51 protein-coding genes and 1 pseudogene (1 of these 52 only partly in view) are annotated in these 55,485 nt (G+C 71.7%); 32 read left to right on the top strand and 20 right to left on the bottom strand.

Translation table 11 applies throughout. From position 1 onward, the window contains the following. Positions 1–1,177 carry the 3' portion of a CotH kinase family protein gene (locus tag IPJ59_RS30920; protein ID WP_293274622.1) on the top strand. The gene continues 575 nt to the left of window position 1, outside the view, so 1,177 of the gene's 1,752 nt are visible here — the last part of the coding sequence; its start codon lies beyond the left edge, outside the window; its stop codon occupies positions 1,175–1,177. Between the two features lie 19 nt (positions 1,178–1,196). On the opposite strand, the gene IPJ59_RS30915 is transcribed toward IPJ59_RS30920, so the two are convergent. The 4 genes from IPJ59_RS30915 to IPJ59_RS30900 all read right to left on the bottom strand — a co-directional run bounded on the left by IPJ59_RS30915 (position 1,197) and on the right by IPJ59_RS30900 (position 6,737). Continuing rightward, the gene (locus IPJ59_RS30915) at positions 1,197–2,666 is read right to left on the bottom strand and encodes an SET domain-containing protein-lysine N-methyltransferase (protein WP_293274620.1); all 1,470 of its coding nucleotides are present in this window, start codon (positions 2,664–2,666) and stop codon (positions 1,197–1,199) included. Positions 2,667–2,672: 6 nt separating this feature from the next. Next, on the bottom strand, positions 2,673–3,884 hold the full coding sequence (locus tag IPJ59_RS30910; RefSeq protein ID WP_293251813.1) for a type III PLP-dependent enzyme domain-containing protein: 1,212 nt from the start codon (positions 3,882–3,884) through the stop codon (positions 2,673–2,675). 244 nt (positions 3,885–4,128) lie between these two features. After that, entirely contained in the window at positions 4,129–5,835 is a 1,707-nt protein-coding gene (locus tag IPJ59_RS30905) for a DUF4215 domain-containing protein (RefSeq protein WP_293274619.1), read from the bottom strand. Between the two features lie 143 nt (positions 5,836–5,978). Beyond that, positions 5,979–6,737 carry a hypothetical protein gene (locus IPJ59_RS30900; protein WP_293274618.1) on the bottom strand — a complete coding sequence of 253 codons (759 nt, stop codon included), beginning with the start codon at positions 6,735–6,737 and terminating at the stop codon, positions 5,979–5,981. Positions 6,738–6,909: 172 nt separating this feature from the next. Here IPJ59_RS30900 and IPJ59_RS30895 point away from each other — a divergent pair, with 172 nt between their 5' ends. Continuing rightward, on the top strand, positions 6,910–7,359 hold the full coding sequence (locus IPJ59_RS30895) for a hypothetical protein (protein ID WP_293251816.1): 450 nt from the start codon (positions 6,910–6,912) through the stop codon (positions 7,357–7,359). A 231-nt stretch (positions 7,360–7,590) separates the two neighbouring features. Here IPJ59_RS30895 and IPJ59_RS30890 read toward each other — a convergent pair whose 3' ends face one another. Continuing rightward, positions 7,591–7,872: a LysR family transcriptional regulator gene (locus IPJ59_RS30890; protein WP_293251818.1), complete on the bottom strand. Its 282-nt coding sequence runs from the start codon at positions 7,870–7,872 to the stop codon at positions 7,591–7,593. Positions 7,873–8,004: 132 nt separating this feature from the next. Between IPJ59_RS30890 and map the strand changes: the two genes are divergently transcribed. Further along, positions 8,005–8,775 carry a type I methionyl aminopeptidase gene (map, locus tag IPJ59_RS30885; protein ID WP_293251820.1) on the top strand — a complete coding sequence of 257 codons (771 nt, stop codon included), beginning with the start codon at positions 8,005–8,007 and terminating at the stop codon, positions 8,773–8,775. Positions 8,776–8,793: 18 nt separating this feature from the next. Here map and IPJ59_RS30880 read toward each other — a convergent pair whose 3' ends face one another. The 5 genes from IPJ59_RS30880 to IPJ59_RS30860 form a co-directional block, all read right to left on the bottom strand. Continuing rightward, a complete protein-coding gene (locus tag IPJ59_RS30880; RefSeq protein WP_293274616.1) occupies positions 8,794–9,885 on the bottom strand; it encodes an NADH:flavin oxidoreductase in 1,092 nt (363 codons plus the stop codon). Between the two features lie 50 nt (positions 9,886–9,935). Then, complete coding sequence (locus tag IPJ59_RS30875) at positions 9,936–10,151, bottom strand: hypothetical protein (RefSeq protein WP_293274614.1); 216 nt, start codon at positions 10,149–10,151, stop codon at positions 9,936–9,938. After that, entirely contained in the window at positions 10,130–10,633 is a 504-nt protein-coding gene (locus tag IPJ59_RS30870; protein WP_293274613.1) for a hypothetical protein, read from the bottom strand. The genes IPJ59_RS30875 and IPJ59_RS30870 overlap by 22 nt, the downstream gene beginning before the upstream one ends. A 14-nt stretch (positions 10,634–10,647) precedes the next feature. Continuing rightward, complete coding sequence (locus IPJ59_RS30865; protein ID WP_293251823.1) at positions 10,648–11,577, bottom strand: N-formylglutamate amidohydrolase; 930 nt, start codon at positions 11,575–11,577, stop codon at positions 10,648–10,650. A 115-nt stretch (positions 11,578–11,692) separates the two neighbouring features. Beyond that, complete coding sequence (locus IPJ59_RS30860) at positions 11,693–12,325, bottom strand: CatA-like O-acetyltransferase (protein ID WP_293251825.1); 633 nt, start codon at positions 12,323–12,325, stop codon at positions 11,693–11,695. 52 nt (positions 12,326–12,377) lie between these two features. Here IPJ59_RS30860 and IPJ59_RS38325 point away from each other — a divergent pair, with 52 nt between their 5' ends. The 10 genes and pseudogenes from IPJ59_RS38325 (at position 12,378) to trhA (ending at position 25,117) form a co-directional block, all read left to right on the top strand. After that, positions 12,378–13,298 (top strand): MXAN_6577-like cysteine-rich protein, encoded by a 921-nt coding sequence (locus IPJ59_RS38325; RefSeq protein WP_366524724.1) that lies wholly within the window; start codon positions 12,378–12,380, stop codon positions 13,296–13,298. Next, complete coding sequence (locus IPJ59_RS30855) at positions 13,208–14,095, top strand: hypothetical protein (RefSeq protein ID WP_293274611.1); 888 nt, start codon at positions 13,208–13,210, stop codon at positions 14,093–14,095. The genes IPJ59_RS38325 and IPJ59_RS30855 overlap by 91 nt, the downstream gene beginning before the upstream one ends. After that, positions 14,095–16,416 carry a hypothetical protein gene (locus IPJ59_RS30850; protein WP_293274609.1) on the top strand — a complete coding sequence of 774 codons (2,322 nt, stop codon included), beginning with the start codon at positions 14,095–14,097 and terminating at the stop codon, positions 16,414–16,416. Before IPJ59_RS30855 ends, IPJ59_RS30850 begins: the two co-directional genes overlap by 1 nt. Positions 16,417–16,566: 150 nt before the next feature. Then, positions 16,567–19,425, top strand: coding sequence for a DNA methyltransferase (locus tag IPJ59_RS30845; RefSeq protein ID WP_293274607.1), 2,859 nt, complete (start codon positions 16,567–16,569; stop codon positions 19,423–19,425). Positions 19,426–19,486: 61 nt separating this feature from the next. Further along, on the top strand, positions 19,487–20,923 hold the full coding sequence (locus IPJ59_RS30840; RefSeq protein WP_293274605.1) for an amidohydrolase family protein: 1,437 nt from the start codon (positions 19,487–19,489) through the stop codon (positions 20,921–20,923). Positions 20,924–21,020: 97 nt separating this feature from the next. Then, the gene (locus IPJ59_RS30835) at positions 21,021–21,416 is read left to right on the top strand and encodes a hypothetical protein (RefSeq protein WP_293251832.1); all 396 of its coding nucleotides are present in this window, start codon (positions 21,021–21,023) and stop codon (positions 21,414–21,416) included. A 20-nt stretch (positions 21,417–21,436) separates the two neighbouring features. Next, the gene (locus IPJ59_RS30830; protein WP_293274604.1) at positions 21,437–21,988 is read left to right on the top strand and encodes a hypothetical protein; all 552 of its coding nucleotides are present in this window, start codon (positions 21,437–21,439) and stop codon (positions 21,986–21,988) included. 173 nt (positions 21,989–22,161) lie between these two features. Beyond that, positions 22,162–23,529 (top strand): annotated as a pseudogene (gene eutB / locus IPJ59_RS30825) (ethanolamine ammonia-lyase subunit EutB); the annotation flags it as partial. A 5-nt stretch (positions 23,530–23,534) separates the two neighbouring features. Continuing rightward, positions 23,535–24,410: an ethanolamine ammonia-lyase light chain EutC gene (locus IPJ59_RS38320; RefSeq protein WP_366524727.1), complete on the top strand. Its 876-nt coding sequence runs from the start codon at positions 23,535–23,537 to the stop codon at positions 24,408–24,410. A gap of 47 nt (positions 24,411–24,457) precedes the next feature. After that, complete coding sequence (trhA, locus tag IPJ59_RS30815) at positions 24,458–25,117, top strand: PAQR family membrane homeostasis protein TrhA (RefSeq protein WP_293274600.1); 660 nt, start codon at positions 24,458–24,460, stop codon at positions 25,115–25,117. 73 nt (positions 25,118–25,190) lie between these two features. Here the strand turns inward: trhA and IPJ59_RS30810 are convergent, their stop codons facing one another. Continuing rightward, positions 25,191–25,367, bottom strand: coding sequence for a DUF1328 domain-containing protein (locus IPJ59_RS30810; RefSeq protein WP_293251837.1), 177 nt, complete (start codon positions 25,365–25,367; stop codon positions 25,191–25,193). A gap of 239 nt (positions 25,368–25,606) precedes the next feature. On the opposite strand from IPJ59_RS30810, the gene IPJ59_RS30805 reads away from it, so the two are divergent. Further along, positions 25,607–26,380, top strand: coding sequence for an SIMPL domain-containing protein (locus IPJ59_RS30805; protein WP_293251839.1), 774 nt, complete (start codon positions 25,607–25,609; stop codon positions 26,378–26,380). Positions 26,381–26,449: 69 nt separating this feature from the next. Here the strand turns inward: IPJ59_RS30805 and IPJ59_RS30800 are convergent, their stop codons facing one another. After that, the gene (locus tag IPJ59_RS30800; protein ID WP_293251841.1) at positions 26,450–26,890 is read right to left on the bottom strand and encodes an MAPEG family protein; all 441 of its coding nucleotides are present in this window, start codon (positions 26,888–26,890) and stop codon (positions 26,450–26,452) included. Positions 26,891–27,042: 152 nt separating this feature from the next. On the opposite strand from IPJ59_RS30800, the gene IPJ59_RS30795 reads away from it, so the two are divergent. Both IPJ59_RS30795 and IPJ59_RS30790 read left to right on the top strand, forming a co-directional pair. Further along, positions 27,043–27,528 carry a hypothetical protein gene (locus IPJ59_RS30795; RefSeq protein ID WP_293274598.1) on the top strand — a complete coding sequence of 162 codons (486 nt, stop codon included), beginning with the start codon at positions 27,043–27,045 and terminating at the stop codon, positions 27,526–27,528. A gap of 41 nt (positions 27,529–27,569) precedes the next feature. After that, positions 27,570–28,100, top strand: coding sequence for a zinc ribbon domain-containing protein (locus tag IPJ59_RS30790; RefSeq protein ID WP_293251845.1), 531 nt, complete (start codon positions 27,570–27,572; stop codon positions 28,098–28,100). Positions 28,101–28,196: 96 nt separating this feature from the next. Here the strand turns inward: IPJ59_RS30790 and IPJ59_RS30785 are convergent, their stop codons facing one another. Beyond that, the gene (locus IPJ59_RS30785) at positions 28,197–29,462 is read right to left on the bottom strand and encodes a radical SAM/SPASM domain-containing protein (RefSeq protein WP_293274597.1); all 1,266 of its coding nucleotides are present in this window, start codon (positions 29,460–29,462) and stop codon (positions 28,197–28,199) included. A 191-nt stretch (positions 29,463–29,653) separates the two neighbouring features. On the opposite strand from IPJ59_RS30785, the gene IPJ59_RS30780 reads away from it, so the two are divergent. The 8 genes from IPJ59_RS30780 (at position 29,654) to IPJ59_RS30745 (ending at position 39,681) form a co-directional block, all read left to right on the top strand. Next, positions 29,654–30,346 (top strand): site-2 protease family protein, encoded by a 693-nt coding sequence (locus tag IPJ59_RS30780; protein ID WP_293274596.1) that lies wholly within the window; start codon positions 29,654–29,656, stop codon positions 30,344–30,346. An 18-nt stretch (positions 30,347–30,364) separates the two neighbouring features. Then, the gene (locus tag IPJ59_RS30775) at positions 30,365–31,456 is read left to right on the top strand and encodes a segregation and condensation protein A (RefSeq protein WP_293274594.1); all 1,092 of its coding nucleotides are present in this window, start codon (positions 30,365–30,367) and stop codon (positions 31,454–31,456) included. Positions 31,457–31,526: 70 nt separating this feature from the next. Further along, a complete protein-coding gene (gene scpB / locus IPJ59_RS30770) occupies positions 31,527–33,398 on the top strand; it encodes an SMC-Scp complex subunit ScpB (RefSeq protein ID WP_293274592.1) in 1,872 nt (623 codons plus the stop codon). A 924-nt stretch (positions 33,399–34,322) separates the two neighbouring features. Continuing rightward, positions 34,323–35,765: a pseudouridine synthase gene (locus IPJ59_RS30765; RefSeq protein ID WP_293274590.1), complete on the top strand. Its 1,443-nt coding sequence runs from the start codon at positions 34,323–34,325 to the stop codon at positions 35,763–35,765. 110 nt (positions 35,766–35,875) lie between these two features. Beyond that, entirely contained in the window at positions 35,876–36,181 is a 306-nt protein-coding gene (rpsN, locus tag IPJ59_RS30760) for a 30S ribosomal protein S14 (RefSeq protein ID WP_293274588.1), read from the top strand. Positions 36,182–36,207: 26 nt separating this feature from the next. After that, a complete protein-coding gene (locus tag IPJ59_RS30755) occupies positions 36,208–36,591 on the top strand; it encodes a type B 50S ribosomal protein L31 (RefSeq protein WP_293251861.1) in 384 nt (127 codons plus the stop codon). Between the two features lie 283 nt (positions 36,592–36,874). Then, positions 36,875–38,308: a TldD/PmbA family protein gene (locus IPJ59_RS30750; RefSeq protein ID WP_293251863.1), complete on the top strand. Its 1,434-nt coding sequence runs from the start codon at positions 36,875–36,877 to the stop codon at positions 38,306–38,308. Continuing rightward, the gene (locus tag IPJ59_RS30745) at positions 38,305–39,681 is read left to right on the top strand and encodes a TldD/PmbA family protein (RefSeq protein ID WP_293274586.1); all 1,377 of its coding nucleotides are present in this window, start codon (positions 38,305–38,307) and stop codon (positions 39,679–39,681) included. Before IPJ59_RS30750 ends, IPJ59_RS30745 begins: the two co-directional genes overlap by 4 nt. Before the next feature lie 9 nt (positions 39,682–39,690). Here the strand turns inward: IPJ59_RS30745 and IPJ59_RS30740 are convergent, their stop codons facing one another. Next, positions 39,691–40,533 (bottom strand): 3'(2'),5'-bisphosphate nucleotidase CysQ family protein, encoded by an 843-nt coding sequence (locus tag IPJ59_RS30740; protein WP_293251867.1) that lies wholly within the window; start codon positions 40,531–40,533, stop codon positions 39,691–39,693. Positions 40,534–40,815: 282 nt separating this feature from the next. Between IPJ59_RS30740 and IPJ59_RS30735 the strand changes: the two genes are divergently transcribed. After that, the gene (locus IPJ59_RS30735; protein WP_293251869.1) at positions 40,816–41,439 is read left to right on the top strand and encodes a TetR/AcrR family transcriptional regulator; all 624 of its coding nucleotides are present in this window, start codon (positions 40,816–40,818) and stop codon (positions 41,437–41,439) included. A 13-nt stretch (positions 41,440–41,452) separates the two neighbouring features. On the opposite strand, the gene IPJ59_RS30730 is transcribed toward IPJ59_RS30735, so the two are convergent. Then, positions 41,453–43,408 carry a protein kinase family protein gene (locus tag IPJ59_RS30730; protein ID WP_293274584.1) on the bottom strand — a complete coding sequence of 652 codons (1,956 nt, stop codon included), beginning with the start codon at positions 43,406–43,408 and terminating at the stop codon, positions 41,453–41,455. 2 nt (positions 43,409–43,410) lie between these two features. Further along, complete coding sequence (locus IPJ59_RS30725) at positions 43,411–44,817, bottom strand: esterase/lipase family protein (protein WP_293251873.1); 1,407 nt, start codon at positions 44,815–44,817, stop codon at positions 43,411–43,413. Between the two features lie 63 nt (positions 44,818–44,880). Here IPJ59_RS30725 and IPJ59_RS30720 point away from each other — a divergent pair, with 63 nt between their 5' ends. Together IPJ59_RS30720 and IPJ59_RS30715 are read left to right on the top strand one after the other, a co-directional pair. After that, positions 44,881–45,669 carry a CoA transferase subunit A gene (locus tag IPJ59_RS30720; RefSeq protein ID WP_293274582.1) on the top strand — a complete coding sequence of 263 codons (789 nt, stop codon included), beginning with the start codon at positions 44,881–44,883 and terminating at the stop codon, positions 45,667–45,669. 150 nt (positions 45,670–45,819) lie between these two features. Next, positions 45,820–46,419: a DJ-1 family glyoxalase III gene (locus IPJ59_RS30715; protein ID WP_293251877.1), complete on the top strand. Its 600-nt coding sequence runs from the start codon at positions 45,820–45,822 to the stop codon at positions 46,417–46,419. Positions 46,420–47,221: 802 nt separating this feature from the next. Here the strand turns inward: IPJ59_RS30715 and IPJ59_RS30710 are convergent. Further along, positions 47,222–48,016, bottom strand: coding sequence for a DUF4388 domain-containing protein (locus tag IPJ59_RS30710; protein ID WP_293274580.1), 795 nt, complete (start codon positions 48,014–48,016; stop codon positions 47,222–47,224). A gap of 251 nt (positions 48,017–48,267) precedes the next feature. Here IPJ59_RS30710 and IPJ59_RS30705 point away from each other — a divergent pair, with 251 nt between their 5' ends. The 5 genes from IPJ59_RS30705 (at position 48,268) to IPJ59_RS30685 (ending at position 53,420) form a co-directional block, all read left to right on the top strand. After that, positions 48,268–50,040 (top strand): hypothetical protein, encoded by a 1,773-nt coding sequence (locus IPJ59_RS30705; protein ID WP_293274579.1) that lies wholly within the window; start codon positions 48,268–48,270, stop codon positions 50,038–50,040. A gap of 82 nt (positions 50,041–50,122) precedes the next feature. Further along, complete coding sequence (locus tag IPJ59_RS30700; protein ID WP_293274577.1) at positions 50,123–51,367, top strand: serine hydrolase domain-containing protein; 1,245 nt, start codon at positions 50,123–50,125, stop codon at positions 51,365–51,367. 125 nt (positions 51,368–51,492) lie between these two features. After that, positions 51,493–51,762: a hypothetical protein gene (locus tag IPJ59_RS30695; protein ID WP_293274575.1), complete on the top strand. Its 270-nt coding sequence runs from the start codon at positions 51,493–51,495 to the stop codon at positions 51,760–51,762. Between the two features lie 407 nt (positions 51,763–52,169). After that, positions 52,170–52,643, top strand: a complete 474-nt coding sequence (locus IPJ59_RS30690) for a carboxypeptidase-like regulatory domain-containing protein (protein ID WP_366524726.1) — start codon at positions 52,170–52,172, stop codon at positions 52,641–52,643. A gap of 90 nt (positions 52,644–52,733) precedes the next feature. Further along, the gene (locus IPJ59_RS30685) at positions 52,734–53,420 is read left to right on the top strand and encodes a ClpXP protease specificity-enhancing factor SspB (RefSeq protein WP_293274574.1); all 687 of its coding nucleotides are present in this window, start codon (positions 52,734–52,736) and stop codon (positions 53,418–53,420) included. Positions 53,421–53,960: 540 nt separating this feature from the next. On the opposite strand, the gene IPJ59_RS30680 is transcribed toward IPJ59_RS30685, so the two are convergent. From IPJ59_RS30680 to IPJ59_RS38315, 3 genes are all read right to left on the bottom strand, one after another. After that, on the bottom strand, positions 53,961–54,803 hold the full coding sequence (locus IPJ59_RS30680) for a hypothetical protein (RefSeq protein ID WP_293274572.1): 843 nt from the start codon (positions 54,801–54,803) through the stop codon (positions 53,961–53,963). Between the two features lie 27 nt (positions 54,804–54,830). Continuing rightward, on the bottom strand, positions 54,831–54,989 hold the full coding sequence (locus IPJ59_RS30675) for a hypothetical protein (protein WP_293274570.1): 159 nt from the start codon (positions 54,987–54,989) through the stop codon (positions 54,831–54,833). Positions 54,990–55,252: 263 nt separating this feature from the next. Next, complete coding sequence (locus IPJ59_RS38315) at positions 55,253–55,339, bottom strand: RCC1 domain-containing protein (RefSeq protein WP_366524725.1); 87 nt, start codon at positions 55,337–55,339, stop codon at positions 55,253–55,255. Positions 55,340–55,485 lie beyond the last annotated feature (146 nt).

Here is a 55,485-nt window from a genome sequence, read left to right as displayed (position 1 = left end):
CGAGCCCTACGACGACGCCTTCCTCGATCGCGTCTACGCCGACCCCGGCGGCAACTTGTACGAATCTGACCAGAGCGCCGATCTCGACGGGAGCCTCGAGGCCTGGGATCAGGACGAGGGCGAGGACCTGAGCCGCGAGGATCTGAAGGCGTTCTCGCAGCTGGCCCTCCAGGACGGCACGGCGGTGTTCTACGGCGCCGAGGCCATGGTCGACATGCCGCGCTTCCTCGCGTTTCTGGCCGGCGAGGCGATCGTCGGCCACTTCGACGGGCACATGGGCGGCCACAACTTCTTCATCTATCACGAGCCCACTCTGGATCTGTGGAGCTACCAGCCCTGGAGCCTCGACCAGGCGCTCGCCCGCCGCGTGACCCCCTTCGAACACGAGGGCTACCTCGGCTACAAGTGCCTGCACGAGCGGCGCTGCCTGGTCGACTACGTCATCGCCTCGCAGGCGGCGCTGACTCGTCTGCGGGGTATCGACTTCGAGGCCGAGGTCGCTGCCGTCATCGCGCTCACGGACGCGGCGATGCGCTCGGACCCGAGGAAGCCCTACTCGACGGAGGCGGTCGAGTCGAGTCGGGCTCGCTCGCTCGACTTCATCACTGGGCGGGCCGACGAGCTCGAGCCCCAGCTCGATTGCCTGGTCGAGGGCGTCGAGCCCGACGCGGATCATGACGGCTTTGGGCCCTGCTTTCAGGACTGCGACGAGGCGGATCCCACGATCAACCCCGACGCCGAGGAGCTCTGCGACGGGATCGACAACGACTGCAGCGGCTTCGTCGACGACGTGCCCAGCTGCGCTTGCCCGTCGCTCAGCCACGAGGGCCAGACCTTTTACCTGTGCCACAATCGGATCACCTGGCTTGAGGCCCGGACCTTCTGCGCCGCTCAGGGCCACGTATTGGCCCACTTCGCCAGCCAGGAGCAGAGCGACGCGGTGTGGGCGGCCGCCGCGGCGCTGGATGGGGGGCGCTGGGCCATCGGCCTCGACGATCGCGTCGACGAGAACGTCTACCGCTGGAGCGATGGCAGCGCGCCGACCTTCTCGCTCTGGGCCAACGGCGAGCCCTCGCATCAGCTCGACTGGTTCGACTGCGTGTTCCTCCGCGAGGGTCGCTGGTACGAGAGCAACTGCATCGAGAAGGGCTCGTTTGTGTGCACCGACGCCGGATAGTGCCGCACACCGGCGGCGATCAGGGCCGCGGAGCGCCCGCCCGGGCGCGTCGCACGTAGTCGGTGACGTGGTCGCCGTAGCGCGCGACGGCCCACGCGGCGAGGTGATCGTCGGGGCGGACGACGCCGCGGCACACGGTGGTCCCGCAGCGGCATGCGAAGCTCTCGAGGGCGCCGCAGGTCGCGTAGTCGAGGGTGAGGGCCTGGTTGCGGTCGATCGGTCGCCGCGCGACCCAGTCGAGGCCCGAGAACCAGAGGTTGGGATCGCAGGAGTGCTGGACCGGCAACCAGCCCTCGGGGTCGGCGGGCCAGGTGATGAACAGGTCGTCGCTGATCGGCTGCGCATGGCGGCGAGACCACGCGAGCTGCTCAGCGTGCCAACCGCGCTCGGCGTGGGCGCGGCTGACGAGGTGGTGCGCCTGCTGCTCGCGCGCCCGCACGATCTCGCCGGCGGCGATGTCTCGCGCGGCGACGAGGCCGTGGCCGGTCGCGGGGTCGTACTCGAGCTTGAACGTCGGGCGCTCGCGCTGCTGGCGGCGCAGGGCGCAGGCCATGATGTGGGCCAGGAAGCCGCGGTGGCCGGCGGGGTCCTGCGCGAGGCTGCTGTCAGCGAACCCGAATTGATCGGGGGGGTAGAACAGGCTGGCGTTGGGGTTGATGTCGAGGACGAAGAGCCGCCCGTCGGCGTCCATGCGCACGTCGAGGCGGCAATACCCCGAGCCCTTGCTGGCGGTGAAGAGGCGCTGGCCGAGCTGCTCGAGGCGGGCGGCGAGGGCGGCGTCGGTGACCGGGAGGGCGGCCATGTGCCGGTATTCACGCCACTTCAGATCGAAGTGCAGGAAGCTCTCGTGGGCCGGGAATCCGACCTCGACGGGAGCATACACCTGCGGCGGGCCGCTGTCGTCGATGCTCTCGGCGACCAGGACGTTGAATTCGCGGCCCGCGATGAATTCCTCGATCAGCGCGATCTGGAATATGGGCAGGATACTGGCGACCTGGGCGTGCAGGGCCTCGGGGGTCTCGACGCGTGAGCTCGGGGCGATGCCGACGCTGCCGTAGCCGTTGCCGGGCTTGACGATCAGCGGGAAGCGCAGGCGCGCGGCGGCGCGGGGCACATCGGCCAGCTGCTCGGCGACGAAGTAGTGCGGGGTGTCGGCGCCGATGCGCTCGCAGGCCTGCTTGAGGGCCTGGCGCGAGGGGTCGTAGAAGTCCGAGCTGGCGCCGGTGAAGGCCTGGTGCTGGCGCTCGAGCTCCTGCACGACCTCGGGCCCCGCGACGTCCTCGTATATGGTGCCGTCGCAGAGGTTGATGAACAGATCGAAGCCCTCGCGGGCGAGCTCGCGGATGGTAGATGCGGCGGTCGCCTTGTGCAGCGGACGGTGCACCACAGTGTGATCGGGGAGCCACGGGCTCGGATCGAGGAGGGGGTCGACCTCGCGAAACTCCGAGCTGGAGCGCGCGTAGGAGGACGTGAGGACGCAGATCCGCATGGCCGCCTATATCAGCACTTCGGTCGGGAGCCCGCGCATGCAGTGATTGCTCGCCATGGCCGCGCCGTAGGCTCCGGCCGGCCACAGCGCGACGAGGTCGCCCTCGCCCAGGGCGGGCAGCTGCAGGTCGCGGGCGAACATGTCGTTGGCCTCGTTGAGGTTGCCGGCGACGTGGACCGGGCCCGCGGGTGGATCGAGGGGGCGGTGGACCGGGACGATGGCCAGCGGGATGCCGTAGTGGGCGGCGTACATGTTGGCGTTGTGGCCGGTGTCGAGGCCGACCCAGGTCCCGCTCGCCCGCGTCTCGATGGTGTTGATCTCGGCGACCAGCACGCCCGCGGCGGCCACGACGAAGGTGCCGGGCTCGCAGGCGATCGTCAGCCCGCGGTCGCGGCACACCGGGCCGAGGTGGTCGCGCAGCAGCCTCGCCCACAGCTGGAGCGGGAGCGGCCGGTCCTCGGGTCGTTGCTGCGAGCACAGGCCGCCGCCGACGTTCAGGACCCGCAGCGTCGGGATCTGGCGCGCCCACGCGGCCAGGCGATCGTAGACCTGGGCGAGCAGCGGCGCCGCGTTGGTCTGCAGGCCCCAGCCGACGTGGACGTGCAGGGTGTCGACCTCGAGGCCCAGACTCTGGGCATCGGCGACGGTGTCGAGGAGGGCCTCGCTGTCGAGGCCGAACTTGCTGTTGCCGTAGCGCAGCTTCGGCTCGTCGCCCCAGCCGACCGCCACGCCGGGGTCGATGCGCAGACCGACGCGCGGCGCGTGGCCGGGGGTCTCGCACCAGCGCCGCAGCGCCGACCGGGTGTCGAGGTTCAGGTGCGGCCGTTGCTCGGCGAACACGGCGAGGTCGCGCCGCGAGAGCATGCTCGCGGTGACCGAGATCTCATCGGGTCGAAAGCCGCTGGCCAGCGCTGCGCTCACCTCAGAGGGGGAGCAGGCGTCGATCGCCACGTCGCCCTCGGCGCGCACGAGCGCCAGCAGCGGCGGGAAGCGGTTGGCCTTCATCGCGTAGTGGATGCGGTAGGGGATGCCGGTCGTGCCCAGCGCGTCGCGCAGCTGGGCGAGGCGTCGTCGCACGGTCGTCGCGCCGTAGACGTAGAGGGGGGTGCCGTGCCGCGCGACGACGCTGGCCAGGGGTACACCGTCGAGGGTCAGGCCCTGCGAGCCCACCGTGAGTGCTTCGCCCAGCCACCAGGGGGTCGTGTCGTCGTGGGTCACGCGGGTGCTCGCTCCCCTCCGCCATAGCACGGCGCCCGCGCGGGCGGCAGGGGGCGTGACGGCGACTGATTCGCGCACAGGTGGATCTCCGAGCATATCGGATTGCTCGGTGTTGCCGGGTCGCGTCGATGTCTTGACATATCGGGCCGGAGCGGGCCGGGGAGCGCGCGCACGCCGCTCGCGGTGCGGGCCCGCGTCGCGGCGCGGGCCGGACGCGGGCGCCCACTGTCACACTCTCACGCGGTCACAGCTTCACGATCGTGACCTTGCCGTGGCTGGTCTGGATGCCGTCCTCCTGGATCTTGTTGGCGCCGGTCGTGTACGACTTGCCGCCGGTGCCGTAGGGCACGTTGGTGCCCGAACCGCCGGCGTCGCCGCCCTGGTAGCCGCCGCCGCCCGGGCCGCCGTTGCCACCGTTGCCGCCGCCACCGAAGCCGCCGAGGCCCGAGTCGACGCACTGGCCGGGGCGCTCGGTGTCGGCCCCCTTGCCGCCGTTGACGAAGGCCTTGCCGCCGTCGCCGCCGCCGTTGGTGTTGAAGCCGCCGCCGCCGCTGCCGTCGCCGCCGCAGCCGCACCAGCCGCCCATGTTGCCGCTGCCGCCGCCGTTGCCGTTGCCGTCGGCGCCCTTGCCGTTCTGCGCCGGGATGTTGCCCGCGCCGCAGTTGCCAGGCGCTCCGCCGCCGCCCGCGACGACCAGCGGCGTGTTGCCCATCGTCTTGACGACGAAGGTCCCGCCGCCGCCGCCGACGTCGTAGGCGGTGCCGGTCTTGCCCATCTGGCCGACCAGGATCTTGAGCACGTCGCCCTGGGTGAGCATGATGTCGCCGCGGACGTGGGCGCCCTTGCCACCCGCTCCGTAGGGCTGCTGCGTGCCGCCCTCGGCGCCCCAGGCCTCGATGCGGTAGGTGCCGGTCGTCGGCACGGTCCAGCTCTGGATGCCGGCGGTGACGGTGACCTTGCCGTTCAGCTGGTTGCCGATCGGATAGGCGGCGTTGCACTGGGCCTGGCTCGGCCCGTTCTCGAGGGTCTGGCCGCAGTTGGTGAAGGTGACGTTGACCGGCGCGGTGCAGGTGTTGCTGCAGGCGTCGTTGTCGACCATGTTGCCGTCGTCGCACTGCTCCGGGCCGTTGACGAGCTTGTCGCCGCAGTACGGGCCCTTGGCCTTGCAGTCCTTGGCGCAGCCGCCGTAGCCGCCGTCGTTGACGCCGTCGTCGCAGGTCTCGACGCCCTCCTGCACGAATTTGTCGCCGCAGGAGGCGGCCACGCAGGTGGCGAGGCAGGCGTCGGTCTCGACCATGTTGCCGTCGTCGCAGGGCTCGACGCCCTCCTGCACGACCGCGTCGCCGCACTTGGCCAGGACGCAGGTGCCGAGGCACATGTCGGTCTCGACGTCGTTGCCGTCGTCGCAGGCCTCGCCCATCTGCACGATGCTGTCGCCGCAGCCGGGCAGGGTGCAGGCGTTGGTGCATTCGTCGTCGTCGACGTCGTTGCCGTCGTCGCAGCCCTCGGCCCCGTTGACCTCGGCGTCGCCGCAGTTCGGGCCGAAGGCGCTGCAGTCGGGGGCGCAGCCGTCGTAGCCGCCGTCGTTGACGCCGTCGTCACAGACCTCGGCGTCGTCGAGCATGCCGTTGCCGCACAGCGGGGGCTCGGTGGTCGAGCTCGTCTCGGGTACGCCCGAGCTGCTCGACTCGGCGCCGCTCGTGCTCGCGTCGGTGGTCGTGCCGCTCACGGACCCGGTGCCGGGATCGCCGCTGCTGTCCCCGCTCGTGGTCGGGGTGACGCCGGTGGTGGTCGCCGCGCCGGTGGTGGTCATCGCTCCGGTGTCGACGCCGGTGGTCGACACGTCGCTGGTGCTCGTGCCGCTGTCGCCGCACGCGCCCGCGAGGCCCGCGATCAGGGTCCACGCCAGCGCGCCGCTCGTGCGCAGGTTTCGTCCATTGTTGCTCATCATGTCCCGCCCTCCCTACTTCCCATGGCCAATCCAGGGGCCGCGAAGCTAGCAGCGAGACCTGCACGCAGTCTACCAGCGGTGCGGGCGCGGCCTGGCAGCTCGCACGGCATCTCCGCGGGCCGCCGCGGGGGCGTCAGGCCTCCTCAGGCCTCCTCGGCGGGCCAGCGCTTGAGCAGGTGGCCGTTTTGTTGGCCGCCGCTGTGAAGGTCGAGATAGGCGCGGCGGTGCTGCATGGTGCGGCCGGGGTTGCGGTTGGCGATGAAGCGGCTCTCGCCGAAGCTCCACGGCTCGCGGTAGGCGCCGGCGCGCAGGTCGACGGCGCGGAAGTAGGCGCGGGCCGACTCGGCGTCGAGGTCGCGGCGGATCGTGCGATTGAGCAGGCCCTGGACCAGGTCGCAGTCGGCCAGCGGGACTTCGCCGCCGGCGAGGGTGAGGGCGTGCCAGGGGGCGAGCTCGGCGGTGACGAGGGCGGCGGGGAGCTCGTGCAGCATGGCGTGCACGCTGGCGGGGAAGGGGGCGATGGCGGTGGCGATGTGGCGCGGGGTGGCTTGATGGGGGCAGCGGATCTCGACCACGCGGGGCTTCACGGGGCCGGAGCAGCCGTCGTGGTGGTAGTACTCGCCCTGGCTCAGGCGGCCGCGGCTCGATCGGCCGCGGACCTCGCGGTGGGTCGGGTGGTCGGCGCCGACCTGCTTGCACACGACCAGGCCGGCGTGGTCGATGAGGGCGAGGAAGGGCTCGCGCTGCGGCTCGCGCAGCAGGACATCGTCGACGTAGTTGACTGGGGTGGGCAGGCCGCCGTTGTGCTCGAGGGCCTCGATCACGAGCCCGAGGCCCGACCAGGCGGCGAGGCGTGGGCGCCAGGGGCCGAGCTGCACGGGCGTGGGGGCGAGGTCGGTCATGCGGGCGCGGAGGGTAACACCACGGCCTCGCGTGGGCGATGGGGCGCGGCAGGTCGGGTGTCCGCGGCGATCGGGGAGGGGGCGACAAAATTTCTGTAACGCCGGGCGGGGAGCGGGCACCTGGGTTGCGGAGGCACTGACAGACATGATGATCCGGACCTTGACCCTTGCGATGTTCGCCGCGCTCGCCCTCGGCACCGCTGGATGTGATGACAATAGCAACGGCGCGGTCACGGACCGCGACGGCGACGGTCTCCTCGATCCCGAGGACGCGGACGACGACAACGACGGCGTCAACGATGACAAGGACAACGACGACGACGACGACGGCGTCGACGACAAGGACGACGACGAGGACAAGGACGACGTCGACGACGACGGCGAGAACGACGACGAGGACGCGGACGACGACAACGACGGCGAAGAGGACAAGGACGACGCCGACGACGACGACGACGGGACGCCCGACGCCGAGGATGACGGCGACAAGGACGACCAGGACGACGACGGCGAGGACGACGACGAGGACGAGGACGACGACAACGACGGCGTTCCGGACGCCGACGACGCCGACGACAACAACGACGGCGAGCCCGACGACGACGCCGCCGACACGGTCTAGTCACCCTTGGGGTGCAGGCGCCGGTGCGGGGTCGTGATCATCGCTCCCCGTTGGCGCGTGTGAGGCACGCCGCAGAGATCTGCGAGGTCCGCGGCGGGTCGGTCTTGTGAGCGCAGAAGGAGGCGTGAGGATCGCCGGGGGGACGATCCGCGCCGCCAGCTTGGGGAAGCGACTGCGTTCGCCCGGCCAGCCCGCCGCGGGCCGGCGCGCGCGTGGTCGAAGCGGCGCCGATCAGGGCCTGTCCGCAGGGACAGGTGGCGGGGCCGCGACGGCGTGACGCGCGGCGGCGACGGCGGCGAGGATCGCCCGCGCGTGGCCGAGGAAGCGCTCGCCGGCGGGGAGCAGGCGGACGCCCCGCGGGGTCCGCTCGAACAGCGGCGCGCCGAGCTCGTCCTCGAGGCTGCGGATCTGGCGGCTGAGCGGCGGCTGCGAGACGTGCAGGCGACGCGCGGCGCGGCTGATGTGCTGCTCCTCGGCGACGGCGACGAAGTAGCCCAGCTGGGTGAGGCTCACGCGCCCAGGGTACGTGCCGGTCGGGCGGGCGAGCAAGCGGTAGATCGAGAAGGTATCGCGGCACCGCGGAGCAGCGCCGGTAGATCGATCGGGTATTGGACCGCGGCGGGCCGGCGCGGCGAGGCTGCGGGGATGACGGTGACGATCTATGGGCCGCGCGAGATCGCGGCGATCCGGGTGGCGTCGCGGGCGGCCGCGGCGACGCTCGCGTGGGTCGGGGCCCGGCTGGCCCCGGGCGTGACGACGGCGCAGATCGACGCCTGGGTCCGCGAGGACACGGCGCGTCGCGGCGGCCGACCGAGCCAGCTCGGGTATCACGGGTTCCCGGCGAGCGTGTGCACCAGCCGCAACTCCGTGGTGTGCCACGGGGTCCCGCGGGCGGACGAGCAGCTGCGCGCGGGCGACATCATCAACGTGGACGTGACGACGGAGATCGCGGGATATCATGGGGACACGTCGGCGACCTTCTGTGTCGGCGCCGTGGCGGCGCCGGTGCGCGCGCTGGTCGACGCGACCGAGGCGGCGCTGGTCGCCGCGATCGCGGTGGTGCGGCCGGGGGCGCGGCTCGGGGACATCGGCGCGGCGATCGTGGGTGTGGCGCGGCCGGCCGGGCTCGGGGTGGTCGACGCGTTCTGCGGGCACGGGATCGGCCGCGAGATGCACGAGGCGCCGCAGGTGCCGCACGTGGGCCGCGCGGGCACCGGGCTGCGCCTCAGGCCCGGGATGGTGTTCACGGTGGAGCCGATGTTGACCCAAGGCGGGCCCGAGACGCGGGTGCTCGCGGACGGGTGGACGGCGGTGACGGTCGACGGGATGTGGAGCGCTCAATTCGAGCACACGCTGTGCGTGACGGCGGACGGCGTCGAAGTGCTCACATATCGATCCGAGGCGGAACTGCGATGATATTGGTGATATCGCTGCTCACTCGTCGCGGACGAGGCGGAAGTTGCGGAGGTACTCGACGAAGGTGTCGCTGATCGCGAGCCCGCGCAGCTGGGTGGGGGTCAGCGGGCCGCGCTCGGGCTCGAAGGGGCCGGCGAGGGCCAGGCGCGGCCAGTCGGGGTTCAGGATCGCGGCGCGGCCGATCGCCACCAGGTCGGCGCCGTGATCGAGGAGGGCGGTGGCGTCGTCGGCGGTCCAGACCTTGCCGGCGGCGATGATCGCCACGTCGCGCGGGAGGGCGGCGCGAAACGGCGGGAGCGGGTGACGATCGGGGTACTTGAGGCTGTGCTTGCGGCCGTCCCACAGCGAGACGTGCACGAAGTCGAGGCCGTCCTCGGCGAGCCAGGCGGCGACCTGCACCGTCTCGTCGAGGTCGATGCCGCGGGCGTGGCCGAAGTCCTCCGGGGAGAGGCGCACGCCGACGGTGAAGGGGTGCGGGCAGGCGGCTCGCACGGCGCGGGCGACGTCGCGGAGCAGGCGGGCGCGGTTGGCCAGGGAGCCGCCCCACTCGTCGCTGCGCTGGTTCATGGTGTTGCTGAGGAACTGGCTGAAGAGGTAGCCGTGGGCGGCGTGGAGCTCGACGCCGTGGAAGCCAGCGGCGGCGGAGCGGGTGGCGGCGGCGACGAAGTCGGCGAGGACGCGCCCCAGGTCCGCGCGGGTGGCGGGGCGTGGGCGTTCGAAGTTGGGGCGGGGCTCGTCGAACGCGCTGGCGCTCCACGGCTGCTGGCCGGTGAGGGCGGAGGGGCAGCGCACGCCGCCGTGGTAGAGCTGGACCAGGCCGAGGGCGCCGTGGCCGGCGATCGCGGCCGCGAGGGCGCGCAGCCCGGGGAGCTGGTGATCGCCCCACACGCCGAGCTGGCCGGGGAAGCCCTGGCCGTCCGGCGAGACGTGGGCGGCGCAGGTCTCGACGATCGCAAAACCACCGGCGGCGCGACGCTCGAGCCAGGCGTGCTCGTCGCCGGAGATCGTGCCGTCGCGGTGGCTCTGCTGGTTGGTGAGCGGGGCGAGGGCGAGGCGGTTGCGGGCGGTGGCGCCGCTGCGCAGGGTGATCGGCGTGGCGAGGGAGGTCATGCGAGGCGAGGTTTATACCTGCCGGTCGGACGGGCTGACAGGTGCCTGACTCAGGCGGCGTCGGTGGCGGCGCGCAGGCGGTCGACCAGGTTGGGACCGCGGAGCACGGCGCCGTGGGCGGGGACGAAGAGGGTCGGGCGATCGCGCTCGAGCTCGGCGTGCATCCATGCCTTGTAGGCGGCCTTGTTGGTGAGGAAGAGGCGCTTGAAGAAGGGGTTGGTCATGAGGCCGGTGCGAAAGCCCATCAGGCGCATGAACAGGCCCATGGCGCCGGGTAGGCGCTCCTCGTTGACGAGGGCGTCGGTGACGAACCACGCGACGCCGTGCTGGGTTGCGATCGAGATCCAGGTCTCGCCTTGCTTCGCCATCGGCGGGCTGAACACGCGGATGTTGTCCGGCAGGGCGGCGATGAGCGGGGTGAGGTCGGCGACGACAGGCCGGGGAGCTTCTTGCGCAGGCGGGCCTGGGCGCGCGGGTGGGCGACGATCGTGGCCGCGGGGAAGCGGGCCTGCCACGCGGCGAGGCCGGCGTTGTGGAAGTGATTGGGCGCGAGCAGGAAGCGCGGGGCGCCGAGGTTGGCGAGCTCATGCCATGCGGCGTCGGACATCGGCACGCCGGGGCTGACGATCAGCAGGCCGCCGTCGCCGATGCCGATCGCGGCCATGCGGGCGCGCTGCGGGCCGTATTTGGCGCCGGCGAAGGGGAGGGTGTCGTCGTAGATGTCCCAGCGGTCGGTGGTCTTGGGCATGAGCTCGACGAGGATCAGCCAGTGGTGAGGGCGGCGGCGACGGCGGTGAGCAGGGGGGTCGTCATGCGGGCGACCTTGTCGGGGCTGATCGGCGACTCGCCGAAGGGGACGAAGGGGTCGGCGAGGAGGTCGCGGCGCATCTCGACGCAGAGGACCTGGCCCGGGTAGCGGGCGGCGTAGTGGTAGCCCATGGTGGCAGGGTGCAGGTGGTAGGTGGCGTTGTCGCGGACCTCGACGCCGATCTCCGGGTAGTGGGCGTGGAGCGCGGCGATCATGGCGGCGTGGGCGAGGACGCGGCCGTCGGGGCCGGCGCTGATGAGGTCGACCTGCGGGCGCTCGGGCCAGGTGGCGTAGAGCTCGGGCTCGTAGACGCGGTGGAGGGCGCGGACGATGTCGGCGTCGATGGCGTCGATGCCGACCGATCGCGGGGCGTAGCTGTGGAGCTGGAGGGCGAGGCCGCCGCGGCCGCACACCTGTTCGTAGGCGCGGGCGACGAGCTGGTGGTAGCGGAAGTGGAGGTCGGCGAGCAGCTGCTGGTCGGCGGGGTCGCTGATGTAGCTGGCGACCGCGGGGGTGAGGCCGTCGACCATCACACCGGGGACCGCACCGGCGGCGACGCGGTTGCAGTCGATGAAGGTGCGGGGGACGCCGCAGCGGAGGATGAGCACGCCGTGGCCGCGTTCGGCGAGGGCGCGGGCCAGCCAGTCGGCGCACTCGGGGGCGCCGATGTCGGTGTTGACGAAGAAGAAGTGCTCGAGCTGATCGGGCAGTTCGCCGCGGAGCTGGATGCGTAGATCGTGGTAGTCGCGCGGACGGGTCGCGCCGTGCGGGATCTCGATCAACAGGGTCGGCGCGGTGGTCGTGGCGGCGGGCGGGTGCCAGTGGACCTCGCACACGCCGGGGATCGGGCGGAGGTCAGCGAACTCGGGGTGGACGGCGAGCACGCGCGCAGCATGCCAGGTCCGGGCGGGCGCGCGAAGGCCAAGGTGGCGGCGTCGACGAACTCGTCACGCTCGCGGGGTCAGGTGGCGGCGTGCGGAGCTCGTCACGCTCGCGGGATCAGAGTGGGGCTGCGAAGGCCAAGGTGGCGGCGTCGAAGAGTTCGCCGAGGTCGGCGCCGTCGACGTAGAGATGGTTGACCTGCAGGCCGACGGGGACGAGGGTGCGGCCGCCGTCCTCGCGGAACTTGCCGAAGGCGATCTCGGGCTGGCCGGCGGTGGGGTCGGGCAGCTTCACGTGGGTGAAGCCGGTGAAGGGGAGGCGGGGGAGGGCGGTGTAATAGGCGTAGTCGGGGGCGTCGCCGTCTTGCAGATCGATGTGGGCGGAGGCGCGGGTCATGACCTCGGCCGCGGTCGGGAAGAACACGGCGGGATCGGGGTCCCAGATCAGGGTCGTGAAGTTGAAGGTGCGGCGCGGGGCCGGGACGGTGAGGCCGAGGCGCAGCGCGTCGTGGCGGACGATCTGGTCGCCGTCGAGGCGGACGCGGAAGGCCTCGACGGAGTGCAGCGCGCGGTGGAAGGCCCAGCACAGGCCGGCGTAGGTCGAGAAGCCGGCGGCGCGCAGGCGGCTGCGCAGGAGGGTGGCGTCGAGGTCGAAGGTGACCGAATAGAAGGGGTCGGGGTAGCGGCGGTAGAACTCGAGGTGAGCGCGGCGCGGGTAGTCGTGCAGGACCTGGCAGCCGGGGCGAGGCATCGCGCGATTGTACAGGCTTGCGGCGCGGCGCCGCGGGCTGGATAACGGCGGGATGCGACGCGGCGATCGGCTCTCGTGGACGGTGTGTGGGCTGCTGCTCGGTTGCGGGGGCGCAGGGGAGGGCAGCGAGGGGGCGTCGACCGGGGCGAGCACGGAGGCGAGCGCGGCGACGGGTGCAGTGACGGACGCGGCGCCGACGAGCGAGACGGACCCGACGGGCGCGACCCCTGCGACGGTAGCGACGGGGGCGGGTTGCCAGGCGCCGCTCGAGCTGTGCGCGGGGGTCTGTGTCGACACGCAGCATGACCCGCAGCACTGCGGTGGTTGCGACGCGAGCTGCGGCGATTCGCTGGTGTGTGTGGCGGGTGCGTGCGGGGTGGCGTGCGGGGCGTCGGCGGTGGCGTGCGGCGAGGACTGCAGCGATCTGCAGATCGACCCGGCACACTGCGGGGCCTGCGATCACGCGTGCGCGCCGGGGGTGGCCTGCGTGGCCGGGAGCTGCGTGCCGGACTGCGGCGAGGGCGAGACGCTGTGCGGGGAGAGCTGCGTCGACGCGGGCAATGACGAGGCGCATTGCGGGGGCTGCGACATGGCCTGTCCGATGGGACAGCCGTGTGTGTACGGGGCCTGCGTGGCGGCGGAGATCCATCACCTGCTGATCAGCGGGCAGAGCCTGAGCACCGGGGCGACCTCGCCGGTGGTCAGCGATATGCAGCCGTTTACCAACCTGTCTTTCAATACAGGTGTGCGTGCGGGCGGGGTCGGGCTGACGGGTTTCATTCCGCTGGTCGAGACCTGGGACGGCAGCCAGGGCGAGACGATCGCGTCGGGCTGGCGAATCTCCTCGCGGCGCAGGCGCAGGAGGCGGGCGGGTCGTATGTCATGCTCGCGTCGGCGCACGGGATCGGTGGGACGCCGTATTCGGGGCTCAAGAAGGGGACGGGGGCCTACGCGAACGGGATGGCGCAGGTGACCGCGGGGCTGACGATCGCGGGGATGATGGGGCAGAGCTACGCGGTGCGGGGGCTGACGATCATCCACGGGGAGAGCGACCATATCGGCGGCAACCTGGCCTACGCGGACGACCTGCTGGCCTGGCAGAACGACTACGAGACGGACGTGGGGGTGATCACCGGAGTGGCGGCGCCGCTGCCGATGTTCCTGTGTCAGATGTCGAGCGTGACCGCGTTCGGGGGCGCGAGCTCGCGGATCCCGGCGGCCCAGCTGGCGGCGGCGAAGGCCCGGCCGGACCGGATCTTCGTGGTCGGGCCCAAGTACTTCATGCCGTACACGGACGGGGTGCACCTGACCGGCGACGGCGAGCGCTGGCTCGGGGAGTATTACGCGAAGGCGTACCGCAAGGTGCTGATCGACGGCGAGCGCTGGGTGCCAGTGCAGCCGCAGACGATCGTGCGCGAGGGGGCGGTGATCACGATCGGCTTCAACGTGCCGGCGCCGCCGCTGGTGCTCGACGAGGTGCTGGTGGGCAACCCCGGCAACTTCGGCTTCGAATATACCGACGCGAGCGGGATGCCGCCGGCGATCATGGAGGTGGTGCTGGTCGACGACACGACGGTGCGGGTGACCCTGGCGAGCGAGCCGGTGGGGGGGAACCGGCGGATCCGTTATGCGCACACCGGCGTGGTCGGGCAGCCGGCGGGGCCGATGACGGGGACGCGAGGGAACCTCCGCGACTCGGACACGGCGCCGAGCCAGCACGGGTATCTGATGTACAACTGGGCCGTGCACTTCGATGAGCCGGTGGAGTGATGGTCGCGCTCGCGGGGCTGTTCGTCGCGCTGGTGCTGGCGCTGGTCGTGCTGCACCGCGAGCTGCTGCGGCGGGCCTTCCTGCGGGCCGAGGATCCGCGGGCGATGGCGGCGCTGCGGATCGGGTTCACGCTGGTGGCGATCGTGGGGGTGCTGGAGCCGGTGCTCGAGCGGCGGTGGCTGTTCAGCGATGAGGGGATGCTGCTGAGCGCGGGGGCGCGGGAGTACATGGCCCGGGACGCGCTCGCGGGGTATGGTGAGGGTGGGTTTGAGGGGGTGGCCGCGTGGTGGCATTATGTCGGGTCCGGGGCGGCGACGCCGCTGCATTTCTGGGACTCGCCGGTCGTGATCGATGTGTGGTCGGCGGCGCTGATGATTGCGCTGGTGGGGCTGTTGGTGGGGTGGCAGACGCGGGTTTGTGGGGTGTTGGCGCTGGTGCTGTATGTCGGGCTGCTGCGGCGCAATGAGGCGTTCTGGGGCGGGGAGCAGGTGTATTGTTGTGGGCTGTTCATGCTGGCCGCGGCGCGCTGCGGGTATGCGTACAGCGTCGATAACTGGCTGCGGTGTCGGCGGCTGCGGGCGCGGGGGCTGCTGTCTGTGGTGGGCGGGCCGGGCGGTGGGGCCGGGGTGGCGCCGGGCGGGGCATGGCCGCAGGGGCTGGAGGCGATCTATCGCAGGATCCCGGCGTGGCCGCGATTGTTGGTGATCGCGCAGGTGGGCCTGGCGTACGGGGCCAACGGGTTGAACAAGGTGGGGCAGACCTGGATCGATAATACGGCGCTGTATTATGTGATGCAGGGGGACTGGGCGCGCTTCGACGCGCGGGCGCTGGCGGTGTGGCTGGCGCCGACCGGGATCGGGTGGATGACGTGGTTTGTGCGGACGTGGGAGAGTCTGTTTCCGCTGGTGGTGCTCGGACTGGTGCTGCGATTCGCGCAGCGTGAGGGGCTCAGGGCGCCGCGGGGGGCTCGCTGGCTGTGGCTGGCAGTGGGGGCGGTGGGGGTGTGGCTGGCGGGGGAGATCGCGGGGGAGCATCCGCGGCTGTACGGGGACGTGGCGATGGATTGGTGGGTCGCCGGGGGGATTGTCGTGGGCTTGCTGTGGCTCGGCGGGTCGCGGCTGCGGCTGGGGTTGCGGGTGCGCGGGCGGGTGATCGGGTTTGATGCGATGGTGGGTTGGACGCTGGGGCGGCGGGTGTGGCTGGCCGGGGCGGTTGGGTTCACGACGGGGCTGATGCTGCTGATCAATGTGGGGATGTTCCCGGTGGCGACCCTGATGCTGTGTATCGCAATGGTGCGCGGCGAGGAGGTGGCTGGGTGGGTCGCGCGTGTGCGCGGGGGTGCGGTGATACCGTGCGAGGACGCGAGGCTACCGCAGCTGCATCACGACGACGCGCGCCTGCCGGCGTGGGCGTGGGCGGGGACGGCGGGGTGCCTGTGGCTCGGGGCGGCGGCGCTGGCGATCGGGGCGCCGGGGTGGAGCTGGCGGTTGGTGGTATTGGTCACGGGGGTGGGGTTGCTGGTGGTGGCGATGCGTGCGGCGCGGGCTGTCCGTGAGGACATGTCCCTCGGGCCATGGGCGTACGGGCCGCTCGGGCGGGTGCTGGCGGGCTCGCTGTGCGCGGTGCAGCTGACCGCGCTGGCGGGGTATGCGGTGCCGACCTGGGACAGGCTCGAGGAGCTGCAGCGGGAGGCGCTGCGACCGACGGCGTGGTGGCTGCGCTTCACGGGGATGCGGCAGTTCTGGGCGATGTTCGGGACGGTGGGCCGCGGCAGTGGGTCGCTGATGACGACGGTGATCGACGCGGAGGGCGTGGAGCACGACCTGCAGACCGAGCGCCACGGGGCCGCTCGCGGGCGGTCGCTGGCGCTGTGGAATCGCCGGCAGGACAAGGTCGACGCATTCGCCATGGGAGAGGGGCCGGTGGGGTTGTGGCACGCGCGGGCGCTGTGTCGTCGCTTCGCCCGCGAGCATGCAGGCGCGACCCCGCAGACGGTGATCCTGACGCGGCGCGTCGCATTGATCGCCGGGCCGTGGACGGAGGTGCCGGCGGACCGGCGGGAGCGCTTCGATTCGCGGGCGAAGGCGAGGGTGATGCGACAGGTCGAATGCGCGATGGAGCCGCACGGGCAATGGCCAGAGGATATGCTGGGGCGGCTCGGGTTATCGGCGGGGGCGGCCTTCGTGCCGCTGGCGGATAACGAGGAGCGCTGGGCGAAGGTGCGGGGGCGGCTCGGGCCGCTGTGGCCGTATGAGGAATGGGTGGGGTTGCTGGCGATCGGGGGGGTGCTGCTGTGGTGGCGGAGGCGGACGGGGCGTTGACCACCGGCGCACCTCACCCACCGCGCTCGTGGCCCCAATTCCCATCATCCGCGCAAAATGCGCAAGCGCCGGATACCACGCGCCGGCGGGTCAGCGCTGATGTGTCAAGTCGGTCATCGTGCTATGGTCCGCGCCCGCAGGTGAGCCAAGATGACGCTGTCGAATGACCTCGCCGAGTTCGTCCAGTGGACCGACCAGCATATCGAAGGCGACGAGAAGGGCGAGGCCCAGGTCTTCCTCGACCGCCTCTTCAAGGCGTTCGGACTTGGAGGTGTGCACGAGGCCGGCGGTAAGCTCGAGGCCCGGATCCGCCGCAAGGGCAAGGCGATCTCCTTCGCCGACTACATGTGGAAGCCCGTTGTCCTCATCGAGATGAAGAAACGGGGCGAGCCACTGAAGAAGCACCAGGCCCAGGCCTTCGACTATTGGATCGACGCCGTCCCGCACCGCCCCCGCTGGGTCGTGCTCTGCAACTTCGATGAGTTCTGGGTCTACGACTTCGACACTCAGATCCACGATCCGATGGACATTGTCACCTTGAAGGACCTCCCCAGGCGGCACGGGGCGCTGGCCTTCCTGCAGCCGGACAACCCTGCCCCCACGTTCAAGCACGACACCGAGGGCGTCACCCGCAAGGCCGCCGACCTGCTCGCCCAGTGCTTCAACAGCCTGACCCACCGCGGCGTCGCCCGTCAGACCGCCCAGCGCTTCATCCTGCAGTCGCTCGTCGCCCTCTTCTCGGAGGACATCGGCCTGCTCCCTAAGTACACGTTTTCGAAGGTGCTCAACGATATCACCAGGGTCGCCGATTCATATGACCTGATCGGCGGCCTCTTCGATGCGATGAACACCCGGGGGATCACCTCTGGCGGTCGCTACAGGGGCGTCGACTACTTCAACGGTGGCCTGTTCGCCGCCCCGGCGCGGCTGGAGCTGACGATGGTCGAGGTCGGGCTACTGTGTGACGCCGCGGCGAAAGACTGGACTCAGGTTCGTCCCGAGATCTTCGGCTCGATCTTCGAGCACTCGATGGATCGTGAGGAGCGGCACGCATTCGGCGCCCACTTCACGAGCGCCGCCGACATCATGCGCATCGTCCGGCCAACGATAATCGATCCGTGGCGCGAGGTTATCGAGAACGCGACGACGCAGAAGCGACTCGATGAGCTGCGCGCCAGGTTGTGGAGCCTGCGGATCCTGGACCCGGCGTGTGGGTCGGGGAACTTCCTCTACGTCGCCTACCGTGAGCTGAAACGCCTCGAGAGCCGGCTCATCGAACGACGCGCGGAGCTGTCCTCCAAGAAGGCGACGAGCCAGATCCAGTTCGGATTCGTCAACGCGGCCCAATTCTACGGCCTCGACATAGACCCCTTCGCGGTCGAACTGGCCAAGACCACGATGATGATCGCACGCAAGCTGGCGATCGACGAGCTCAGCCTGTCCGAACCCGCCCTGCCGCTCGACAACTTGGACGCGAATTTTCGGGCTGGCGATGCCCTGATCGACTCGGAGGGCGACCCGGTCGAGTGGCCGCCGGCCGACATCATCATCGGTAACCCGCCGTTCCTTGGCGCCAAGCGCCTCAAGCCGGAGCGCGGCGACGCATACATCAAGCAGGTCCGAAGCGCCTTCAAGGGCGTCGGCGGCATGACGGACTATTGCGTCTATTGGTTTCGCAAGGCCCACGCCCACCTCGGGTTGGCCACCGCCGAAAACCCCTTCACCGGGCGCGCCGGACTCGTCGGCACCCAGAACGTCCGCAACGGGAAGTCACGGGAGGGCGGGCTCGACTATATCGTCGAGCACAACGGCGCGATCGTCGACGCGGCCGACAACCTACCCTGGTCCGGCGAGGCCCAGGTCCACGTCGCAATCGTCAATTGGGTCAAGACCAAGGACCCGGCGCTGCTTCCGAAGACCCGGCGCCTCTGGCAATACGACGACCGCAGCGAACTCGAGAGCTTCACCGATGTCGAGCAGATCTATTCGTCGCTCTCCAGCGACGTGGATATCTCCCAAAAGCAGCCGCTCGCCGTCAACAAGAAGCCCAAGCAATGCTATCAAGGAAAGGTACAAGGCTACGAGGGCTTCATCCTCACCGCGGCGGCCGCAGCAGCCGTGCCTGCGGCCTCGCGCCCCGTCGTTCGCCCGTGGTCCGTGGGTGGTGACCTCATCAACGGCAAGGGGATAGACCGCTACGTGATCGACTTTCGGAACATGGAGTTGCTCGAGGCCAGTAAGTACAAGTGGGCATTCGACCACGTCAAGGCCCGTGTGCGTCAGGATGTGTTGGCCAAGGCCGTGGCCGCCAAGGGCACTGATATGGCCGAGGCGCGCAAGGAGCATGCCGATCGCTGGTGGCAGCTATGGAACCGGCGTGACGAGCTCGATGCTCGCCTCGACGCGATGAAGCGATTCGTGGGCTGCCCCCGCGTCGGTCGGCGTCTGATCATGGTTTTCGTATCCACCGACATCGTCCCGAGCGACCTCGTGCAGGTCTTCGCGTTTGCGGACGATTATTCGTTTGGCATTCTCCAGAGCGCGGCGCACCGTGAGTGGTGGCGCAAGAGCTCCCGGATGAAGATCGAGACCGACGTGCGTTACGGCGTGCGCGAGGTCTTCGAGACCTTCCCCTGGCCGCAGGCCCCGACAGAGCGGCAGGTTGTGGCCGTGGCCGAGACCGCGCGCGAGGTCCGGGCCGTCCGCGAGAAGCTAGTCAAGGGTTCGACCGATGGCATCCGCGAGTTGTATCGCACCCTGGAATTAGGCGGTAAGAGCGCTCTGCGGGACGCCCACAAAGCCCTCGACGCCGCGGTCCGCCAAGCCTATGGCTTCGCGCCCAAGTTCGATCTGATTGCCCGCCTGTTGCAGCTCAACAGGGAAGTGGCGGTGCGGATCACAAAGGGCCTGCCCGTCACTGCCCCTGGGATTCCGGGCGACTGCCAAAAGACCAAGGGATTGATCTCTTCGGATTGCATCCGCGTCCCCGGCACGTCCGCTCGTCAGTGATGACCAGCGAGTTGCACGATCCCGGCGACAGGCCCCCGCTGGCCAGGCTAACGTACCGCCGATGCTCCCTCGCTGGCTCCGCCGCGCGCTGTGGCTGCTGCTCCTGCTCATCCTCGCGGTCGCCGCCCTGGCCCTGCGGATCGCGTGCAGCTTCGAGACCCTGCCCGTGTGGCCGCTCGCCCAGCTCGGCCCCGTTGAGCCGCAGCTCGTGTTCCGCGACGTGCGTGTCTTCCCGGCCACGGGCCACGAGTTCCTCGAGCACCAGGACGTCCTCGTGCGCGCCGGCCGGATCGCAGCGCTGACACCCACCGGCGGCCCGCTGCCGGACGGGCCAACGCGGATCATCGAGGGGAACGGCACGCAGACGCTGCTGCCGGGCCTGATCGACGCGCACGTGCACCTGCTCTCGAGCGGCGGTGCCCCGTGGCAGGCGTACCACTTTGCCCCCGAGCACAACCTCGAGGCGCACCTCTACGCCGGCGTGACCACTGTGTTCGACCTCGGAGGTTTCCCGGGCCAGCTCGAGGAGCTCGCGACAAAGGTCGAATCAGGCGAGCTGCCAGGCCCGCGGATCTTCCACACCGGTTCCCCGATCACCGCCCCAGGCAGCCACCCATTGCCGGCCGCCCAGGCCCTGCTGCCGTGGCCTGCAGGCCAGTTGCTCGGGTTCATCATCCCGACGGCGGCGACCCCTGCCGAGGCGCGAGCCGCTGTCGCAGCGATGGCAGCCGAGCCGGTCGACTACGTGAAGGCGATCTGCGAGCACATCCCGGCCGAGTCGCCGGCGATGGACGAGGCCACGCTGTCGGCCGCGATCGCGGCGGCGCACGAGCACGGCCTCAAGATCTTCGTGCACGTCGGCGACGCCAAACAGGCAGTGATGGCGGCGCAGGCGGGGGCGGACGTGCTGGCGCATGGGCCTCGCGATCGCCTGAGTCCGGAGCAGGTCGCGGCGCTCGCCAGGACTGGCGTCCCGATCGTGATGACCATGGCGGGATGGCTCGGGGTCCACGAGATCGGCGCTGGCACCTACGAGCCGTCCGCGCTCGATCGGGCGATCACGCCGCCGGAGCTGCTGGACGCGGTGACCGGCGGGGCCGGACGGCGGCTCGACGTGACGCCGCCGATCGGGGCGATGGCCCGCGAGGTCGACCCGGCGGTGATGCGAGGCAACGCGCGGGTGTTGTACGAGGCCGGCGTGCCGCTGCTGATCGGCACGGACAGCGCGCTGCCGGGGGCGTACCCGGGCGGTGGTCTTCACGAGGAGCTGCGGCTGCTGCACGCGGCCGGGGTGCCGGTGAGCGAGCTGCTGCTGGCCGCGACCTCGCGAGCGGCGGCGATCGTGGCGGCGCAGCCAGACTTCGGGCGAGTCGCGCCGGGCCTCGCCGCGGACCTGCTGCTGGTCGAGGGCGATCCGCGGGAGGACATCGGCGCGCTGACGCGGATCGTGAAGGTCATCCGGGCGGGTCGGGTGGTGCAGCGGCTCGATCGGCCGTGACGTGTCCTCTTGCATGTCGAAGCAACGCGGCGCGATGCGGCGCGGCGCGACCTCGTGCATTGACCTCGCGGGGCGGAGGAGGCGAGCATCGCGACCGATGCAGCTCAGTGACTTCGTTAACCGTATCGCGGTGGCCCAGGGCTGGCCGCTGCGCAGCGACGCCTCCGGGATCCGCGTTGAGGTCGGCACCCAGCCGGGACGCACCCAGGTCGTGCAGATCATCCAGGGCCAGGACGCGGAGCAGGACCCGATGGTGTTCCTGTGGTCGACGGCCGGCGACGTGTCGGCGGTGCGTGACCTGGCGGCGCTGATGCGCTTCTCGATGAAGCTGTCGTACGGGTGCGTGGCGATCCGCGAGCGCGAGGTCGGGGTCAAGCACTCGCTGCGCATGGCGGCCGCCGACGAGCTGAGCCTGCGCAAGTCCATCTTCTACGTCGCCCGCGCCGCCGACATGCTCGAGGCAGAGGCGTACGGCGCGATCGATCGTCAATGAGCCGCGGAGACCGCAAGTCCATGTCAAACACCCGAAGCAAATTCCTGGCCGCCGTTGGCGGTCTCTGTCTGTCCCTCTCCCTGATCGCCTGCGGGCCGCCGACGCTGCAGGGCGCCGAGTCGCGCTACACGGGGAACCGCGACAAGCTGTCGGCGATCATCACCCGCAAGCCGCAGGCGAAGGCGGAGATCGAGGCGAAGATCGCCGAGTTCGCGGCGGAGTTCGAGAAGGCCGGCAAGGAGACGCCGGAGGAGAAGAAGATCGCGGCGATCGGGGCCCTCAGCGCGCGGATGGAGAGCTACATCGAGCAGCTCGAGCCGAAGCCGAAGGACGCCAAGGCCGGCGGCGCCGCGGCGCCGTCCGACAAGCTCGACACCAAGACGCCGCCGCCGCCCTCGGGCCCGGCGACGAGCCCGAAGCTGGGCGACCCGCCGCCGGTGAGCGCGGCGGGCTCGGGTGGCATGGGCGGGGCGGCGACGCCGACGCCCGCGGCGACGCCGACGCCGACGCCGACGCCCGCGGCTGCACCGGCACCCGCGGCTGCGCCGGCCGGGGGCATGGGCGGGATGTGACAGTGACCCGCCGGGTCGGCCCGGCCCGGCGGGATGTGACAGCGGCGGGATCCGGCTGGATGTGACAGCGGGGACACGCCGGGCCGAGCTCGCCGGGATGTGACAGTGGAGGCCGGGCGTGCCCGGGGGATGCGGGCTGTGACAGCGCGGTGCTGCGGGCGTACGATGTCCGTATGCAGCGCGTTGTCTCGACGGAGAGCCGGTCGTCGGCGCCCTGGCTCCCGCCCGCGATGGCGGGGGAGGATCTGTTCGCCTATCTGACGCGCGTGCGTGGCGGCTTCGATGAGGCGCTGTACCGGCGGGTGGTGGGGGCGGCGAGCGCGTTCAAGGAGGGCGACGCGGTGCTGGGGCTGGCGGCGCCGGACGACGCGACGCGGGCGACGGCGCGGGGGCTGCTGGCGGCGACGCGGGTCGGCGAGCTGCAGGCGCGGCCGCTGTTTGAGGATCGACTGTACGCGGCGCTGCTGGCTGACCTCGACGCGGGGGTGTGCGAGCGGATCGCGGGCTGGACGCTCGGGGCGTTGAAGGAATTTCTACTCACCGCGGAGGAAGCGGCGATCCACGCGATCTTGCCGGGGCTGGCGAGCGACGTGATCGCGTGCGTGGTCAAGCTGATGAGCGACGCGGAGCTGACGGCGCTGGGGGCCCGCGTGTACCACCCGCTGCCGGGGCGGACCCTCGGGGCGCGCGGGTACCTGAGCGCGCGTCTGCAGCCGAACTCGCCGACCGACGATCCCGAGGACATTCGCTGGCAGGTGTTCGACGGGTGGTCGTACGCGGTCGGCGATCTGCTGCTCGGGACCAACCCGGTGTCGAGCGACCCGGACAGCGTGGCGGTGGTCGAGGCGACGCTGCACGAGATCCGGACGAGCTTCGGGGTGGAGGACCTGCTGCCGCACTGCGTGCTGGCCCACGTCGACGTCCAGGCGGAGGTCGAGGCGCGGGCGCCGGGCAGCACGGGGATCTGGTTCCAGAGCCTGGCCGGGAGCGACGCGGCCAACGCGACCTTCGGGGTGTCGCTGGGGTCGATGCTGCGGCGGGCGAGCGAGCGGGGCGGGAAGTACGGCATGTACTTCGAGACAGGTCAGGGGGCGGACTGCACGAACGGGCACGCGGCGGGGGTGGACATGGTGGTCCACGAGGCGCGCAAGTACGGGTTTTGTCGCCTGCTGACGAGGGCGGTGGCGGCGGCCCAGATCGCGGCCGGGCGGGCGCCGGCGCCGTGGGTGCACGTGAACGACGTCGCGGGCTTCATCGGCCCGGAGGTGTTTCGCAGGCGCGAGCAGCTGATCCGCTGCTGCCTCGAGGACATCGCCATGGGCAAGCTGCACGGGCTGACGATCGGGCTCGACGTGTGCTCGACGCTGCACATGGACGTCGACCTCGATGACCTCGAGCTGTGCCTCGACGCGGTGGCCGCGGCGGGGCCGGCGTACCTGATGGCGCTGCCGACCCGGAACGACCCGATGTTGGGGTACCTGACGACGGGTTTTCATGATCACCTGCGCCTGCGCGCGCGCACGGGGCTGCGGGTCGACGAGGCGATGTGGGGGTTCTTTCGCGACGTGCTCGAGGTGGTCGACGCGGAGGGACAGCCGACCTGGCGCTTCGGCCAGCCGCTGCAGGTGTTCCTGCGCTACCAGCGGGCCCGCGGCGACCTGCGCGAGGAGGCGGAGATCCTGGCCGAGGGGCGCGAGCGGATGGCGGCGGTGCAGGCCCGGGGCGTGCCGCTGGTGGTCGGCAGCGGGGCGCAGCCGTGGTTGTTGCCGGGGGCGGAGGAGGCGACGCTGCGGCGCGACTACGCGGACGCGAAGCGCTGCCTGTGGGCCGAGTGGGACGATGCTTTCCTGGCGCGGCTGCCGGGGCGCTGGTGCTGCGCACGCAGGCGGGGGATCGCGAGGATTACATCCGGCATCCGCCGCGGGGCGAGCGGCTGTCGGCGGAGGCGCTGGTGGAGCTGGATGTGTTGCGCGGGGAGTATGCCGGGGCGTACGAGCTGCAGCTGGTCGTGTCGGACGGGCTCAGTCCGATGGCGATGATGGACGACGGGCACCTGCTGCCGTACCTCGCGGCGGTGCGGGCGGGGCTCGGGGCGGCTGGCTGGCGGGTGGCGCCGCGGCTGCTGGTGCTGCGGGCGGGGCGGGTGCGTGCGGGCTATCAGGTCGGGGCGGCGCTGTTCGGCGACGCGGACGATCGCAAGGGTCGGCGGGTCATCGTGCACGCGATCGGCGAGCGGCCGGGCACATCACACCATAACTTCTCGGTGTATGTGACCGCGGCGGCGCCGCTGGTGTGGGCCACGCCGGGCGCGGTGGATCACCCGCTCACACGGGTGTTGTCGGGGATCTCGGACACCGCCTGCACGCCCGAGCGGGCCGCGGCGCAGACTGTCAAAGTTCTGTCACAACTGGCGCCGCGCTGAGGCCACACCCCTTCACGCGCGCGCGGTCCGACGTACCATCCGCGCCGGTGACCGCGACCATGCATTCGGCCAGCTCGTCGATCGTGCGCCCGCGTCTGCGCGGCGTGGCCGACATCTACGCGACGATGGTTGCGTTGCCGGCGGTGGTCGCCCTGGTCGTGGCGGCGCGCCCCGGCGCGGCGACGCTGGCGGCGGCCGTGTACGGGTCGGGCCTGCTGGTGCTGCTGGTGGGCAGCGCGCTGTATCACCGCCCGAGCTGGCCGGTGCGGACCTTCCTGCTGCTGCGGAAGATCGACCTGGCGAACATCTACGTGATGATCGCGGGATCGTGCACGCCGCTGGCCTACGCGATCACGCCGGGGCCGGGGCGATGGTTGCTGCCGGCGATGTGGATCGCGGCGGCGCTGGGGGTCGCCAAGGCGCTGCTGTGGTCGCGCGGACACCGGGCGATCAACGCGGGGCTGTACGTGCTGATGGGCACGCTGACCTTGCCGTGTCTGTCGGCGTTGAAGGCGGCGGTGAGCCCCGCGGACTTTCGCCTGCTGGCGGCCGGGGGGCTGCTGTACTTCGTCGGCGCGGGGGTCTACGCGCTGCGCTGGCCGAACCCGCGGCCGATCGTGTTCGGCTACCACGAGATCTTCCACTTGTTCGTGTTCGCGGCGGCCGCGGTGCACTACGCGGCGATCTGGACGATCGTGACGCGCTAGTACGTCCGGGGGTCATGAGCGATCGGCGACGTCGTTGGCGCTGCCGATCGTTCGCATCTGCTGTGTCGAGGTGCTAGCCGGCGATCTTCTTGCCGGCGAGCAGGCCGAGCACGAGCATCAGCACGAAGACGCCGAGGAACACGTAGAAGAGGATCTGGGCGACGCCGGCGGTGGCGTGCGAGATGCCACTGAAGCCGAAGATCGCGGCGATGATCGAGATGATGAAGAAGATGAGGGCCCAGCGAAGCATGGTGGTTTCTCCTGGGTCCGTCTGTGGCGCAGGCGGTGAGGAACGCCAGCGCGGGCGCGGTGGTGGTGAAATTCGGGCCGTGGCGGGGCCGTGACGGGTTTTGCGGGCTGCTTGCGCACGCCACGCGCGGGGCATTGCTGGCAAAGGTGGCAAACGCGGAGGACGGACATTGCTGCCAGGTCGGGAGGATTTACGCAGGTCTTACGGAGGGCGTGGGGGCGAGGCCGTAGGCTGCTCGAATGATCAAGGCATCGGTTTGTTGGTTGGCGTTGGTGTCACTGGTCGGGTGCGTCGCGGAGCGTCCGCGCTGTGACGAGGCGGTGGTGCACGAGCTGCCGGTGGCGGGGGCGGTGGAGCCGGTGGCGATGCCGCTGCCGGGGCGCACGATCTCGGTGCAGGGTGACGCGGAGGTGTTGACCGCGCCGGACCGCTTCGTGATCACGGTGGGCTTCGATGTGCAGGCGTCGACGCTGGCGCGGGCCCGCGACGACAGCCGCGGGCGGGCGGCGGCGTTGATGCAGGTGGCGATCGATCACGGGGTCGCGGAGCGCGACCTGCAGAGCGAGCACTTGTCGCTGCAGCCGCGCTACGAGGGTTACGGTCAGCCGGGCGGGCAGCAGCTGATCGGCTATCAGGCGTCGCGCGGGCTGACGGTGACGCTGCACGAGCTCGACCAGGTCGAGGGGCTGCTCTACGACATGCTGGCGGCGGGGGCGAACCGGGTTGACCGGGTCCAGTTCGAGAGCAGCGCGCAGAGCCTGCGGCGCAGCGAGGCGCGGGTGTTGGCGGTGAAGGCGGCGCGGGCCAAGGCGGAGGCGATGGCGGCGGCGCTGGGGCAGACGCTCGGTGAGCCGCTGCGGGTGGAGGAGCAGACGACGCCGAGCTGGAACGTGCCGGCCGCCAACATGATGCTCAACAACGACTCGGTGGCGCAGCTGAGCGCGACGGTGGCGGGCGGCAAGCTGCGTGTGCACGCCGGGGTCTCCGTCGTGTTCGCGTTGCGGGCCGCCTGAGGACTCGGCACGCCGGCGCCGGGTGATGCCGGCGCCGGCGTGTCGTGTTCGCGATGCGTCAGGTCTGGCTCAGGCCATGAACAGGGCGCGCAGGATCTCGACGATGACGGCGACGGTGGCGAGCAGGCCGACCCCGTAGCTGAGCGTGCGCCAGGGCTGGATGCCGTTGAGGTAGCAGACGGAGTAGATCAGGCGCGCGCCGGTGAAGGTGCCGAAGAGGATCTGGGCCTCGAGGGCGGCGGGTCGCAGCAGCACGAACACGAGGCCGAGCAGGAGGAAGGTGAGCGAGTTGTCGAGGGTGTTGCGGTGGGCTCGCAGCACGCGGGCGACGGTGTCAGGGTCGTGCGCGACGACCTGGGCGCCCTTGACGACGGTGCGCGCGTCCTCGGGGTTGGGGGTGGTCTTGGTCTTGCCGCGGGTGCCTCCGCTGAAGTTCCAGAGCACGAGGATGTTGAGCGAGTTGACGACGACCGCGAGGGCGTAGGCGACGAATACCGGGTCCTTGTTCATGAGGAGCCTCCGCGGGGATCATAGGCCAATCGCGGGCGCAGCGATTGCGGCGCGGGCACGCGCCCCCGCCTCTGGCCATGGGGTCCTGGGGGCGCAGTTCACCGCCTGGCGACGTTGACCGGGTATGCGTGGCGTGCGAGGCTGGCGACCCTATGGCACCCCCGCTGCTGCCGATCACCCGCCTCATCGCTTGCCCGGTCTGCGCCGAGCACATCAAGTCGAACGAGTCGATCTGTCCCCACTGCGGCGGGCAGGTGCGCGGCGCCGACGGTCGGGTGCTGCGGGGCGCGTCGGCGGTGCTGATGGGGCTGGCGCTGTCTGGTTGCCCCAACAAGGAGCCCGACTCGACGACGACCGGCGAGAGCGGCACGGCCTCGAGCAGCGGCGGCGACACGGACACGGATACGGACACCGACAGCGGGACGACCGTGATCCCCGAGCCGGAGTATGGCGTGCCGGTCACCACGAGCGTCTCGGGCGAGCCGGACTACGGCGTGCCGGCGACGGACTCGGTGTCTGATTCGGTGTCTGGAAGTACGACGGGCATGGACACCGATACGGACACCGATACTGATACCGATACCGGGACCGGCGGGACCGGGCCCGAGCCGCTTTATGGCGCCGGCGCGGCCCAGTGACGGCTTGACGCGGGAGGCTCGCGCGTGATGTCCTGACGGACATGGCTCCGCCGCTCTTACCAATTACGCGTCTCGTGATCTGCTCGGCCTGCGCCGAGCACGTGAAGTCCTCGGAGGACGTGTGCCCGCACTGCGGGGCGGTCCTCGGCACCCGTCATGGGCTGCTGGCCCGCGCCGCCGGGGTCGCGCTGGCGGGCATGATGATCGCGTCGTGCAACGACGGCAAGGACACCACCGCGAGCGCGACCGAGGGCGCGAGCAGCAGCAGCGGTGGATCGGGCTCGAGCAGCGGGTCGACGACGGGCACGAGCACCAGCATGCCCATGTCGTCGGGGATCAGCGACAGCCAGGGTGAGGCGGCCTACGGCGTGCCCACCACGGACTTCACGACCTTGCCGCCGGATACGGACGGGCCGAGCACCGGGACGACGACGGACACCAGCGGTACGGGCAGCAGCGGCGACACGGACACGGGCACGAGCACGATGACGGGCGGGCCCGAGTACGGCGTGCCGGACACGAGCGGCGGACCCGAGCCTGACTACGGGGTGCCGGGCACGGGCACGACTTGAGGCTCTTGCCGGACACGCGGGCACGGCCTGAGGCTCTTGCCCGCGTGCCGTCGCGTGCGACCCGAGCCTGACGACGGGGTCGCGGGCACGTGCGGCTCAGGCCGGATGCAGGATCGGCAGGCGGGTGCGCGGGCGCTCTGGCGGTTCGGGGGTGGCGGGCCAGGGCTCGACGGCGAGCTCGAAGCAGCCGAAGTCGTAGGGATCGCCGGGGGCGCGGGTCTTGTGGATCAGGCGCTCACGCAGGCCGTCCTTGCGAAATTGGCTGGCGCGGTAGTAACAGAAGGGCATGTTGCCGCGGCGGCCGAGGGTGCTGTGGGCCGTGAAGGAGCAGCCGGCGCGGCACACCTCGGCGTAGTAGCAGCCCTTGCAGAAGCCCCACAGCTCGCTGTCGTCGCGGTTGCGGGTGAAGGCGATGACGTCGCTGTGGGCCCAGATCTGCTCGAGCGAGAGGTCGCGGACGTTGCCGCCGGCGTAGGGTCCGGTCGGCAGCGAGGGGCAGCCCTTGATCGTGCCGTCGGACTCGATGCCCATGACGAACTTGCCGGCGCCGCAGCTCTGCCAGTGGCTGTCGCCGCTGCCGGGGCGGGTGCGCAGCAGGGCCTCGTGCGGGCCGTAGTAGCCCATGTTGTTGCCGAGGCGGACGTGGAAGGCGCGCTCGCTCGGGAGGGTGCGGGCCCGGGCGTCGTCGAGGCAGGCGCGCTGGATCTCGGCGAGGGTGTCGATGACCTCGAGGATCATCCAGGGCTGCAAGATCCAGTCGGGCTCGTCGGCGGCGCGGCCCATCGGCGCGGTCAGCTGGGCCCGCCACACCGCGACGCCGGCGGCCTTGAGCAGGTCGGCGGTCTCGCGCAGGTGGTCCTTGTTGCGGCGGTTGATCTGGGTGTTGCTGGTGACGACCATGCCGGCGGCGCGGGCGTTGGCGATGGCGGCCAGCGCCGAGGCGTGGCTGCCGGGGCTGGCGCGCAGCTCGTCGTGGGCCTCGGGTGGGCCGTCGACCGAGACGCCGATCGCGGCCAGGCCGGCCGCGCGCAGCTTCTTGGCGCGGTCGGGCGTGAGGCCGCGGCCGCCGGTCTGCATGGTCACGCGGATGCCCCCGTCGCGCAGGTGCGAGATGAGGCGGTAGCAGTCGCCGCGCAGGTAGGCCTCGCCGCCGATCAGGGTGACCTCGCGGGCGCCGAGGCGGATGACGCTGTCGGCGACGGCGAGCAGCTCCTCGGTGTTGAGCTCGTCGGGCCTGGCGGCGGGGCCGGCACGCGAGCCGCAGTGGGCGCAGGCGTGGTCGCAGCGCAGGGTCGTCTCCCACACGACGTAGATCGGACGCGGGGCGTCGAGGTCAGTGGGGCGGAGCGCACGCACGGTCATGAGGGCAGGATAGCGGGTGTTCGCGGCGAACGGGGAGGGGGCTGCGGGGCGGCGCTGTGGTGCATCTGGAGTTCGCGTTGCTGGCCGCGTTCGGGCGAACGGGGAGCCTCTGCGGGCCAGGGCCGCGCCGTTGACGGGGCGAGGGCCGGCTGCTAAAGCCTCGGGGTCGCGCCTGCGGGCGCTCCGGCGCCGTGGATCGCACCTTCACCAGCTTTTCCGCGTTCGTGCTGCTTGGCGTCGTGGCGGCCGACCTGCGCCAGGCGCTGATTTTTGTGGTGTGCCTGGTGGTGGCGACGGCGTTCCATGAGTTCGCCCACGCGTTCGCGGCGGACCGCCTCGGCGACCCGACGCCCGGGCGCGACGGCCGGCTGACGCTGAACCCGCTGGCCCACGCGGACCCGGTCGGGACGATCGGGCTGCCGCTGATGGCGGGGCTGCTGCACCTGCCGCTGTTCGGCTGGGGCCGGCCGGTGATGACCCAGCCGCGCTTCTACACGCGGGGCATGAGCATGCGCGCCGGGATGGCGCTGGTGTCGTTCGCGGGGCCGCTGGCCAACGTTCTCCAGGCGACGGTGACGCTGCTGGCGATCAAGCTGCTGCTGGTCGCGGGGGTGGAGCACAAGGGGCTGTTCGAGGTCCTGGTCCTGTTCTTCACGCTCAACCTGACGCTGGCGGTGTTCAACCTGCTGCCGGTGCACCCGCTCGACGGCGGCAAGATCCTGGCCTGGGCGCTGCCGGCCCGCTTCAGCCACATCGACGACACTCTGGCCCGCTACGGCTGGACGATCTTGCTGGCGTTGATGCTGATCCCGGGCCTCTTGCAAACCCTCTTCACGCCGGTGGGCATCGTCCGCGACTGGGCCCTGCGCCTGGTCGTCGGTTGAGACCGAGGGAACCCCGCGGTGGCGCAGGCAAGCGAGAGCCTCGCGGGCGAGGGTCGGGCGGCGATCTACTCCGTGGCGCTCGAGCTGTTCGAGGGGCCGCTCGACCTGCTGCTGCACCTGGTGCGCCGGCATGAGCTCGACATCCTCGACATCCCGATCGCGTTCGTGGCCGAGAAGTACCTCGAGTACCTCGGCCTCATGCGCGCGCTGGACCTCGAGGTCGCCGGCGATTATCTGGTGATGGCGGCGACGCTGGCGTGGCTCAAGAGCCGCGAGCTGCTGCCGCCGCAGCCGAGCGAGGAGCAGGCGGGCGGCGAGGACGAGGAGGGCGAGGACCCGCGCGAGGCGTTGATCCGCCGGCTCGTCGAGTACGAGCGTTTCAAGAGCGCGGCCGCGGAGCTCGACGCGCTGCCGGTCGCGGGCCGCGATGTGTTCGCCCGCGGCGCTGACATCGACGTGCCGCCGCTCGACCCGGGGCTCACGCCGGTGACGCTGTTTCGCCTGGCCGAGGCGTACTACCGCGTGCTGACGCGGGCCAAGATCGCCAAGAGCCACGACGTGACGATCGAGGCGGTGACGGTCGCGCAGCGCATGCAGCAGCTGACGCTGATGCTCGATACGCGCCAGGAGTTCGACTTCGAGGGGCTGTTCCTGGCGCGCAGCTGGAACAGCGAGGCGGAGCTGCGGGCGATGCTGGTGGTGACGCTGATGTCGGTGCTGGAGCTGGTCAAGCTCGGCGTGGCGCGGGTGCAGCAGGTGCCCGAGAGCACGGCGATCCGGGTGTACCGACTCGCGGACGCCGAGGAGGCGCGGCGCCTGGTCGAGAGCTACGACGAGGCCGAGAGCTTCGGGGCGCCGGTCGAAGGGGAAGCGCCGGCGCCCAGCGAGGCCGAGCTCGACGCGATCGAGGAGCGGACCCTGCTCGCCGAGGCGCTGGCGGGGCTCACCGATGACGTGGTGGCGACCGAGGAGCTGGACGAGGCGCTGACGGAGTTCGCGGCGCTGACGCCCGACACGCTCGCGGGGGTCGCGGCCAATGAGGCGGGTACGGGCGACGACGATGATGCGGCGGGCGATGAGGCTGGCCCCGAGGACGAGGAGGGCCCGTGATCGCGGGCGAGGTGCAAGCGGCATGGTGAATCAGCGATCGCACAAACCGGGGCGTAAGCCCCCCCCACGAGTGCAGGAGCTCGCCGCGGGAGCGCGCGACGAGACGGACGAGACGTTGTCGGGCGAGGATGCGGCGAGCGACGGGGCGGACGAGACGCGGGCGGACGACGAGGACGTTGGCGACGCGGTGGACGAGACGCGGGCGGACGACGCGGACGTTGGCGACGCGGTGGACGAGACGCGGGCGGACGACGAGGACGTTGGCGACGCGGTGGACGAGACGCGGGCGGACGACGCGGACGTTGGCGACGCGGTGGACGAGACGCGGGCGGACGACGCGGACGTTGGCGACGCGGTGGACGAGACGCGGGCGGACGACGCGGACGCGATGCGGGCGGACGACGCGGAAGTGATCGACGCGGCGGACGCGACGCGGGCGGACGCGGTGAACGAGGTGCGGCCGGACGAGGCGGAGGCAGTGGAGCTTGCGGCGAGCGACGCGGGGAGTGACGCGGCCGACGCTGCGGGGAGTGACGCGGCCGACGCTGCGGGGAGTGACGCGGCCGACGCTGTGTCGAGCCCGGAGGCGGACGCGGAGGCCGATCCGCTCGCGGCGATGCTGGCCGAATTCGACGCGCCGCGGCCGGTGGCGCCGCCCGGGGTGCAGCTCAGCGAGGAGCTGCCGATCGATCCCGAGGACGACCTGCGGACGGTCGAGGGCGAGGCCTCGCTGCGGCTGGTGTCGATCCTCGAGAGCCTGCTGTTCGCCGCGGCCAAGCCGTTGAAGGTCCAGGAGCTGCGCAAGGTGCTGGCCGAGACCTCGCAGCACCAGATCCAGCTCGCGCTCAAGCACCTGATGGCGGCCACGGCCTCGCGTGGGGTGGTGCTGGCGCAGGTCGCGGGGGGCTTCCAGTTTCGGACCCACCCGGACAACGCGGTGTGGGTGCAGAAGATGCTGCAGTCCAAGCCGGCCCGGCTCAGTCGCACGCAGATCGAGACGCTGGCGATCGTGGCGTACCGCCAGCCGATCACGCGGCCGGAGATCGACGACGTGCGCGGGGTCGACAGCGGGGCCGTGCTCAAGACGCTGCTCGAGCGCGAGCTGATCCAGATCGTCGGCCGGAAGGAGGAGCCGGGGCGCCCGCTGCTGTACGGCACCACGGTGCGCTTCCTCGAGTTCTTCAACCTGCGCAGCCTGCGAGACATGCCGACGCTGCGAGACTTCCGCGACCTGTCGGAGGAGTCGAAGGCGACGCTGCGGGCCCGCCTCGGCGAGAGCGAGGCCGAGGCGCTCGGGCAGGGCGTGCTCGGCCTCGATCTGTCGGCCGGGGTGCACGCGCAGGACGAGGCCGCGACGATCGTTGAGGATGCGGCGACCGATGTCGATGTAGCGACCATCGCCGAGGATGCGGCGACCGATGTCGATGACGATGAGGTCGCGCCGGACGCTGCCGAGGATGCGGCGAGCGATGTTGAGGAGGTTGCGGCGGTCGAGGCGGAGCTCGCGGAGGATGCGGCGAGCGAGCTCGCGGACGCTGAGCTCGCGGACGCGCCCGGCGAAGCTGAGGTCGCGGAGGATGCGACGACGGATGTCGTTGAGGACGCTGCGCCCGGCGAAGCTGAGGTCGCGGAGGATGCGACGACGGATGTCGTTGAGGACGCTGCGCCCGGCGAAGCTGAGGTCGCGGAGGATGCGACGACGGATGTCGTTGAGGACGCTGCGGCGACGCCGGACGTGGAGGTCGTCGACGCGGCGGAGGTCGCGGAGGCCGTGACGGAGCTCGTGGTGGTCGGGCGTGAGATCGACGACGATGCGGCGGATGGCGAGGCGGAGGTCGTGGTCGCGGAGGCCGTGGCGTCGACTGCGGGCGTCGGGGTCGACGATGTCGCCGCGGACGACGACGGTCGCGGGGCGGACGCCGAGCCGGACGACGAGCGTTAGGTCGCGGTCGCGGGGGCCCGGCGGCTTGCGTTGGGCGCGGCTTTGCGGGACAACCCGTCGCCTTCGTCGGCCGCGAACGCGGCTGCCCGGTGCCCCATGAAGCGATCCAGCGACCGAAACTCGCGCGGTGCAGCCGCCCCGCGCCCCAGCCGTCCCGCCGCCAAGCCCGGCAATGACCGCGATCGCGGCCGATCTCCCGCGCCGGGTCGCGGTGGCAAGGCGGCGGCCGAGCGTGGCGAGCGTGGGGCTCCGGCTGTCCGCGAGGACAGGTCGCGTGGTCGTGGGAGCGAGGTTCGTGAGCCTGTCCGCGAGGACAGGTCGAGGGCGCGACCAGTTGTTCGGGAGGACAGGCCGCGAGCGCGCGACGCATCGGAGGAGCGGTCGACGCGGACGCGGAGCGGGGCCGGGGCTGTCCGAGAGGACAGGCCGGTGCGGACGCGGAGTGGGGTGGGGGCTGTCCGAGAGGACAGGCCGGTGCGGACGCGGAGCGGGGCGGGGGCTGTCCGAGAGGACAGGCCGGTGCGGACGCGGAGCGGGGCGGGGGCTGTCCGAGAGGACAGGTCGGTGCGGACGCGGAGCGGGGCCGGGGCTGTCCGAGAGGACAGGTCGGGGCGGACCTCGGAGGAGCGGCCGACGCGGACGCGGAGCGGGGCGGGGGCTGTCCGAGAGGACAGGTCGGGGCGGACCTCGGAGGAGCGGCCGACGCGGACGCGGAGCGGGGCGGGGGCTGTCCGAGAGGACAGGTCGGGGCGGACCTCGGAGGAGCGGCCGACGCGGACGCGGGGCGGGGCTGGGGACGACAGGGCGGGGCGGCCGGGCAAGAAGCCGCAGCGTCCTGGCAAGACCGGGGCCGCACGGTCGCAGGTGGCGAAGTCGCGGGCGAGTCAGCCGCCAGGGTCGCCCGGCGCGGGGCCTCGCTCGGAGGTGGGTGGGGGCAAGAGTCCGAGTCGGGAGCGGCTCCAGAGCACGGAGGCGCGGCTGCTCGCGGCCGCCGACGCGGCCCACGCTGCCGAGCAGAAGGCCGCGGGCCCGCGCGCCGCGAAGCGGGTGGCGGCGGCGCAGCGCGTCGACGAGAACGGGGAGACGCCGCGGACGGTGAAGCACCGTGAGGCTGGCGCTTCGCGGGCGGCTGAGCGTGGCGAGTCGCCGCGCAGCGAGGCGAAGCGCCTGGCGACGCGGGCCGCGACGAGCCCGGCCGCGCCGAAGCGTGAGGCGAAGCGGGCCGCGACGAGCCCGGACGCGCCGAAGCGTGAGGCGCCACGCCTGGCGAAGCGGGCCGCGACGAGCTTGGACACGCCGAAGCGTGAGGCGGCAACGATCGCCGCGAAGCCCGCGGCGGAGCGTCACGCGGCGAGCACGGCACCCGCGGCGAGCACGGCACCCGCGGCGAGCACGGCACCCGCGGCGAGCACCTCACCCGCGGCGAGCACGGCACCCGCGGCGAGCACCTCACCCGCGGCGAGCACTACCTCCGCGGCGAGCACGACGGCGAAGCCGACGCCCGGGGTCACCCGTGAGGTCCGCGGCTGGAGCGAGGGCACGCCGGCGAAGCCACGGGCGGCAGCGAAGCCGCGGACGGCGACCAAGCCGGCGCCCCGGCGCCCGCGGGCCACGCCCGAGAAGCTCGCCCCGGCCAAGGTGCGCCTGCAGAAGGTGCTCGCGTCGGCCGGGGTCGCGGCGCGGCGCAAGGCCGAGGCGCTGATCACGGGCCGTCACGTGCGGGTCAACGGCAAGATCGCGTCGGAGCTCGGGGTGAAGGTCGATCCGGACCGCGACGAGATCAGCGTCGACGGCAAGATCGTGCAGGTGCAGAAGAAGGTCTACTTCGTGCTGAACAAGCCCGACGGCGTGGTCTGCTCGGCCGAGGGCCTGAAGGACGGCGAGGGCCGCCCGACCGTGCTGTCGCTGCTGCCGGCGGTGACGCAGCGGGTCTATCCCGTCGGTCGCCTCGACTTCCACAGCCGCGGCGTGCTGATCCTGACCAACGACGGTGAGCTCGCGGCTGCCCTCACGCACCCGCGGCACGCGGTCACCAAGACCTACCACGTGAAGTTCCAGGGCCGGCTCGACGAGGCCGCTCTGGCGGCGCTGGGCCAGGGGATCGCGCTCGAGGACGGCACGGTCACGCGGCCCGCCGAGGAGGTCAGCGTGATCAAGGAGACGAGCACCAACACCTGGGCGCAGATCACCCTGCGCCAGGGCCTGAACCGCCAGATCCGGCGCATGGGCGACGCTCTCGGCCATCCGGTGCTCAAGCTCATCCGCGTCTCGGTCGGCAACGTCACCGCCGACGGCCTCGACGATGGTGAGTTTCGTCCGCTCACGCCCACCGAGGTCTACGACCTCATGGCCGCCGCGCTCAGGTAATGAGTGCCCCGCCCGCGCCTGGCCCTTGCGCCGGGGGCGGCACCGGGGTAGGTTCCCGCCCCGTTCAAGGATATTGCCAGCCCCGCGGGGCTGTACGCTCGTAGGACTCCATGGCCAAGAATTCCCAGGTTTTGCGCGACAAGAAGCGCGACAAGCTCATCGCCAAGTACGCCGCCCGCCGCGAGGAGCTGCGCAAGCAGCTCAAGGATCCGGCGATCGACATCGAGGAGAAGCTCGCGGTCTCGGCCGAGCTCACCAAGCTGCCGGCGAACTCCTGCCCCACGCGCAAGACCCGGCGCTGCATGCTGACCGGCCGCTCCAAGGCCGTGTACCGCAAGTTCGGCCTCTGCCGCATGGTCTTCCGCGACCTCGCGCTGCGCGGCGAGATCCCCGGCGTCACCAAGTCGAGCTGGTAAGCCACGCGGACGACAAGGAGCACACCATGAAGCCCGGCATCCATCCCGCGTACCGCAAGGTCCTGTTCGTCGACGGCGCAACCGGCGACGAGTGGGTCTCCTACTCCACCATGCACGCCCACGACACCCGCACCCACAAGGGTGAGGATCTGCCGTTCATCCGCCTCGAGATCTCGTCGGCCAGCCACCCGTTCTGGACCGGCCACGCCCGCGAGGTCGACACCGAGGGTCGCATGGACCGCTTCCGGCGCCGCTACAACGTCAAGGGCGGCTCGGCCGTCGGCACAGCGCCCCCGGCCAGCGCCCAGCAGGCCGTGCCCATGGCCGCTGTCGCGGCCACCGCGGCGGCTGCCCCGGCCGCCAAGAGCAAGGCCAAGGCGCCGGCCAAGCCCGCTGCCGCCAAGAAGTAGCCGAGTTCGGCTGGCGAGTTGGCCTGGCGAGTTGGCCTGGCGAGTTGGCCTGGCGAGTTGGCCTGGCGAGTTGGCCTCCCCGGCGACAAGACTCGAGCTCCGCACCCTGATGGGCGCGGGGCTCGTTCGCGTTGTGGGCGCGGGGGCGCGCGACTTGACCTGTGGGACATGTCCTGCGGGACATGGCCGTCCGCGCATGGTCGAAGGGACAGACGCCGTGCGAGGCCCCGCGACTCCCCGCCGGTGCCCGACCCGGCGGAGGCGGCTGATACACTCGAAGATCGTGGATAGCCCGTCCCCGGCCGGCTTGCCGGCGATCGACGCGAGCCTGGTGGGGCGCCTCCTCGGCGCCGCCCTGGCCGCGGGGGGCGAGTACGCCGAGCTGTTCTTCGAGCACCGCAGCTCGCTGCACCTGGCGCTGGAGGACGGGCGGGTGCGCAGCGTCGGCGCGGGCATCGACGCGGGCGTGGGGATCCGCGTGTTCGCGGGCGGGGCGGTCGGCTTCGCCTACGCCGAGAGCTTCGAGGCGGGCCCGATGCTGGCGGCGGCCCGCATGGCGGCCCGCGTCGCGCGTGCCCGTGGCAAGGCTCGCGCGCCGCGCTGGCGCGCGGCGGCGGTGCCGGTCCCGGCGGCGGTGCCGGCGGGGATCGCCGTCTCGCCCGCCGATGCGGCGGCGCTGCTGCGTCGCGTCGACCGGGCGGCCCGCGCGGCGTCGTCGCTGATCGTGCGCGTCGAGGCGTCGCTGGCGGCGGTCCAGCGTGAGATCGTGGTGGCCGCCAGCGACGCGCCGATGCTGCGCGACGTGCAGCCGCTGCTGCGCCTCAGCGTCGCCGCGGTGGCGGAGCGCGGGGGTCGGCGCGAGGCGGGCTCGGCCGGCGGGGGCGGGCGCTTCGGCCTCGAGTACTTCCTGCAGCGCAGCCCCGAGAGCTTCGGCGTCGAGGCGGCGCGCATCGCCGTCGTCAACCTCGAGGCCCGCGCCGCGCCGGCGGGGAGCTTGCCGGTGGTGCTGGCGCCGGGCGACGCCGGCATCTGGTTGCACGAGGCGGTCGGGCACGGGCTCGAGGCGGACTTCATCCGCAAGCGCAGCTCGAGCTACAGCGGGCGCGAGGGCCAGCGGGTCGCCTCGCCGCGGGTGACGCTGCTGGACGACGCGCGCGTGCCGGGTGGTCGCGGCAGCCTCGGGGTCGACGACGAGGGGGTGGTGCCGACGCGGCACCTGCTGATCGATCGCGGGGTGCTGCGCGGGCTGCTGCACGACCGCGTCAGCGCGCGCGCGGCCGGAGTGGCGCCGGGCGGGGCGGGTCGGCGCCAGAGCTTCCGCGACGTGCCGCTGCCGCGGATGAGCAACACCTGGCTGGCCGCTGGCGAGGATGACCCGCAGGACATCGTCCGCTCGGTGCGGCTCGGGGTGTACGCGGCCCGCTTCAGCGGCGGGCAGGTGAACATCGCCTCGGGGGACTTCGTGTTCGCGGTGACCGAGGGCTACCTGATCGAGGATGGCCGGCTCACGGCGCCGCTGCGCGGGGTCCACCTGATCGGCAACGGGCCGGCCGCGCTGGCCTCGGTGAGCATGGTGGGCCCGGATCTGCAGATGTCCGAAGGGACATGGACCTGCACCAAGGAGGGTCAGAACGTGCCGGTCGGGGTCGGCATGCCGACGGTGAAGATCGATCGCTTGACCGTCGGCGGCACGGCGATCGCGGAGGCGCCGCGGTGAGCCTGCCGCGCGGGTCGCAGGTGCTGCTCGCCGGGCTACAGCGGCGGGCGACGCAGATCCTGGGCGAGCTGCGCGGGCTCGGGGCCGAGCACGCGGAGCTGCGCCTCGAGCACGGGCAGAGCCTGACGGTGAGCGTCCGCGACGGGGCGCTCGAGCAGCTCGCGGAGGCGCAGAGCCTGTCGCTGTCGCTGCGTCTGGTGTGCGGCGGGCGGGTAGCGACGGTGACGAGCAGCGATCTGCGGCCGGTCGCGCTGTCGCCGTTGCTGGCCCGCGCAGCGGAGCTGGCTCGCCTGGCCGAGGAGGACCCGCAGGCCGAGCCGCCGTCGCCGCGGCTGCTGGCCCGACGCTGGCCCGAGCTCGACCTGTTCGACGCGACGATCCGCCGCCTCGGCGCCGATCGGGCGATCCGGCTGGCGCTGCTCGCCGAGGCCGCGGCGATGCAGGCCGACCCGCGCGTACGATCGTCGGGCGGGGCGGGCTGCTCGCGCACGGTGAGCCACGCGCTGCTCGTGACCTCGGGCGGCTTCGTCGGCAACTTCGCGGGGACCCGGGTCGGCCTGCGCGCGCAGGTCGTGGCCGAGGACGCGACCAGCGGGCGCCGCAGCGGCCACTACTGGTCGGGCGGTCGTCACCTCGCCAGCCTCGATCCGCCGGAGGCGGTCGGACGCGAGGCGGCCAGTCGCGCGGTTCGCAGCCTCGGCGCCGCGCCGATCGCCACGGGCGTGTATCCGGTGGTGTTCTCGGCGGAGGCGGCGGCCGGCGTGATCGGCCTCGTCAGTCAGTGCCTGCTCGGCGACGCGGTGGCTCGCCAGCGCAGCTACCTCGCGCGTCGCCTCGGCACCCGCGTGGCCAGCCCGCTGGTGACGATCGTCGACGACCCGCTGCGCGCCCGCGGTCCGGCGTCGCGCGGCTTCGACGGCGAGGGCCTGGCGACGCGCCGCCGCGTGCTGGTCCGCCGCGGCGAGCTGCAGGGCTTCCTGCTCGACACGGCCAGCGCGCGCCGCCTGGACCTGCCGCCCACCGGCTCGGCGGGCGGCGGCGGCGGGCTGGTCCACCCGAGCGCGAGCAACTTCTATCTTCAGCCCGGTCGTCGCGGCCCGCGGGCGCTGCTCGCCGGGGTGCGCCGCGGGCTGTTCGTGCGGGCGACCCTCGGCTTCGGCTTCGACCCGGGCACCGGCCACTTCAGTCGCGGCGTCGAGGGCGTGCTGATCGAGGACGGCCAGCTCACCCGCCCGGTCGCCGAGGTCACGATCTCTCGCAACCTCGACGAGCTGCTGCAGGGCATCGACGCGGTCGCCAACGACTTCGAGCTGCGCACGGCGATCGCCTCGCCGAGCTTCCGCGTCGACGCGATGACGGTGGCGGGCCGGTGAGCGGGGCGCTCAGGTCCAGGTCCAGTTGGCGACCACCGGGGCGAGCGCGGCGACGATGTCGCGGTGGCGCGAGCCCTGGGTGGCGAGCAGGCCGTGGTCGTTGCCGAGGTGGCGCGGGTCGTAGCGCAGCGGCTGACCGCGGACGTCGCTGACCTGACCGCCCGCGGCGAGCAGCACCACGTGCGGGGCGCAGACATCCCACAGCTTGGTGCCGCGGGTGGCGTGGACGTAGAGGTCGGCGACGCCGCGGGCGACCGCCGTCATCTTCACGCCCATCGAGCCGATCCGCAGGTTGCGATCGTCGGCGATGGCGAGCGCGTGCATGACCTCGCGGATCTTCGGCGAGGCGTGGCTCTTGCTGCTGACCAGGCGCAGGCCGGCGAGCGTGGCGTCGCGGGTGCGCAGCGGCACGCGCTGATCGCCGACCAGGAGCTCGCCCGCGAGCTCGCCGCGCCAGCACTGACCCCACGCCAGCCGGCCGGCCCCGGCCTCGTGGACCACGCCGAGCACGGGCTCGCCGTCGATGCAGAGCCCGATCTGCACCGCCCACTCGTCCTCGCCGCGGGCGAACTCGGTGGTGCCGTCGATCGGGTCGACGTACCAGCAGCGCGAGGCCCCGGTCACCGCCGCGGATGACTCCTCACCGATGACGTCGTCGTCCGGGAAGGCGCGCCGCAGGGCGTCGAGGATGCGCGCGTTGACCTCGGTGTCAGCCCGCGTCACCGGACCCTCGTCGTTGGGCTTGTCGCGCGTGGCCAGCAAACCACCTGTCTGATAGGACAGGGCGAGCGCGCCGCAGCTGCGCGCGAGGTCGAGGGCGAGGCTTCGTTCACGGTCGAGACTTGCGAGCATGCGAGGCCCCCAAGGTGCTCCCAGGCGCCCACCAAGCCCTGGTTCAGGAGCAGAGAGATCTCGCACGGAAGGAGGACAGGGCAGGCCACGTACAGGTCCACGGCCGCGGAACTGTGAACGATAACTACCGGTAAACTCGCGACAGAACTGCGCTTCTGGGCGAGTCGCGTGCTGGCACCCAAATCGCCGAACAGCATCCGACCGGCGAATGAACCGTGTTCTAGTGAGCAGAGGCAAGCGCACGGACAGCCGTCCGATACGGACATGTGTTACCGATGAGGAATGTCACGGAATCAGCGCGCAGGGCTTCGGCAAGGGATCATTCAAACCAGCCTCGAGATCGGGAGCGAGCTCGGCGAAGAAGGACTGACGATGCGCGGCATCGCTGCGCGCCTGGGCGTCAGCGCGACGGCGCTGTACCAGCACTTCGAGAGCAAGGCCTCGATCCTGCGCGAGATCCGGCTGTTCGGCGCGGAGCTGCTACAGGCCGAGGTGGTCGAGCCGGCCGCGGAGATCAGCGACCCGCCGGCCCGCCTGCGGGCGATGGCCAGCAACTACGTGGTCTTCGCGCGCACGCACCGGTGGCTCTACTCCGTGATGATGGAGCACGCGCAGCTCGACTGGTCGGCGATGTCGGGCGAGGAGCTCGAGCTGATGCTGCGGCCGCTCAAGACCTGCATCCAGTGGCTGCACGAGGGCGAGCAGCACGGCGTGTGGCGGCCCGACCTCAACATCGACGCGGCCGGCTTCCGCCTGTGGCTGTCGATGCACGGGCTGTGCTCGCTGCTCAACTCGGGGCGCATCGACGAGCAGCACCCGGTGTTCCCCTTTGCCGACCAGGACAGCTTCGTCGAGCACTTCATCGCCGACTCGGTCCAGGCCCTGTGCGCCGTGCCCTCGCGCTGAGACCTCGCCGTCGCTAGCGCGGCAGCAGGCGGTCGAGGGCGAGCAGCCACTCGCCCGCGGGGGTGCGGACCCAGGCCGAGGCGATCAGCCGGCGGTGTAGCAGCTCCGCGATCGGGCCGAGCTCGGCGAGCAGCGGCAGCAGGCCGCGGGCGTCGGCGTCGTCGGCCAGGCGCGCGCAGCCGTCGGGCCACGCGGCGAGGACGATGCGCCGGCCCTCGCGATCGAGCACCGGCTGCAGGCGGGCCGCGTCGCTGGCGAACAGGAGGTCGAGCTCCGCGTCGCTCCAGCCGGGGCCGGCCTCCACGACCACGCCGACGGAGGCCAGCGCGCCCGCCTCGGACATGGTCTTTGGGACAGCTTGCTCGGGGACCCGGGCGGTCAGCTCGCGCGCGTCGGCGACGCGTCGGCGCAGGCGCTGCAGCAGGACCGCGGCCTCGGGTCGGCGGGCGGGGTCGGGGTCGAGGGCGTCGGCGATCAGCGCGAGCTCGCCGGGCGGGAGGCGCTCGGGATCGCCGCCGAGGCTGCCGGTGCGCAGGGCGACCAGGAGGGCGGCCGCGCTGTAGACGTCGCTGGCGCTGCTGGCCCGGCCGCCGGCGCGCAGCTCGGGCGCGGTGATCGTGAGCAGCTCCTCGAGCGCGCCGGTGCGGGTGGCGACGAGGCCGGCGATCTCGTCGGCGCCGAAGGGGCCGAGCAGCGGGCGGCCGGCGGCGTCGCAGACGATCTGGGCTGGGAGCAGCGAGCCGTGGCACAGGCCGCGCTCATGCGCAGCGGCGAGGCCCTCGAGCAGGAAGCTGAGGAGGGCGCGGGCGCGGGCCGCAGGCATGCCGGGCGGACGGATCAGGCTGCGCAGCGGCGGGCCCTCGGCGTGCGGGAGGATCAGCAGGCCGGCGCCGGCCTCGAAGCGCAGCACCGGGCGGATCGCCGGGTGACCGAGCTCGGCGGCCGCGCCGGCGCGGCGGGCGAAGGCGGCGACGCTGGCGAGCACGCTGGCGGCCTCGAGCCCGGCGTCCTGGACCTCGGCGAGCAGCAGGTGGATCTCGACCTCCTGCTGGGTGACGCGGTCGAGGCCGTCGTAGGCGGCGCCGGCGAAGCTCGCGGGCAGGGTCCGACGCACGTGGTAGCGCCCGGGCACGGCGGCCGAGGCGGCGCCGTCGCGCGCGGCGGTGCCGAGGCCCTGGCGCGCGCCGCTGGCTTGCAGCACCAGCTGCGCGGCGAGCTCGTGGCCGAGCGCGGCCAGGCCGCGGGCGAGGATCCGCGGGATCACGAGCCTGTCCTCGGAGACCTGTCCCTCGGGACCTGGCGCTTCGGACAGGACGCCGGCTGCCGCGAGGGCGCGCATCGCCGCCTGGGCCCGGCGCACGCTGGTCTCGGCGTCGCCGAGCTCCCACGCGAGCTCGGCGGCGAGGGCGAGGGCGAGGGCGTCGTGGTCGGCGATCGGGTCGAGGGCGGAGAGGGCCTCGCGGATGTGGCCGTGCTCGGCGAGGGTCCGGGCGGCGCCGCGGCGGTCGCCGGCGCGGGCCTGCTCGCGGGCGCGGGCCCGCGGATCGGCGTCGTCGGCCGCGAGCAGGCGGGCGGCCTCCTGGTGGCGAGCGCGGCGCTGCAGCAGGGCGACGGCCGTGTCGCGCTCGTCGCGGGGGCGGGCGGCCAGGCGGGCGAGGGCGGCGTCGAGGAGGTCGGGGCGGCCCAGCTCGAGGGCGCAGCGCAGCAGGTCGTGCCAGCGGCCGGCGGCGAGGTAGTGGGCGTGGGCGCCGAGGAAGTCCCAGATCTGCTCGAGCACCTGGCCGGCGAGGGCGGGCGCTCCGGCGGCGGCGAGCTCGGCGGCGACGGCCTCGTGCTCGCCGCGAGCGAGGCGGGCGAGGTGCTCCGGGGCGAGGTGCTTCGGGGCCTGCTCGGGGCCCGGGTGCTCGGGGCCCAGTTGCTCGGGGCCCAGTTGCTCGGGGCCCGGGTGTTTGGTGGAGGGGCCCGACACGGTCAGTGCTGGGCCTGCGCGAGCTCGCGGGCGCGGTCGCGGTAGAACGCGAGGTGGTCGAACTTGGGGTCAGTGATGCCGAGGATCTGGCCGACCTCGTCGATGTGATCGGCGATCATCTCGCCGCGGTACTCGCCCCACTTGCCGCTCTCGACGGTGACGAGGCCGTCGTTGTCGCCGCGGGCCTGCTGCAGCAGGGCGTAGGACCAGCCGATCAGCGGGTCGACCAGGTCCTGGCAGTGGTTGTCCGGGTTCAGGAAGGCGACGGCGTCGCAGGTGCGGCCGGTGTACGAGATGTACTGCACGCGCGGGTCGTCGGGGTTTTGCGGGTTGAACTCCTCCTGCATGTGCTGCTCGCTGAGCGAGTAAAACGAGGCGAGCGCGTCGGACTTCTGCTGGGCCGTGACGGCGCCGAGGAAGTTGAGGAGGGCGCCGACCACCTCCTCGACCGCGCCGGGGGCGAGGCCCAGCGCGAGGTCGGTGATGTACGTGCCGAGGTGCGGGCTGGCGATCGTCATCACGGCGGAGACGCGGTCGCCGTAGCCGAGGCTGCTGACGACCGCGCGGCTGTCGATGCCGCCCTGGCTGTGGCCGAGCAGGTCGACCTTGCGGGCGCGCCACAAGGCCAGGGCCTCGTCGAGCTGCACGGCGAGCTGGCCGGAGCGGACATCGGTGCTGTTGTAGGGGTCGAGGACGGCGACGGTGTACGGGTAGCCGAGCTCGCTGAGCATGTCGGCGACGTTGTAGAAGTAGGTCAGCGGGCCGATGTTCTCGAAGCCGGTCCAGCCGTGCACGAGCAAGATCGGGAAGCGCGTCGTCTCGCGCTCGCAGCCGAGGATGCAATGGACCTCGAGGTCGTAGCTGGCCGCCGCATCGATGGCGTCGCTGCGCACGTGCACGGCGAACTCGCCGGAGCGCGGGACCGGGAAGATCGCCGACTGCTCGCCGGCGTCGCTGACGATCGGCGGCAACAGGGCGGCGCTCCACACCTGCGCGGTGGGCTCGTCGGGGTAGGCGACGGCGGCCGAGAGCACGCCGCCGGTCTTGCGTCGCAGCGTGATCTCGACGGTGCTCTCGCTGGGGGCGGCGAAGTACCAGCGGTCCTCGCTGCACGGCGCGAGCTGCTGATCGAGGCGGGCGCTGTCCTTCGGGATGAAGTCGCGCAACACGAGGGCGAGGGCGTCGGGGTCGCAGGCGGGCGCGCCCGTGCTGCCGTCGCCGCTGCCGTCGCCGCTGCCGGGCTCGCCGCTGCTGGCGTCGGCCTGCGTGGTGGTCGGGACGGTGGTGCTGGTGGGCTCGCCGCTGCTGGCGGGTTCGCTGCTGCTGCCAGCTTCACCGCCGGGGGCGGGCGCGTCACCGCAGGCGGCGGCGGCGAGGAGGAGCAGGGCGAGCGGGGTGGGGCGGAGCATGGTCTCGCGGGGCACGATAGCCGAGGGTGCGGGCGGCGAGAAGATCCGCTACAACGCCCGGCGATGACGGTCCCGACAACCACACAAGCTGAGGCTGGCAAGCAGTTCTCCAGCGTGCACGGCGGCGGCGCCTCGATCGCGAGCGGCAAGCAGTTCGCCAGCGTGGCGGCGGCGCTGCACGACCTCGGCGACGGGGCCTCGATCGCGGTCGGCGGCTTCGGGCTGTGCGGCAACCCGGAGGCCTGCATCCGTGCGATCGCGGCGCGCGGCGTGCGGGGGCTGACGATCGTGTCGAACAACTGCGGCAACCAGGGCCAGGGCCTGGCGATCCTGCTGCAACAGCGGCAGGTGGCGCGGGTGGTGTGCAGCTTCGTCGGCGGCAACCCGGACCTCGAGCAGCAGATGCTGGCCGGTGAGGTGGCGGTCGAGCTCAACCCGCAGGGCACCCTGGCGGAGCGCCTGCGGGCCGGCGGCGCCGGCATCCCGGCCTTCTACACGCCGACCGGGGCGGGCACTGTGGTGGCCGAGGGCAAGGACGTGCGGGAGTTCGCGGGCCGACCCTGCGTGCTCGAGACGGCGCTGCAGACGGACTTTGCGATCGTCCGTGCGGCCCGTGGCGACGCGCTCGGCAACCTGCAGTTTTATCGCACGGCCCGCAACTTCAACCCGCTGGCGGCGATGGCCGGGCGGGTGACGATCGCCGAGATCGACGAGCTGGTGCCGGTCGGGGCGCTGGACCCGGACGAGATCCACCTGCCGGGGATCTTCGTGCAGCGCGTGGTCCACGTGCCCGAGCACGCGGACATCATCGAGTTCCGGACGACCCGGGCCCGACCAGCCGCGGGCCCGTAGAACGTTGTATTTTGGCGGTCTGCGGGGTTACTGAGGATGGGCGCCCCCGCACCCGGGGCCTGCGATAGGCTGGGCGCCCCGCTTTCTTGGTTGGGCCAAGTTTTACCCGTAGCCTTGGCGATCGAGGACGAGGAGGAGCGCAGGATCTCTATGACGACTGACGACATGATCGAGGAGATCGAGGACCTCGAGCCGGCCCTCCCGCGCGCCCTGGTGGTCCTCGCGGAGGGCGCCGAGGAGGCCGAGGCGGTGATCATCGTCGATGTGCTGCGGCGAGCCGGCATCGACACGACGCTCGCGTCGCTGGGCAGCGACACGGTGGTGCAGCTGAGCCGCAAGGTCCGCATCGTCGCCGACGTCACGCTGGCGGCGGTGACCGGCAGCTTCGAGGCGCTGGTGCTGCCGGGCGGGGCCGAGGGGGCGCGCCGACTGTGCGCCTCGGAGCTGGTCGGCGAGCGCCTGCGGACGCACAGCCGCGACGGCCGGATCGTCGCGGCGATCTGCGCGGCGCCGCTGGCCTTCCAGGCCCACCAGGTGTTCGCCGGGCGTTCGATGACTTGCCACCCGACGGTCGCCTCGCGCATCGCGGCGTACGGGAAGCTCGAGCGGGCCAACGTGGTCGAGGACGGCAACCTGATCACGAGCCAGGGGCCGGGGACCTCGTTCCTGTTCGCGCTGGCGATCGTGCGGCGGGTGGTTGGGGAGCCGCGCGCGGCGGAGGTTGAGCGCGGGCTCGTGCTGGCTCGCTGAGCTTCGCGGGCGCTTGCGGTTTGCCGGAGTTGCCTCGCAGGGGTGCGAGGAGGTCGATGGCCGTTCAGTCCTCGCGCTGGAATGGCACTTCGTGCCACTCCTGCGCTGCGGATTCACGTCCATCGACCTCCTCGCACCCGTGCACGGTAACGCCGTGAACGGCCCTTGCGGCGGCTCTGGTGAACTCGCGATCGCGTGGTTCGACGCGAGGGCCGAGTCGGGCAGCTTGCGGCCGGGATCGGCCGCAAGATGCCCGACACCCTGGAACCGGTACCCGCCGCAGATGCGATGGCGGACAACTCGTCGCGTGCTCGGGTGTTCGCGTGGTTCGGTGTGCGGGTGTGCGGGTGTGCGGGTGTTCGGGTGTTCGCGTGTTCGCGTGACTCGTGGATCGGACAGCGAGCTCGCTGTCCGATCCACGAGCTGACCGCACGTGCACTCCCCGGCGTTCGCGGATCGATCGCATGACGTGCATGCATACCCGGATGCACGCGATCGGATCTGCGGCGGGTAACGCGTCCAGGGTGTCGCGTCCGCGGCGGCCGCGGCCGTCGCGGATGCGACTCGGGCGTCGCTTCGAACCACGCGATCGCGAGTTCACCAGGGCCGCCGCAAGGGCCGTTCACGGCGCTCCCGTGCATGGGTGCGTGGGTGTGGCTGGACGTGAATCCGCAGCCGGGTGGGCGAGCGAAGCGAAGCACACCAGGCGAGGACTGAACGGCCAGCCACACCCACGTACCCTTGCGAGGCAACTCCGGCAAACCGCAAGTGCCCGCGCTGCGCAGGTGCCCGCGGAGCAGGATCAGCGGCGGGTGAAGGGCCGCGGCTCGGGGCTGATGAGCTCGAGGCGGCGGATCATCTTGAGGGTGTAGATGAGGGAGAGCAGCTCGTGCTCGTCGGCGTCGAAGTCGTTGAGCATGCCCGCGAGGTCGCGGCTGCCGTCGAGCTGGGACAGCCACATCGCCTCGCTGGGCTCTAACTGGAGCTCGGCCGCGAGGGCGTCGCGGGCGGCCGGATCGCTGGCCTCGCGCAGCAGCGGGCGCTGGTCGCGGGCGCCGACCGACTCCCACAGGCGCTTCTGCGGGATGCGGTGGCGGGCGCCGCCCATGATGATCGCGGCGGTCGGAGTGTTGAGGGTGACGGGCTCGGCGCAGATGGCCTCGGGGTCGAACTGCCAGCGGCCGTCTTGCCACAAGAACATCGAGTCGAGCATGCGCAGCAGGTGCTCGCACAGGGCCTCGTCGAGGTCCTGGGGGCGGATGAGGCCGGCCTCGATCAGGATCTCGCCGATGCGCTTGCCGGCCTTGACGGCGATCAGCGTCTGGGCGGCGTCGTACTGGGCGCGGCTGAGGAGGCCGCGCGCGAGCAGGCGGTCGGTGAGGCGGTCGGTGCTCTGGTTGCTGCGGGCGAACACCGGCTGACCGGCGGTGAGCCACAGCTGCTTGGTGACGTCGCCGGACTGGACCTTGAGGCAGCCGGTGCGGCGGGCCTCGTGCAGGCGCCACAGCAGCTCGGGGATCTGGACGTCGCTGAGCCGACCGGCGCCGGTGGTCGCGGGGTCGGGGGGAGGAGGAGCGGAGGTGGCTGGATCGTCCATGGCCCGGGCGCCGATGGCCGCAGTGTATGCCACCTGGGCGCGGCAGGGGACCTCGCCGATGCGGGCGAGGGGCGACGAGCGTGGCCGATGCGACGGGGCGAGGTCGTGGACGGCCAGCCATGCCGGGACAGGCGAGGGTCATGCCGCCGCAGCGATGCGGGTGCGGCCTGCTGTGCGAAATCACGCGGGGCCCGGAGGCGCGGCCACGTGGGCTTGCGGGGCCCTCCGGGGGCGTTCTACAACCGGCGGCGATGACCCGCCCACTCACCTTGCTCGCCCTCGTTGCTCTCGTCGCCGTCGCCTGTCAGAAGCCGGAGGGCAAGCCCGCGGATGGGACGGCGGAGAAGTCGGCGACGGCGGCGACGGCGGGGGAGACCGCGGGCAAGGCGGGGCCGGCGAACGCGGCGGGTGAGGGCGTGGACGCGGCGGTGCGGGTGAGCGAGTGCCCGAAGTCCCTGGGCGGGACGGACAAGGTGCACCGGGTGATCTCGAAGGACTGCGGCGTGGTGCCCGTGACCGAGGACTACTACGTCGACGGTGGCAGCCTGACGCTCGAGGCCGGGTCGTCGCTGAGCTTCAAGGACGGGACCGGGCTTTATGTCGGCTACTACGAGTCGGCGAAGTTGATCGTGCAGGGGACGGCGGAGGCGCCGGTGGTGCTGACGGCGGCCGGCGACAAAGCTGCGGGGGTGTGGCGCGGGGTCTCGCTCAACGAGCACGCGGCGCGCTCGACGATCGACGGGCTGGTGATCGAGTACGCGGGCAACGACGAGAGCGCGCTGTACGTCGCGGCGGCGGACGTGAGCGTGAAGTCCAGCAAGATCCGCGACGCCAAGGGGACCGGGCTGTTGATCGCGGACAGCGGGACGCTGGCGGCGTTCACCGACAACGAGCTGAAGAAGCTCGGCAGCAAGACGGCGATCGCGGGGCCGGCTTCGGCGGTGGGGGGGCTTGGCGCGGGCAACCGCTTCGATCCAGAGGCGCACATCCTGGTCCGCGGCGGGAACCTGAACAAGTCGGCGACCTGGCTGCCGGCCGGGGCCCCGCTGGTGATCGGCGGCGAGGTGTATGTCGACGGGACCGAGGGTCAGGCGGCGAAGCTCGAGCTGACGGCCGGGCTCGAGCTGCGCTTCGGCGAGGCGGGCTCGCTGGTGGTCGGGTACTACAACCAGGCGGCGCTGGCGGTGAAGGGCACGGCGGAGGCGCCGGTGACCTTCACTGCGCACGAGAAGCGCGAGGCGGGCGGCTGGGGCGGCGTGACCGTGCACGGCAAGGGCGAGGCGACGATCGAGCAGGCGGTGTTCGAGTTCGGCGGGCGGGATGAGAGCAATGGTGTGCTGGCGGTGCGGGGCGGCTCGATCGGCCTCAAGGCGAGCACCTTTCGCAGCGACAAGGCGGGCGTGAGCGTCGACGAGGGGAGCCGGGTGACGGCCTTCGCGGACAACAAGTTCGCGGCGACGCCGGTGGCGGCGCTGCTGACCGCGAATCACGTGATGGCGCTGGCCGAGAGCAACGCCTACGACCGCGACAGCCGGATCAAGATCACGGGCGCGGCGGCGATCAAGGGCAAGGCGACCTGGCAGGCGCAGGGCGTGCCGATCGAGTGGGCCGGGGAGCTCTACATCGACGGCGAGCTGACGCTGGCGGGGGGGGTCGCGTTGCTCGGGCAGCCCGACGCGCGTCTGGTCGTCGGGTACTACGACACGGCGGCGCTGCTGGTGAAGGGCACGGCGGCGGCGCCGGTGACGATCGGGCCGGCCGACACGGCGAACAACAGCTGGATCGGGATCTCGCTGGCCGGCAAGGCGAGCGGGAGCTCGCTCGAGAACCTGGTGCTGACGGGGGCCAGCGCCGACGCGGCGATCGACGTGGCCGGGGGCGTCAGCGCGACGCTGAGCGCGGTGACCTGCTCGAAGTGCAAGAACGCGGTGGTCGGCTGGGCCTGCGGGGCGACGGTGACGAGCTCGCAGGTGCTGGCCGCCGACGGGACGCCGAAGGTCGACGTGCGGCCCGAGGGCTGCTGAGCGGGACCTGGTATCGTGGGCCAGATCTGGCCCGGCCACGTCTGGCTCCGTCACTCCTGGAGGTCCCATGCGAAGGCTCCTGATGCCCGCCCCGACGCAGCGCGAGCGCGCCGCTCTCCACCTCCACGCGCTCGTCGTGGCCGCCTCGCTCGGAGGGTGCGGAGAGGCTGCCCCGGAGGCGGCGGACGGGTCGGGCTCGACGATCCCTACCGTGTCCGAAGCGACAGGCGACACGCCGACCTCCGGCGATAGTTCCTCCGATAGCAGCTCCTCCGGCTCGAGTGACGGTGACACCACGGGTGGGTTGACGGACTGCGAGTCCATCCAAGCCGCCCTCCAGGACGTGGCCGACGCCCACGTCGAGGCCGGAGTGGTGGGGCTGGTGCTGGCCGCTCGCACGCCGCAATGTCCCCCCATCGCGGTCGCGTCCGGTGTGGCGGAGCTCGCGAGCGAGGCACCCCTGACGGTCGACCATCGGCTCCGGATCGGGTCGGTGACGAAGACGGTGACCGCCGCGCTCCTCCTCCGCCTCCAGGAGGACGGGCTCGTCGACCTCGACGCGCCGATCTCCGACTATGTTGACACGCCGGTCCCCAAGGCCGACGAGATCAGCGTTCGTCAGCTCCTCAACCACACGTCGGGGATCGCCAATTACCTCAACTCCCCCAACTTCTTCGACATCGCCGACGGGGTTCGCGTCTGGGAGCCCGCGGAATTGGTCCAGCTGGGCGTCGACCTCGGCCCGGTCTTCGACCCGGGCCAGGGCTGGGAATACTCGAACACCAACTACATCATCGCGGGGTTGATCGCCGAAGCGGTGACCGGCCAGACCTTCGGCCAGGCGGTCCGCGCGACGATCCTCGACCCGGCGGGCCTCGACGAGACGTACTTCGACGGGGAGGAGACGGTCGAGGGAGAACTCGCGCACGGCTACATCCCGGGGGAGGACCTCACGTTTTCCCATCATCCGTCCGCGGCCTGGGCGGCGGGCGCGATGGTCATGACCGTGGGTGACCTCGCGGCGTGGACGGACGCGCTGCTCCGCGGGCCTCTGCTCTCGGACGCATCGAAGGAGGAGATGCTGGACGTCGTCGCCACCGGCAATCCCGAGACGCCGTACTACGGCCTCGGCGTCGAGATGCCGTCGCTGGACGTGGGCGCGGTGGTCGGGCACGGGGGCCTCTTCCCGGGGTACACGGCCGCGATGGGACTGCGAGTCGACTCGGACGACGTCGTGGTCGCCATCTCCAACACGTTTGGCTATTTCTACCAGTGGGACGCAGTGAAGTACGGGCTGCTCGCGCTCGACGAGGCCCGATCAAGCTGAGCCGATCATGATCGCCAGTACCGCCGACGCCGCGGCCCGAGTTCGCCACAAGGTCGAGGGCGATGGTCCAAAATTCGCCGTGCATGTGGACGTCGTGGAGCAGGCCGTCGGGTATGCTCAGTAATATGGGACCAGAGGCGATCAGCGAACACGACGTCGCGGAGACCTACCGCCTGATCGGGCGTCGCCCGCCCTCGCTGCGGTGGGCCAAGGCGGAGCTCTTCCTCGGCCTCGGAGCGGTCGCCTGCGGGTGCTGGCTGCTGCGGACCGAGGTCGCCGCCGCCGCCTTCGGCGCGGGGCTCCTCACGCTCGGTGGCTACCTCGCCCTCGCGGGGCACCGCTCGCATCTCTACGACGCGATGACGCGGCAGACAACGCTGCTACGGCGCAGGTAACGATGTGGCGCGCGCCCGAACGCGCCCCACCAGATCGGCGGGCCTCGGTTGGCCGCTCGCGGTGGATCTGGCTGTCGGATCTGGAATCGGCTCTCACCAGCCGAGCTTCTCATCAGCATTCCCGCCTGCGTGACGAGACGAGTACCCACTCCGGGTCGGCGACGCCTCGGTGGTCCACCGTAATCGTAGTAGATGGCCTCATCGACGCCGCACCTGGACGTGCGCCGCGCCTCGGCCACTCGTTGGCCCAGCCACGACGGACAAAAGCCGGCGTCGGCGAGAGCGGTTGCGCGAAGTCGTTGACGAAGCGGCGGGCGCGTGGTGTTGTCGGGCATGCGCTGGAGCGTCGTGCTCGCTGACGCTGCGAAGATCTGTCTGTGCGTTCGGTTACCGCCACGGTGTTCTGCATGCTGTTCGTGGCTTGCGCCGCGCGACGACCCGCGGCCGCACCGCCATCGACTCCGCAGCCACCGCTGTGTCGAGTGACTCCGTCGGAGCCGCCGCCGCTCCCCCCGACGCCGCGTGATCGCGGCTACCGCCAGCCCTTCAGCTGGCAGCCCGCGATGATAGCCGGCGGGCTCGTACATCGCGCGACCGGAGGGCACTTGGCCGGCGCGCGCGTCGTCCTCCGCTGTGATTGTGACATGCCTCCACGTGAGCTGGTGACCGACGAGGACGGGTTGTACGCTTTCCGCAATCTCTCAGCGGGGCAGTACACGGTGACGGTGATGTTCCATCGCTCCGTGAAGAGCAAGCATGTGACCGTCTTGCCGGTCGCCAGCTACCGCGTGAACTTCTCGATCGACGGCCTCCGCGAGTGCCGCGACGGCGAGACGCCGGTCACCGGTGACACGCCAGTCCGGCATGCTCGCCTGGTCTGAGCCACCTGAACGGACTTCGTCGCGGCTGTCGCCGTCGAAATCGCCGATCACCTCGAAGATCGCGGCCGCGAGCGCATGGGTACGGACAAGATGGCGGCGGCGGATCAAGATCCGAGGCCGAGGGCTGACGCTGTCGACGCTTGTTTGGTAGGGTCGGCGTCGCTCATGAAGCCGATTCAAACTGCCATCGAGTCGCTCCAAGCGAAGGGCCTGTGCCCTCGCTTGCACGTGGACGTGACCCACGAAGACGCGGTCTTGCCCGACTTCGTCCGCGACAAGTGGAAGGAGCGGCTCGTCATCGATCTCGATCCCAGCTACCCGCTGGACCTCGCGTTCACCAAGGTTGGCGTCGAGGCGGATCTCTCGTTCGGCGGCTACGTTACGCGTTGCACGTTCCCATGGGCTGCGATCTACGTCGTCGCCGATCGCGGCACGGGCCGCGGCCAGGTGTTCGCCGACAACATCCCCGACTCGCTGCGTCACCAGTACGGAGCTCCCGCGCCGCAGGCCCCGGCCCTCGACCCTGAGCTGACCAAGATCGGCGACGACACCAAGCCCAAGAAGGGCTCGCGTCGCCACAGGCGTGCCGGGGCCGAGTCGCCTGTCACCACGCTCCAGGGCGTGCGCCCGCTCGCGCCGGTCCTCGCGCCGGTCGAGGATGCGAGCGAGGCCGAGGAGACGCCCGCCGAGGTTGCGGTCGTCGAGGTCATCGCGTCCGGCGAGCAGACGGCACAAAAGCGCCGGTCCGCGTTCAAGGTGATCGACGGCGGGAACTGAGAAAGCCCGCCGCCGATGTACTACTTGACGGTCACGAGGGACCAGGAAGACATCGTCCGCCGAGAGACCTTCGAGGATTACGGCGAGGTGCTGTAATGGTACGATAGGGAGGGGTCGTAAGGCTCGCATTCGCGGCTCGGCGAGGCTTCATCGGCGAACGCCCGCAGGCTCTCGGGTCTGAACTTTTGCACGTGGTAGTAGAAGCCGTCGACCGCGTGCCGCATGCGAAGAGCTCCTCGCACGCAGCCTCGATGCACGAGATGGGCGACACCCCGATTTTTTGAACCTGCACAATGGCGGCTTTCTGGTCTCGAAGGATATCTCCGAGGTGCTTTGTGTCGATTCACACCGCCCCTCGAGCAAATACTTCCTGCTCGCAGCCACGACCGCGGGGCCGCCGCTCCGGATCTGGTCGCCTTCGACCTCTGTCTCGGTGCCTTGCGCATCTGGCCTTCGAACCAGGTTGAGCGTCGCCGCGTGAGAAGTTGCGTGATGTGCTCACGCAGGCCGACCCGGGGCCGGGGCCGGGGCCGGCGGGCGTTATGGATCGACGCGGGCCAGCAAGATCTCGACGCTGGAGAAGGTCTCGCAGCCCTCGGGCGAGGTCTCGAAGACCAGCTCGGGCTGGACGACATAACGCGCGCCGAGCTCGGCGATCCGCCGGGTGCCATCATAGACGAGGGCGGGTGCCGACATCGCCTCGCTGATGCGTGCGGCGGAGCGCGTGGTGGTGATGCAGGAATTGGAGCTCGATTCGCAGCCGGCGTCGTCGGCGACGGCGAGGTCGAGCGGGGCGAGCCAGGGCTCGATGCGGTTGACAAATTTGGCGACGAGGATCGCTTCGGTGGCGGCGGCGCGCAGCACCAGGGCCTCGCTGTGGCCGCCGTTCGGGCAGCCGTAATCGTTGAACGCGTAGCGCAGGCGCAATTCGTCGCCGGTGCAGACCGGGAAGAACAGGGCCGGGTCGGTGACAGTGAGCGTGAGCTCGTGGAGCTCGGCGGCGTCGTCGGTGCAGCGCAGGGTGATGGTGACGGCGGTGGTCTGCTCGTCGATGGCGGTGGCGACGCAGGGCACGTCGACCTCGACCTCGGCGTGGGAGCAGTCGTCGTACACGAGCTCGGGCCAGGTCTCGTAGGTCAGCTCGATGGCGCCGCCCGCGTCCTCGGAGTTGATACATTGCGCGGCGTTGGTGGCGACGGCGATGCCCTCAGGGTGGGGCGTGAGGCAGACGCTGGGCGCGTCGGGGCTGGTGGTGGGCTCGGTGGTGCTGGCGGGTGCATCGCTGGCCGCGCTGGTGTCGCTGGTATCGCTGGTGTCCGCGGGGGCCGGGCCGCAGGCGGTCACGGCGAGGGCGAGGGCGAGGGCGAAGCGACAAGGGAGCATCGTGCGACGATATCGTATCGCTGGCGCTCAGGGGTCGGCGTCGTGCGGGACGGTGCCGAAGCGGTCGCTGAAGTCGGCGAGCAGGCCGGGTGATGCGACCACGCTGGTCGGGTCGGCCGCAGCCAACGCTTCGCGGGCCTTGAGCGAGCGAGCGAAGTAGTCGCGTACCGCCGAGAACGGCTGCACGGCTCTGCGTCGCCAGCACCGTCGCGTGCCAGCGTCGGGCCGCCGACAGCTCGGCCCATCGATCCCGGGGGCGCCGGCCCGCCGGACATGTTGTCGCTGGCCGCTGGGGCGCCATCGGTAGATCTGGATTGCATTTCACCCGGAACAATGATTTTACGGCGCAGCTTGCGATCTGTGCGGCTATCAGACGCGATGTTGGTGATGTGGCGTACGTGCTGGTTCCAGCACCCGGCACACAGGGTCACGCGTAGATGACGGTTCGTTCAGGGCAGGGCGACGGCGAGGGGGGCGAGGCTCTCGGCGGTGGTGCCGTCGCCGAGCTGGCCGCGCTGGTTGCTGCCCCAGCACATGACGCGGCCGCTGCGCCGGTGAGGGCGCAGGCGTGGTCGACGCCGGCGGCGAGGCGGAGCACGTCGGCGATGGCCGGCCGGCGACGGGGACCTGGCGCCGGTGCGTGAGCCGTTGCCGAGCTGCCGCTGGTGTTGTTACCCCAGCA

The sequence above is a fragment of the Nannocystis sp. genome, from assembly GCF_016714285.1.
Lineage (GTDB): Bacteria > Myxococcota_A > Polyangia > Nannocystales > Nannocystaceae > Nannocystis.
Note: the sequence above shows the minus strand (reverse complement) of the source record. Positions and strands in the feature narration are given on the sequence as shown.

Coding starts and splice junctions, on each gene's coding strand:
- IPJ59_RS30915 (WP_293274620.1), bottom strand. CDS start 2,666: ATGCGGATCTGCGTCCTCACGTCCTCCTACGCGCGCTCCAGCTCGGAG.
- IPJ59_RS30905 (WP_293274619.1), bottom strand. CDS start 5,835: ATGATGAGCAACAATGGACGAAACCTGCGCACGAGCGGCGCGCTGGCG.
- IPJ59_RS30900 (WP_293274618.1), bottom strand. CDS start 6,737: ATGACCGACCTCGCCCCCACGCCCGTGCAGCTCGGCCCCTGGCGCCCA.
- IPJ59_RS30895 (WP_293251816.1), top strand. CDS start 6,910: ATGTTCGCCGCGCTCGCCCTCGGCACCGCTGGATGTGATGACAATAGC.
- map (WP_293251820.1), top strand. CDS start 8,005: ATGACGGTGACGATCTATGGGCCGCGCGAGATCGCGGCGATCCGGGTG.
- IPJ59_RS30880 (WP_293274616.1), bottom strand. CDS start 9,885: ATGACCTCCCTCGCCACGCCGATCACCCTGCGCAGCGGCGCCACCGCC.
- IPJ59_RS30875 (WP_293274614.1), bottom strand. CDS start 10,151: ATGGGCCTGTTCATGCGCCTGATGGGCTTTCGCACCGGCCTCATGACC.
- IPJ59_RS30870 (WP_293274613.1), bottom strand. CDS start 10,633: ATGCCCAAGACCACCGACCGCTGGGACATCTACGACGACACCCTCCCC.
- IPJ59_RS30860 (WP_293251825.1), bottom strand. CDS start 12,325: ATGCCTCGCCCCGGCTGCCAGGTCCTGCACGACTACCCGCGCCGCGCT.
- IPJ59_RS38325 (WP_366524724.1), top strand. CDS start 12,378: ATGCGACGCGGCGATCGGCTCTCGTGGACGGTGTGTGGGCTGCTGCTC.
- IPJ59_RS30855 (WP_293274611.1), top strand. CDS start 13,208: ATGCTCGCGTCGGCGCACGGGATCGGTGGGACGCCGTATTCGGGGCTC.
- IPJ59_RS30850 (WP_293274609.1), top strand. CDS start 14,095: ATGGTCGCGCTCGCGGGGCTGTTCGTCGCGCTGGTGCTGGCGCTGGTC.
- IPJ59_RS30845 (WP_293274607.1), top strand. CDS start 16,567: ATGACGCTGTCGAATGACCTCGCCGAGTTCGTCCAGTGGACCGACCAG.
- IPJ59_RS30840 (WP_293274605.1), top strand. CDS start 19,487: ATGCTCCCTCGCTGGCTCCGCCGCGCGCTGTGGCTGCTGCTCCTGCTC.
- IPJ59_RS30835 (WP_293251832.1), top strand. CDS start 21,021: ATGCAGCTCAGTGACTTCGTTAACCGTATCGCGGTGGCCCAGGGCTGG.
- IPJ59_RS30830 (WP_293274604.1), top strand. CDS start 21,437: ATGTCAAACACCCGAAGCAAATTCCTGGCCGCCGTTGGCGGTCTCTGT.
- IPJ59_RS30810 (WP_293251837.1), bottom strand. CDS start 25,367: ATGCTTCGCTGGGCCCTCATCTTCTTCATCATCTCGATCATCGCCGCG.
- IPJ59_RS30805 (WP_293251839.1), top strand. CDS start 25,607: ATGATCAAGGCATCGGTTTGTTGGTTGGCGTTGGTGTCACTGGTCGGG.
- IPJ59_RS30800 (WP_293251841.1), bottom strand. CDS start 26,890: ATGAACAAGGACCCGGTATTCGTCGCCTACGCCCTCGCGGTCGTCGTC.
- IPJ59_RS30795 (WP_293274598.1), top strand. CDS start 27,043: ATGGCACCCCCGCTGCTGCCGATCACCCGCCTCATCGCTTGCCCGGTC.
- IPJ59_RS30790 (WP_293251845.1), top strand. CDS start 27,570: ATGGCTCCGCCGCTCTTACCAATTACGCGTCTCGTGATCTGCTCGGCC.
- IPJ59_RS30785 (WP_293274597.1), bottom strand. CDS start 29,462: ATGACCGTGCGTGCGCTCCGCCCCACTGACCTCGACGCCCCGCGTCCG.
- rpsN (WP_293274588.1), top strand. CDS start 35,876: ATGGCCAAGAATTCCCAGGTTTTGCGCGACAAGAAGCGCGACAAGCTC.
- IPJ59_RS30755 (WP_293251861.1), top strand. CDS start 36,208: ATGAAGCCCGGCATCCATCCCGCGTACCGCAAGGTCCTGTTCGTCGAC.
- IPJ59_RS30740 (WP_293251867.1), bottom strand. CDS start 40,533: ATGCTCGCAAGTCTCGACCGTGAACGAAGCCTCGCCCTCGACCTCGCG.
- IPJ59_RS30735 (WP_293251869.1), top strand. CDS start 40,816: ATGTCACGGAATCAGCGCGCAGGGCTTCGGCAAGGGATCATTCAAACC.
- IPJ59_RS30725 (WP_293251873.1), bottom strand. CDS start 44,817: ATGCTCCGCCCCACCCCGCTCGCCCTGCTCCTCCTCGCCGCCGCCGCC.
- IPJ59_RS30720 (WP_293274582.1), top strand. CDS start 44,881: ATGACGGTCCCGACAACCACACAAGCTGAGGCTGGCAAGCAGTTCTCC.
- IPJ59_RS30715 (WP_293251877.1), top strand. CDS start 45,820: ATGACGACTGACGACATGATCGAGGAGATCGAGGACCTCGAGCCGGCC.
- IPJ59_RS30710 (WP_293274580.1), bottom strand. CDS start 48,016: ATGGACGATCCAGCCACCTCCGCTCCTCCTCCCCCCGACCCCGCGACC.
- IPJ59_RS30705 (WP_293274579.1), top strand. CDS start 48,268: ATGACCCGCCCACTCACCTTGCTCGCCCTCGTTGCTCTCGTCGCCGTC.
- IPJ59_RS30700 (WP_293274577.1), top strand. CDS start 50,123: ATGCCCGCCCCGACGCAGCGCGAGCGCGCCGCTCTCCACCTCCACGCG.
- IPJ59_RS30695 (WP_293274575.1), top strand. CDS start 51,493: ATGGGACCAGAGGCGATCAGCGAACACGACGTCGCGGAGACCTACCGC.
- IPJ59_RS30690 (WP_366524726.1), top strand. CDS start 52,170: ATGCTGTTCGTGGCTTGCGCCGCGCGACGACCCGCGGCCGCACCGCCA.
- IPJ59_RS30685 (WP_293274574.1), top strand. CDS start 52,734: ATGGCGGCGGCGGATCAAGATCCGAGGCCGAGGGCTGACGCTGTCGAC.
- IPJ59_RS30680 (WP_293274572.1), bottom strand. CDS start 54,803: ATGCTCCCTTGTCGCTTCGCCCTCGCCCTCGCCCTCGCCGTGACCGCC.
- IPJ59_RS38315 (WP_366524725.1), bottom strand. CDS start 55,339: ATGTGCTGGGGCAGCAACCAGCGCGGCCAGCTCGGCGACGGCACCACC.